Source organism: Mesorhizobium sp. BH1-1-4 (assembly GCF_020165665.1).
In the GTDB taxonomy this organism is placed as follows: Bacteria; Pseudomonadota; Alphaproteobacteria; order Rhizobiales; family Rhizobiaceae; genus Mesorhizobium.
Map to the genome: position 1 here is coordinate 403,700 of NZ_JAIUIN010000004.1, position 57,671 is coordinate 461,370.

Annotated in this window: 54 protein-coding genes and 1 pseudogene (2 of these 55 running past the window's edge); 36 read left to right on the forward strand and 19 right to left on the reverse strand. The window is 58.1% G+C overall.

All coding sequences use genetic code 11. The annotated features are described in order from the left end of the window. From LB569_RS10785 to LB569_RS10840, 12 genes are all read left to right on the forward strand, one after another. Positions 1-996, forward strand: partial view of an acyl-CoA dehydrogenase family protein gene (locus tag LB569_RS10785; protein WP_224692219.1) — the 3' portion only. Its footprint begins 150 nt before the window's first position; 996 of the gene's 1,146 nt are visible here — the last part of the coding sequence; its start codon lies beyond the left edge, outside the window; its stop codon occupies positions 994-996. Then, a complete protein-coding gene (locus tag LB569_RS10790; protein ID WP_224692220.1) occupies positions 993-1,775 on the forward strand; it encodes a 3-ketoacyl-ACP reductase in 783 nt (260 codons plus the stop codon). The genes LB569_RS10785 and LB569_RS10790 overlap by 4 nt, the downstream gene beginning before the upstream one ends. A gap of 39 nt (positions 1,776-1,814) precedes the next feature. Continuing rightward, a complete protein-coding gene (locus LB569_RS10795; protein ID WP_224692221.1) occupies positions 1,815-2,963 on the forward strand; it encodes a dihydrodipicolinate synthase family protein in 1,149 nt (382 codons plus the stop codon). A gap of 10 nt (positions 2,964-2,973) precedes the next feature. Continuing rightward, positions 2,974-3,834, forward strand: coding sequence for a sugar phosphate isomerase/epimerase family protein (locus LB569_RS10800; RefSeq protein ID WP_224692222.1), 861 nt, complete (start codon positions 2,974-2,976; stop codon positions 3,832-3,834). A 24-nt stretch (positions 3,835-3,858) separates the two neighbouring features. Beyond that, positions 3,859-4,608: an electron transfer flavoprotein subunit beta/FixA family protein gene (locus tag LB569_RS10805; RefSeq protein ID WP_023671670.1), complete on the forward strand. Its 750-nt coding sequence runs from the start codon at positions 3,859-3,861 to the stop codon at positions 4,606-4,608. 20 nt (positions 4,609-4,628) lie between these two features. Continuing rightward, positions 4,629-5,558 carry an electron transfer flavoprotein subunit alpha/FixB family protein gene (locus tag LB569_RS10810; protein ID WP_224692223.1) on the forward strand — a complete coding sequence of 310 codons (930 nt, stop codon included), beginning with the start codon at positions 4,629-4,631 and terminating at the stop codon, positions 5,556-5,558. Positions 5,559-5,923: 365 nt separating this feature from the next. Beyond that, positions 5,924-6,439 (forward strand): VOC family protein, encoded by a 516-nt coding sequence (locus tag LB569_RS10815; protein ID WP_224692224.1) that lies wholly within the window; start codon positions 5,924-5,926, stop codon positions 6,437-6,439. 120 nt (positions 6,440-6,559) lie between these two features. Next, a complete protein-coding gene (locus LB569_RS10820) occupies positions 6,560-7,972 on the forward strand; it encodes an extracellular solute-binding protein (RefSeq protein WP_224692225.1) in 1,413 nt (470 codons plus the stop codon). A gap of 72 nt (positions 7,973-8,044) precedes the next feature. Beyond that, entirely contained in the window at positions 8,045-8,938 is an 894-nt protein-coding gene (locus LB569_RS10825; RefSeq protein ID WP_224692226.1) for a carbohydrate ABC transporter permease, read from the forward strand. Between the two features lie 14 nt (positions 8,939-8,952). Further along, positions 8,953-9,777 carry a carbohydrate ABC transporter permease gene (locus LB569_RS10830; RefSeq protein ID WP_224692227.1) on the forward strand — a complete coding sequence of 275 codons (825 nt, stop codon included), beginning with the start codon at positions 8,953-8,955 and terminating at the stop codon, positions 9,775-9,777. Between the two features lie 37 nt (positions 9,778-9,814). Beyond that, on the forward strand, positions 9,815-10,906 hold the full coding sequence (locus LB569_RS10835) for an ABC transporter ATP-binding protein (protein ID WP_224692228.1): 1,092 nt from the start codon (positions 9,815-9,817) through the stop codon (positions 10,904-10,906). 35 nt (positions 10,907-10,941) lie between these two features. Continuing rightward, positions 10,942-11,940 (forward strand): zinc-binding dehydrogenase, encoded by a 999-nt coding sequence (locus LB569_RS10840; RefSeq protein WP_224692229.1) that lies wholly within the window; start codon positions 10,942-10,944, stop codon positions 11,938-11,940. Between the two features lie 204 nt (positions 11,941-12,144). Here LB569_RS10840 and LB569_RS10845 read toward each other — a convergent pair whose 3' ends face one another. The 3 genes from LB569_RS10845 to LB569_RS10855 all read right to left on the reverse strand — a co-directional run bounded on the left by LB569_RS10845 (position 12,145) and on the right by LB569_RS10855 (position 15,162). Beyond that, entirely contained in the window at positions 12,145-12,933 is a 789-nt protein-coding gene (locus LB569_RS10845; RefSeq protein ID WP_224692230.1) for a phosphodiesterase, read from the reverse strand. Positions 12,934-12,966: 33 nt separating this feature from the next. Further along, positions 12,967-14,013: an NAD(P)-dependent alcohol dehydrogenase gene (locus tag LB569_RS10850; protein WP_224692231.1), complete on the reverse strand. Its 1,047-nt coding sequence runs from the start codon at positions 14,011-14,013 to the stop codon at positions 12,967-12,969. A 351-nt stretch (positions 14,014-14,364) separates the two neighbouring features. Further along, positions 14,365-15,162 (reverse strand): MurR/RpiR family transcriptional regulator, encoded by a 798-nt coding sequence (locus LB569_RS10855; protein ID WP_224692232.1) that lies wholly within the window; start codon positions 15,160-15,162, stop codon positions 14,365-14,367. A 526-nt stretch (positions 15,163-15,688) separates the two neighbouring features. On the opposite strand from LB569_RS10855, the gene LB569_RS10860 reads away from it, so the two are divergent. The 9 genes and pseudogenes from LB569_RS10860 to LB569_RS10900 form a co-directional block, all read left to right on the forward strand. Continuing rightward, positions 15,689-16,003, forward strand: a complete 315-nt coding sequence (locus LB569_RS10860) for a hypothetical protein (RefSeq protein WP_224692233.1) — start codon at positions 15,689-15,691, stop codon at positions 16,001-16,003. A 229-nt stretch (positions 16,004-16,232) separates the two neighbouring features. Beyond that, positions 16,233-17,390 (forward strand): ABC transporter ATP-binding protein, encoded by a 1,158-nt coding sequence (locus LB569_RS10865; protein ID WP_224692234.1) that lies wholly within the window; start codon positions 16,233-16,235, stop codon positions 17,388-17,390. After that, positions 17,387-18,289 (forward strand): carbohydrate ABC transporter permease, encoded by a 903-nt coding sequence (locus LB569_RS10870; protein ID WP_224692235.1) that lies wholly within the window; start codon positions 17,387-17,389, stop codon positions 18,287-18,289. Before LB569_RS10865 ends, LB569_RS10870 begins: the two co-directional genes overlap by 4 nt. After that, positions 18,289-19,125: a carbohydrate ABC transporter permease gene (locus LB569_RS10875; protein WP_224692236.1), complete on the forward strand. Its 837-nt coding sequence runs from the start codon at positions 18,289-18,291 to the stop codon at positions 19,123-19,125. The genes LB569_RS10870 and LB569_RS10875 overlap by 1 nt, the downstream gene beginning before the upstream one ends. Positions 19,126-19,150: 25 nt before the next feature. Next, positions 19,151-20,395 (forward strand): ABC transporter substrate-binding protein, encoded by a 1,245-nt coding sequence (locus tag LB569_RS10880; RefSeq protein WP_224692237.1) that lies wholly within the window; start codon positions 19,151-19,153, stop codon positions 20,393-20,395. 490 nt (positions 20,396-20,885) lie between these two features. After that, on the forward strand, positions 20,886-21,593 hold the full coding sequence (locus LB569_RS10885) for an HAD family hydrolase (RefSeq protein WP_224692238.1): 708 nt from the start codon (positions 20,886-20,888) through the stop codon (positions 21,591-21,593). Between the two features lies 1 nt (position 21,594). After that, the gene (locus LB569_RS10890) at positions 21,595-22,668 is read left to right on the forward strand and encodes a Gfo/Idh/MocA family protein (RefSeq protein WP_224692239.1); all 1,074 of its coding nucleotides are present in this window, start codon (positions 21,595-21,597) and stop codon (positions 22,666-22,668) included. A gap of 405 nt (positions 22,669-23,073) precedes the next feature. Continuing rightward, positions 23,074-24,693 carry a Na/Pi cotransporter family protein gene (locus LB569_RS10895; RefSeq protein WP_224692240.1) on the forward strand — a complete coding sequence of 540 codons (1,620 nt, stop codon included), beginning with the start codon at positions 23,074-23,076 and terminating at the stop codon, positions 24,691-24,693. Between the two features lie 244 nt (positions 24,694-24,937). Beyond that, a pseudogene (locus LB569_RS10900) lies at positions 24,938-25,423 on the forward strand (IS1595 family transposase); the annotation flags it as partial. A gap of 177 nt (positions 25,424-25,600) precedes the next feature. On the opposite strand, the gene LB569_RS10905 reads toward LB569_RS10900, so the two are convergent. From LB569_RS10905 to LB569_RS10925, 5 genes are all read right to left on the reverse strand, one after another. Further along, positions 25,601-26,452: a metallophosphoesterase gene (locus LB569_RS10905; RefSeq protein WP_224692241.1), complete on the reverse strand. Its 852-nt coding sequence runs from the start codon at positions 26,450-26,452 to the stop codon at positions 25,601-25,603. 71 nt (positions 26,453-26,523) lie between these two features. After that, positions 26,524-27,804 carry an ABC transporter substrate-binding protein gene (locus LB569_RS10910; RefSeq protein ID WP_224692242.1) on the reverse strand — a complete coding sequence of 427 codons (1,281 nt, stop codon included), beginning with the start codon at positions 27,802-27,804 and terminating at the stop codon, positions 26,524-26,526. Positions 27,805-27,911: 107 nt separating this feature from the next. Beyond that, positions 27,912-28,778, reverse strand: coding sequence for a carbohydrate ABC transporter permease (locus tag LB569_RS10915; protein ID WP_224692243.1), 867 nt, complete (start codon positions 28,776-28,778; stop codon positions 27,912-27,914). After that, positions 28,775-29,698, reverse strand: a complete 924-nt coding sequence (locus LB569_RS10920) for a carbohydrate ABC transporter permease (RefSeq protein ID WP_224692244.1) — start codon at positions 29,696-29,698, stop codon at positions 28,775-28,777. Before LB569_RS10920 ends, LB569_RS10915 begins: the two co-directional genes overlap by 4 nt. Next, a complete protein-coding gene (locus tag LB569_RS10925) occupies positions 29,695-30,894 on the reverse strand; it encodes an ABC transporter ATP-binding protein (RefSeq protein ID WP_224692245.1) in 1,200 nt (399 codons plus the stop codon). The genes LB569_RS10920 and LB569_RS10925 overlap by 4 nt, the downstream gene beginning before the upstream one ends. A gap of 301 nt (positions 30,895-31,195) precedes the next feature. Here LB569_RS10925 and LB569_RS10930 point away from each other — a divergent pair, with 301 nt between their 5' ends. The 3 genes from LB569_RS10930 (at position 31,196) to LB569_RS10940 (ending at position 34,218) form a co-directional block, all read left to right on the forward strand. Beyond that, a complete protein-coding gene (locus LB569_RS10930) occupies positions 31,196-32,047 on the forward strand; it encodes a MurR/RpiR family transcriptional regulator (protein WP_224692246.1) in 852 nt (283 codons plus the stop codon). 174 nt (positions 32,048-32,221) lie between these two features. Beyond that, a complete protein-coding gene (locus LB569_RS10935; protein WP_224692247.1) occupies positions 32,222-32,953 on the forward strand; it encodes an HAD family hydrolase in 732 nt (243 codons plus the stop codon). Between the two features lie 218 nt (positions 32,954-33,171). Beyond that, a complete protein-coding gene (locus LB569_RS10940; protein ID WP_224692248.1) occupies positions 33,172-34,218 on the forward strand; it encodes an NAD(P)-dependent alcohol dehydrogenase in 1,047 nt (348 codons plus the stop codon). Positions 34,219-34,303: 85 nt separating this feature from the next. Here LB569_RS10940 and LB569_RS10945 read toward each other — a convergent pair whose 3' ends face one another. The 3 genes from LB569_RS10945 to LB569_RS10955 form a co-directional block, all read right to left on the reverse strand. After that, a complete protein-coding gene (locus LB569_RS10945; RefSeq protein ID WP_224692249.1) occupies positions 34,304-34,804 on the reverse strand; it encodes a GNAT family N-acetyltransferase in 501 nt (166 codons plus the stop codon). Positions 34,805-35,074: 270 nt separating this feature from the next. Further along, positions 35,075-35,857: an SDR family NAD(P)-dependent oxidoreductase gene (locus tag LB569_RS10950; RefSeq protein WP_224692250.1), complete on the reverse strand. Its 783-nt coding sequence runs from the start codon at positions 35,855-35,857 to the stop codon at positions 35,075-35,077. Between the two features lie 37 nt (positions 35,858-35,894). Beyond that, positions 35,895-36,917, reverse strand: coding sequence for a Gfo/Idh/MocA family protein (locus LB569_RS10955; protein WP_224692251.1), 1,023 nt, complete (start codon positions 36,915-36,917; stop codon positions 35,895-35,897). A 253-nt stretch (positions 36,918-37,170) separates the two neighbouring features. Between LB569_RS10955 and LB569_RS10960 the strand changes: the two genes are divergently transcribed. The 12 genes from LB569_RS10960 (at position 37,171) to LB569_RS11015 (ending at position 49,968) form a co-directional block, all read left to right on the forward strand. Beyond that, positions 37,171-38,427: an ROK family protein gene (locus LB569_RS10960; protein ID WP_224692252.1), complete on the forward strand. Its 1,257-nt coding sequence runs from the start codon at positions 37,171-37,173 to the stop codon at positions 38,425-38,427. A 255-nt stretch (positions 38,428-38,682) separates the two neighbouring features. After that, complete coding sequence (locus tag LB569_RS10965) at positions 38,683-40,059, forward strand: aminotransferase (RefSeq protein WP_224692253.1); 1,377 nt, start codon at positions 38,683-38,685, stop codon at positions 40,057-40,059. A 174-nt stretch (positions 40,060-40,233) separates the two neighbouring features. Next, complete coding sequence (locus LB569_RS10970; protein ID WP_224692254.1) at positions 40,234-41,523, forward strand: ABC transporter substrate-binding protein; 1,290 nt, start codon at positions 40,234-40,236, stop codon at positions 41,521-41,523. A gap of 18 nt (positions 41,524-41,541) precedes the next feature. Continuing rightward, positions 41,542-42,444 carry a carbohydrate ABC transporter permease gene (locus LB569_RS10975; protein ID WP_224692255.1) on the forward strand — a complete coding sequence of 301 codons (903 nt, stop codon included), beginning with the start codon at positions 41,542-41,544 and terminating at the stop codon, positions 42,442-42,444. After that, complete coding sequence (locus tag LB569_RS10980; RefSeq protein WP_224692256.1) at positions 42,441-43,289, forward strand: carbohydrate ABC transporter permease; 849 nt, start codon at positions 42,441-42,443, stop codon at positions 43,287-43,289. Before LB569_RS10975 ends, LB569_RS10980 begins: the two co-directional genes overlap by 4 nt. Positions 43,290-43,292: 3 nt before the next feature. Continuing rightward, the gene (locus LB569_RS10985; RefSeq protein WP_224692257.1) at positions 43,293-44,357 is read left to right on the forward strand and encodes an ABC transporter ATP-binding protein; all 1,065 of its coding nucleotides are present in this window, start codon (positions 43,293-43,295) and stop codon (positions 44,355-44,357) included. Positions 44,358-44,433: 76 nt separating this feature from the next. Then, positions 44,434-44,919, forward strand: coding sequence for a hypothetical protein (locus LB569_RS10990; protein WP_224692258.1), 486 nt, complete (start codon positions 44,434-44,436; stop codon positions 44,917-44,919). A gap of 526 nt (positions 44,920-45,445) precedes the next feature. Beyond that, positions 45,446-46,453: a LacI family DNA-binding transcriptional regulator gene (locus LB569_RS10995; protein ID WP_224692313.1), complete on the forward strand. Its 1,008-nt coding sequence runs from the start codon at positions 45,446-45,448 to the stop codon at positions 46,451-46,453. 256 nt (positions 46,454-46,709) lie between these two features. Continuing rightward, entirely contained in the window at positions 46,710-47,501 is a 792-nt protein-coding gene (locus LB569_RS11000) for a 3-methyl-2-oxobutanoate hydroxymethyltransferase (protein WP_224692259.1), read from the forward strand. Positions 47,502-47,508: 7 nt separating this feature from the next. Then, positions 47,509-48,513, forward strand: coding sequence for a sterol desaturase family protein (locus LB569_RS11005; RefSeq protein ID WP_224692260.1), 1,005 nt, complete (start codon positions 47,509-47,511; stop codon positions 48,511-48,513). A gap of 115 nt (positions 48,514-48,628) precedes the next feature. After that, a complete protein-coding gene (locus LB569_RS11010; RefSeq protein WP_224692261.1) occupies positions 48,629-49,570 on the forward strand; it encodes a substrate-binding domain-containing protein in 942 nt (313 codons plus the stop codon). 71 nt (positions 49,571-49,641) lie between these two features. Continuing rightward, complete coding sequence (locus LB569_RS11015; protein WP_224692262.1) at positions 49,642-49,968, forward strand: MocE family 2Fe-2S type ferredoxin; 327 nt, start codon at positions 49,642-49,644, stop codon at positions 49,966-49,968. Positions 49,969-50,404: 436 nt separating this feature from the next. On the opposite strand, the gene LB569_RS11020 is transcribed toward LB569_RS11015, so the two are convergent. From LB569_RS11020 to LB569_RS11055, 8 genes are all read right to left on the reverse strand, one after another. Beyond that, positions 50,405-51,139 carry an SDR family NAD(P)-dependent oxidoreductase gene (locus tag LB569_RS11020; protein ID WP_224692263.1) on the reverse strand — a complete coding sequence of 245 codons (735 nt, stop codon included), beginning with the start codon at positions 51,137-51,139 and terminating at the stop codon, positions 50,405-50,407. Positions 51,140-51,148: 9 nt separating this feature from the next. Then, positions 51,149-52,708 (reverse strand): sugar ABC transporter ATP-binding protein, encoded by a 1,560-nt coding sequence (locus LB569_RS11025; RefSeq protein WP_224692264.1) that lies wholly within the window; start codon positions 52,706-52,708, stop codon positions 51,149-51,151. Between the two features lie 28 nt (positions 52,709-52,736). After that, positions 52,737-53,678: an ABC transporter permease gene (locus LB569_RS11030; protein WP_224692265.1), complete on the reverse strand. Its 942-nt coding sequence runs from the start codon at positions 53,676-53,678 to the stop codon at positions 52,737-52,739. 71 nt (positions 53,679-53,749) lie between these two features. After that, the gene (locus LB569_RS11035) at positions 53,750-54,700 is read right to left on the reverse strand and encodes an ABC transporter permease (RefSeq protein ID WP_224692266.1); all 951 of its coding nucleotides are present in this window, start codon (positions 54,698-54,700) and stop codon (positions 53,750-53,752) included. A 92-nt stretch (positions 54,701-54,792) separates the two neighbouring features. Then, positions 54,793-55,650 carry an amidohydrolase family protein gene (locus LB569_RS11040; protein ID WP_224692267.1) on the reverse strand — a complete coding sequence of 286 codons (858 nt, stop codon included), beginning with the start codon at positions 55,648-55,650 and terminating at the stop codon, positions 54,793-54,795. Between the two features lie 14 nt (positions 55,651-55,664). After that, positions 55,665-56,351, reverse strand: coding sequence for a GntR family transcriptional regulator (locus tag LB569_RS11045; protein ID WP_224692268.1), 687 nt, complete (start codon positions 56,349-56,351; stop codon positions 55,665-55,667). A gap of 72 nt (positions 56,352-56,423) precedes the next feature. Next, complete coding sequence (locus tag LB569_RS11050; protein WP_224692269.1) at positions 56,424-57,176, reverse strand: SDR family NAD(P)-dependent oxidoreductase; 753 nt, start codon at positions 57,174-57,176, stop codon at positions 56,424-56,426. Positions 57,177-57,229: 53 nt separating this feature from the next. Next, positions 57,230-57,671: the 3' end of a sugar ABC transporter substrate-binding protein gene (locus tag LB569_RS11055; RefSeq protein ID WP_224692270.1), read on the reverse strand. The gene runs 557 nt beyond the window's last position; the window shows 442 of its 999 coding nt (coding positions 558-999); its start codon lies beyond the right edge, outside the window — the gene reads right to left on this strand; the stop codon is at positions 57,230-57,232.

Sequence of the window (57,671 nt, forward strand, 5' to 3'; positions counted from 1 at the left end):
GTCGGCGTTCCCGAGGAGATGGGCGGTCCCGGCTTCGATACGCTCACCTATGCGCTGGTGATGGAGGAGTTGTCGCGGGGCTATGCCTCGGTCGCGGACCAGTGCGGACTGGTCGAACTGATCAGCACGCTGCTGGTGCGCCACGGCACGCCGTCGCAGCGCGATCAATGGCTGGGGTCGGTCATGCGTGCCGAAACCAAGGTCGCCTACTGCATCACCGAGCCGGAAGCCGGCACTGACGTTTCCGGCATCCGCACCACCGCAACGCGTGACGGAAGCGGCTGGCGGCTGAACGGGGGAAAGATCTGGATCCACAACGCGCCGGTCGCCGATGTCGGGTTCGTGCTTGCCCGTACCGACAAGGAGGCTGGGCACCGCGGCATGAGCATCTTCATCGTCGACCTGCATGCCAAGGGCATCGAGCGTGGTCCAAAGGAGCACAAGATGGGCCAGCGCGCCAGCCAGGTCGGCGCGCTCAATTTCGCCGATGTCATGCTCGACGAGCAGGCCCTGCTCGGCGAGGAAGGCAAAGGCTTTCACATGATGATGAGCGTGCTCGACAAGGGGCGGGTCGGCATCGCTTCGCTTGCGGTTGGCATCGGGCAGGCCGGATTGGAAGCAGCCGTCGACTATGCCCAGCAGCGCAGGCAATTCGGCAAGGCCATCGTCGAGTTTCAAGGCGTCCAGTGGCTCTTGGCAGACATGGCCAAGGACATCGAGGCTGCGCGTCTTCTGGTACAAAGCGCTGCCGCCAAGATCGACGCCGGCGAAAATGCCACCAAGGCCTGCTCTATCGCCAAGTGCTTTGCCGGCGATATGGCAGTCGCGCGCACCGCGGATGCGGTACAGGTCTTCGGTGGCTCCGGCTATATCCGTGGCTTCGAAGTCGAGCGGCTCTATCGCGACGCCAAGATCACGCAGATCTATGAGGGCACCAACCAGATCCAGCGCATGATCATCGCGCGTGAACTGCTCAAGCACGGGGCACGCGGATGAGTGCCTCACCACGCCACGCGGTCCTGATCACCGGTTCAAGCCGCGGCATTGGCCTCGCCGCTGCGCTCGAACTGGCCGAAATCGGATTCGCCGTCGCGCTGAATGGCCCGGCTGACGATGACGAATTGCGCGAGGCCGAGGCTACGGTCGCCGAGACCGGCGTTCCGGTGGTGCGGGTGGCTGGCGACGTCGGCGATCTGTCGTCGCACGATGCGCTGCTTGACCAGGCTGAGGCGGCGATCGGTCCGCTGTCGACGTTGATCAACAATGCCGGCGTGTCGGTGATGGATCGCGGCGATCTGCTCGACGTTACCGAAGCAAGTTATGACCGCTGCCAAACTGTGAACGCCAAGGCGCAGTTTTTCCTTGGCCAGCGCTGGGCTCGGCGGCTGCTGACGCGTCAGCGCGACGACGGCCGCTTCTACAGCCTGATCAACGTGTCTTCCTCCAATGCCTCCGCGGTGGCTGAGTCGCGCGCCGAATACTGCGTCTCGAAAGCCGCCTCCGCGATGATCAGCAAGGTGTTCGCCGTGCGGCTCGGACGTGAAAACATTGCGGTCTACGACGTCCAGCCCGGTCTCATCGAGACGGCGATGACGAGACAGGTCACGCAAACCTATCAGCGGCGGATCGATGAGGAAGGCCTGACCTTGATCCGCAGGCTAGGGCAGCCCCGGGATGTCGGCCGCATCATGGCGAGCCTGGCGTCAGGTGCGCTGCCTTATACGACCGGCCACGTCATCTCGGCCGATGCCGGCATGCTGGTGGCGCGCTTCTGAAGCGGGCTTGCAAGACCATGTGAGACAGGAGACGACCCGATGATGATCAGTCTTCCCGATGCCAATGGCGCATTTTCCGACTATCGCATGAGTGGTAGGGCCGTTCCGGTGGCGAGGCTCTCCGGGCGTGCCGCACGCGTCGTCTTTTCGGCCGCCCATGTCGTTGCCGACCCGTTCACGGACAATGATCCGATGGGGCCGGCCACGGTGGATTGGGACGCCACCATGGCATTCCGGCGCTACCTCTTGGACATGGGACTAGGTATCGCCGAAGCGATGGACACGGCACAGCGCGGCATGGGACTCGACTGGCCTGGCGCGCTTGAGCTGATCCGGCGCACCAGCCAGGAACTTCCCGGAGCGCTGGTGTTCAACGGTTGCGGCACAGATCATCTGCATCCCGCGGCCACGCGCTCGCTTGACGACGTGCGGCGCGCCTATTTCGAACAGGTCGAGGCCATACAGGCGCTTGATGGGCGATTGATCCTGATGGCGAGCCGTGCGTTGGCGGCGGTTGCCTCGTCCCCGGACGACTATGTGTCGGTTTACCGCGACGTGCTTGGCCGCTGTGACAGGCCGGTGATCCTGCACTGGCTCGGCGATATGTTCGATCCGGCACTTGCGGGCTACTGGGGGACACACAACTTCGAGCAGGCGATGGAAACGGTGCTCGCCATCATCGCCGAGAACGAAAGCAAGGTGGACGGCATCAAGATCTCGCTGCTCGACAAGCACAAGGAGATCCAGATGCGGCGCCGGCTGCCGGCTGGCGTCAAAATGTATACGGGTGACGATTTCAACTATCCCGAACTGATCGCCGGCGACGAGCACGGCTTTTCGCATGCGCTGCTCGGCATTTTCGACCCGCTGGCGCCGGCGGCTGCTCACGCGGTGGCAAGGTTGGGCGAGGGCGACGTCAAGGCGTTCCGCGCTACGCTGGACCCAACCGTGCCGCTGGCGCGGCTGGTCTTCCGGGCGCCGACGCAACACTACAAGACGGGTGTGGTTTTTCTCGCCTGGCTGAACGGTTTCCAGGATCATTTCGTCATGCTGGGCGGCGCCCAGGCGAAACGCCCGTTGCCCTATTTCGTCGAAGCCTTCAAGCTCGCCGATGGCTGCGGGCTGCTGCGCGATCCCGACATGGCGCTCAACCGCATGCGCCGGTTGCTGGCACTCTACGGCGCCTGAAGCAGGCCAGATGCGCGTTTTTTCGAACGATCATTCGGCGTTGGCCCTCAACACCGCGACGCTTGGCCACAATGTCGAGGGGCAGGGAGCTGGCTGGCCGGCCGAGCGGGTCATCGATGCCTGTGCAGAGCGGGGTTTCGGCGGCATCGTCTTCTGGCGCCGCGAGATTGGCAGGCGGGGTGTCGAGATCGGTGGTCGTGCCCGCGCCGCCGGGCTGGCCGTGGCGGGCCTCTGCCGCGCGCCGTTCCTGGTCGGCCCACTGGCGCTGCCGACGAGATCCGCGATCATGGATGATTTCCGGGCCGCCATCGATATGGCGGCGGAACTTGGAGCTCCGGTCCTGACGATCGTGACCGGGGGGGTTGAGCCTGGCACGCGGGGCGTCTCCGAAAGCCTGAGGCGTGTCGCCGATCGTGTCGCCGAGGCGGCTCCCTATGCGGCCACGCACAATGTGAAACTGGCGCTCGAGCCTCTGCACCCCGTCTATGGCGGTGACCGCTCGTGCCTGGTGACCATGCGCGACGCCATCGATCTGTGCGATGCCATCGGGCACACCAATGTCGGCGTGGCCGTCGATGTCTATCATGTTTGGTGGGACACTACGCTTGGCGTCGAACTGGGGCGTGCAGGCGCGGGACGCATCCTTGGCTACCACCTTTGCGACTGGTTGGCCGAGACGCACGACGTTCTGGTCGATCGCGGCATGATGGGCGAGGGCGTTGCCGACCTGAAGGCGATTCGGGCTGCAGTCGAGACGGCGGGCTACCAGGGTTTGTGCGAAGTGGAAATTTTTTCCGCCGGGAACTGGTGGAAGCGCGATCCGGCCGATGTCCTCGATACCTGCGTCGAGCGCTTTCGAACGGTTTGCTGAAAGCAGATGCTGGGAGTTGCAGCGATGAAGATCCTTGTGCCCGTGAAGCGGGTTGTGGATGCGAACGTCAAGGTTCGCGTCAAGGCCGATGGTTCGGCGGTTGAACTCGCCAACGTCAAGATGGCGATGAACCCGTTCGACGAGATCGCGGTGGAAGAGGCGCTGCGGCTGAAGGAAGCCGGCAAGGCCGAAGAGATCATCGTCGTTTCGATCGGCCCGCAGCAGGCGCAGGAAACGCTCCGCACCGCACTCGCCATGGGCGCCGACCGCGCCATCCTGGTCAAGACCGACGAGCAGACCGAGCCACTCGGCGTCGCCAAGGTGCTGAAAGGCGTCGTCGATGCCGAACAGCCCGGCCTCGTCATCCTCGGCAAGCAGGCGATCGATGACGACTCGAACCAGACCGGCCAGATGCTGGCCGCCCTGCTCGGCTGGGCGCAGGGCACTTTCGCTTCGAAGGTCGTGCTCGACGGCGACAAGGCCAAGGTGACGCGCGAAGTCGATGGCGGCCTGCAGACGGTGGAACTGAAGATGCCGGCGATCATCACCGCCGACCTTCGCCTCAACCAGCCGCGCTACGCCTCGCTTCCCAACATCATGAAGGCGAAGAAGAAGCCGCTCGACGAAAAGAGCCCGGCTGACTACGGCGCCGACGTCAAGCCGCGCCTGAAGGTGCTCAAGACCGAGGAACCGAGCGGCCGCAAGGCAGGCGTCAAGGTCAAGAGCGTCGCCGAACTGGTCGACAAGCTGAAGAACGAAGCCGGCGTGTTGTAAGGCTGGGAAGGGATAAAAACATGACCATTCTCCTCATCGCGGAACACGACAATGCCAGCCTTTCCGACCAGACCGCCAAGGCGCTCTCGGCGGCGCTGCAGATCGGTTCGGACGTGCATGTGCTGGTTGCCGGCAAGGGCGCCAAGGGCGCTGCCGATGCCGCCGCCAAGTTGAAGGGCGTCAGCAAGGTGCTGCTCGCCGAGGCCGATGAACTGGCCGAGCGTCTCGCCGAACCGACGGCGGCGCTCGTTGTTTCGCTGGCCGGCGCCTACGACACCATCATTGCGCCGGCGACCTCGTCGGGCAAGAACGTCGCGCCCCGCGTCGCAGCGCTCCTCGACGTCGCGCAGGTGTCGGAAATCATCGAGGTGGTTTCGCCTGATACCTTCAAGCGGCCGATCTATGCCGGCAACGCCATCCAGACGGTGCAGTCAAGCGACGCCAAGAAGGTGATCACCGTGCGCACCGCATCTTTCCAGGCGGCACCCGAAGGCGGGGCGGCCGCCGTCGAGACGGTCACGGCAGCGGCCAACCCAGGCCTGTCCACCTTCGTCGAGAACAAGCTGTCGGAGACCGACCGTCCGGAGCTGACCTCGGCCAAGATCATCATTTCGGGCGGCCGCGCGCTGGGCTCCTCGGAAAAGTTCCAGGAGGTCATCCTGCCGGTCGCCGACAAGCTCGGTGCCGCCGTCGGCGCCTCGCGCGCTGCTGTTGATGCTGGCTACGCCCCGAACGACTGGCAGGTCGGCCAGACCGGCAAGGTCGTCGCCCCCGACCTTTACATTGCGGTGGGCATTTCCGGCGCCATCCAGCACCTTGCCGGCATGAAGGATTCGAAAGTTATCGTCGCCATCAACAAGGACGAAGAGGCGCCGATCTTCCAGGTTGCCGATTACGGCCTGGTCGGCGACCTGTTCGTCATCCTGCCGGAGCTGCAAAAGGCGCTATGAGTTTGCGGCGGCCCCGGCCCAACCTTCGCGGCGCGAATGTGGATGGTCACTCGGCGCTCGATGCCCGGCACCTGGAGGTGCGTTGCTTGGGGGCTGTGTGTCTGCGACCCGTGCAGCATGCCGTCATACTCGACGCCACGCGCGGAGTGGTCGAGAGGCCGCCGACCTGGGTGCCAGCAAGCCGGCGTTCGCCCCGGCATCCCCGATATGGAACGGAACGACGGTACCACGCTTCGACGAAGCGGCACCCGCTATAGTGCGTTGTCGGTTGACAACCAGGTGTCGCTATGAAATAACTAATTAGTTACAACGAGCTGCCTCAGATAGCTTAATTTAATAAGCATGGCAGACGAAGGGGAGCAGCGATGATCAAGGTTCACGGCGTCCAGCATATCGGCCTGACAGTGCCCGACATGGAAGAGGCGGTGCGCTTCTTCCAAACGATGTTTGGTGCGGTGACCGTGATGGAGTGCGGCAGTGTCGACGTCGATGAAGCCTTCATGGCCCGCCGGTTGGGCGTGCCCGCTGGTCGCCGCATCAAGGACCAACGGGTAATTCGCTGCGGGAATGGCGGCAACCTTGAACTCTTCGAATATAGCGGCGAAGCCGAACCCGGCAAAATCAAGCACAACAGCGAGGTAGGCGCATTTCATCTTGCTCTTGCCGTCGACGACGCAGTCGCTGCGGCAGATCGCTTGCGCGCGGCAGGTGTCGACGTCCTGGAGGGGCCGACACTGATTTTATCGGGTCCGATGGAGGGTCTGACATGGGTTTATCTGCGGGCGCCTTGGGGCCAATTTCTTGAACTGGTAAGCACGACCGGCCCACTGGGGTACGAGCAGGGCGGCGGTCCGAAAATGTGGTCTCCGATTGGCGAATAGCTGAAGGCCAGAAACCGGGCCGTCTCTTTCGATGCTGGCGCATGGGAGCCTGATTTCGCTCGGCGCTCGATCGCATCATCAAGATTTTTCTGCAACGCAAGCCAATGGAGGATAACGCTAATGATGCAATGGAAAACGATGGTCTGGGCAGCCAGCATGGCGACGCTTTTAGGAGGAACCGCCCTTGCCGATGACAAACCGTTTGCCGGGGTCGAGCTGAAAATGCTTGGCATAGGCGATACGTCTGTCACCCGTGTCGCGCCAATCGTCGGCGAATTCGAAAAACAGACGGGAATAAAGGTTCATATCGATCAGCTCCCGTATCCCGGCCTCATCGACAAGATTGTCGTCGAGGCGAGCTCGAGCAGCCCGACATATCAACTGCTTTGGATCGACAGCCCGTGGGTTGGTCTTTTGGGTGAAGCAGGGGCGTTGGAGGACATGACGGCGCGCGCCAAGCGCGATGCCAAGGAGATCGGGCTGGATGACATCATTCCAGTCCAACTGCAGGAAAACACCTGGCAGGGCAAGCTACTCGCTTTCCCGGCTTCAGGCATGATCTGGATGCAGCAGTATCGAGCCGATCTGCTTGAGAACCCTGATGAGCAGGCCAACTTCAAGAAGAAGTATGGCTACGACTTGGCGCCTGCCAAGACATGGGCTCAATACCGCGACATCGCGGAGTTCTTCACACGCAAGAAAGGTGAGCTTGCCGGCGGAAAGCCGCTCGATTTCGACCTCTATGGTGCGAGCCAATCCTATAGCCGTGTCCAGGGTGCTATCACGCACGACTATTTCCCGTTCATGCGCTCATTCGGCGGTGACTACTGGGACCCAAAGACCGGCCTGTGCGCCATGACGAGCGACGCGCATGTCAAGGCTGCGGAATACATGAAGTCCCTCATTCCGTTCAACCCGCCAGATTACCTTGGCCTGATGTGGGATATCCAGTCGGGCTTCATGGAGCGCGGCGAAGCTGCCGAGGCGGCCTACTGGAGTGTGCGTTCGGTACGCCTGACGAACCCCAAGGAAGCGACGCTTGCGACAATCGGCAAGGCGGGTTTTGCACAAAGCCCTGTATCTGACGCGGGGCCTCAGCCAACCTATACCGGCACCCTTGGCTTCGCCATAAATGCCAAGTCTTCGGACAAGGAGAAGGATGCCGCATGGGAGTTCATCAAGTGGGCGACCAGCGAAAAAATCATGAGGCGGTTCGCTGACGAGGGCAGTGGCGTCAGCCAGTTCCGCAAGTCGATCCTGTCTGACCCGGCGCTGCAGAAAAAATATCCCTACTACAAGGTGCTTCTCGACAGCCAGGTCAATGCTCGCCGCCGCATATTCCATCCCTTCTATCAGGATATGGAAGAGAATTTCGGTGTCGAGCTGAGCAAGTATATGGCAGGTGAAACGCCGACGGCCCTGGAAGCGCTCTCCAACGCTTGCAATGCGGTCAACTCGCGGCTTTCGATCTTTCCGCTGGAACAGCGTCTGCGCTGGATTCAGGACGTACCGGCCGAGGTTCTTGCGAAGTAATTCTGGTCTGCCCGCCCCGACCTTCGCGGGGGGGGCGGGTTCCGTCGAATGGGCGCAGGGAGGAATACCCTTATGAGCCACACTGCCAGCCGTAACAACAGAATCGCGCTGATCTTTCTTTTGCCAGCCGTGCTCATTCTGTTCGTCACGACCATTTATCCGATGGTCTACGCATTGTGGCTGAGCTTTCGCAACTACGACCTCTCCAAGCCCTTCATCCCACGAATTTTCGTCGGGGTTACCAACTATGTTGAGATTCTGACGTCGCAAGCATTCTTCCATGCCCTGCTGACGACGTTCAAGCTGATGGCGATGACGCTGTCCGTACAGCTTGTGCTTGGGGTGGGGATTGCCCTGCTCGTGACCCAGAAATTGCCCGGCATGGCTGTGGTAAGGACATTGCTGCTCATCCCAATGATGATTTCGCCGGTCGTCGTTGGATTGGTCTGGCTCTTCCTCTATTTTCCCGAGCTTGGCTATCTCAACTATTTCATCGGTCTTGTTGGCATAGGCCCAATACCCTGGATCACCAGCACCCGCTGGGCGCTCACAGCCATAGCGATCGCCGATATCTGGCAGTGGACGCCCTTCATCATGATGGGCACCGCTGCCGCTTTGCAGAGCCTTTCGCCAGAACCTTATGAGGCCGCACGCATAGACGGCAATTCGCGCTGGGATGTGTTCCGCTATGTGACATTGCCGCAGCTCAAGCCTGTTCTCATAAGCTTGCTGTTCCTGCGTGCCATCGACGCCTTCAAGATTTACGACATTATCTACGTGCTGACAAAAGGCGGGCCGGGCGACGCGACCGAAGTCATGTCGCTTTACATCTATCGGCAGAGTTTCACCTTTTGGCGCATGGGCGTCGGGGCGGCTGCGTCATTCGTGTCGCTCATCATCATCACGGTACTGATCACTTTCTTTTTCAAGTCGATGCAGCGCAGCCAGGCCACCCAGGCGCGGTGAGGGAAAAAATCGCCATGACATCGAGTGCTCGCGAAAAGATCTTCATCTACCTGCTGCTTGGGGTCGTGCTCATTTTGTTCATGACGCCGATCTATCTGATCCTGGTGTCCTCACTGAAGCCCGCGGCGCTCATGTTCTCCAGGCCGCCAGCCTTCATCTTCACCCCGACACTCGACAACTACTATGACCTCTTCGCGATGCGGCCGTTTCACCTGCAAATCCTGAACAGCCTGATCGTGGCGCTCGGCTCGACCGCTTTCAGTCTGACGGTGGGGACGCTCGCCGCCTATGCAGTCTCGCGCATCAAGAGCAAATGGATCAACGATGTAGCGTTCTGGATCCTCTCGATGCGCATGTTTCCGCCCATCGCGGTCGTCGTTCCCTACTACATCATCTTCCAGTCGCTCGGCCTGCTCGACACGCCGCTGGCGCTGATAATCGTCTACTCAACTTTCAACATCCCGCTCACCGTCTGGCTCATGAAGGGGTTTTTCGACGAGGTGCCGGAGGCGCTGGAGGAGGCAGCCCAGGTGGACGGTCACGGTGTGTTCGCGACCTTTCTTCACGTCACCCTTCCGCTGACGGCTCCCGGGCTCGCCGTATCCGCGGTCTTCTGTTTCATCTTCTCATGGAACGAGTTTCTGTTCGCGCTGATGCTGACTGGATCGAAGGCCCAGACTGTGACGGTGGCGGTTATGTCGTTCTGGTCGAGCGATGCAGTCCAGTGGGGCCGCATCATGGCGGGCTCTTTGGTCGTCCTCATTCCAGGCGTGATTTTTGTGCTGACCTGCCAGCGTTGGCTCGTGAAGGGGCTGACCATGGGGTCGGTCAAGGGATGAGCGCGATCCCGAAAATTAATTCTAGAGGAGGACGTCAATGTCATCGGTGACGTTGCGAAATGTGGTCAAGCGATACGGCCAAGTCGAAGTTGTGCATGGTATCGACCTGGCCGTCGAGGAGGGGGAGTTCGTCGTCCTGCTTGGCCCCTCAGGCTGCGGCAAGACAACCACGCTTCGCATGGTCGCCGGGCTTGAGGACATTTCCGGCGGCGACCTTGAGATCGCGGGCCGTCGGGTAAACGATGTCCCGCCAAAGGACCGGCAGATCGCGATGGTCTTCCAGAACTATGCGCTCTACCCGCATATGACGGTCCGGCAGAACATGGAGTTCGCGCTGAAGCCGCAAAAGCTCTCCCAGAATGAAGCAGAAGGTCGCGTCAGCGAAGCCGCGCGCATTCTCGGGCTTGAACCGCTACTGGCGCGGAAACCGTCACAACTTTCAGGTGGCCAGCGGCAGCGCGTCGCCATGGCGCGCGCCATGGTGCGAACGCCGAAAGTTTTCCTGTTCGACGAGCCGCTTTCCAACCTTGACGCAAAGCTGCGCACGCAGGTGCGTCTGGAGATCGCAAAGCTGCACAAACGCCTTGGTACCACCGTCCTTTATGTCACTCATGACCAGATCGAGGCGATGACATTGGCCGACAAGATCGTCATCATGAAGGATGGTCACATAGAGCAGATCGGGTCGCCAGAGGAGGTCTTCTCGCTGCCGCGCAATCTGTTCGTCGCAAGCTTCATCGGCAGCCCCGCGATGAACCTCATGCCGGGTGTCGTCGCGGCTGCTGGCGGGGAGGCAGTTCTTACCTGCGGATCATTGCAGATCCCGGCGCCCAAAGCTCTGGGTCAAGCCCTGAAAACGGCGCAGCAGGTCACTGTTGGCGTCCGACCATCTGACATCCGGTTGGTGAATGGCGACGCCGCGACGACCTCGTATGACGCATCTATAGAGGTCGTCGAATACCTCGGCACAGAGGCGCTGCTGAACCTCAACGCAGGCGGGCAAGCTCTTGTGGTGCAGGTCCCTGCTTCGGCCAGGCCCACCGCCGGCCAGGAAAACGTCCGCATCGCCTTTGATCCCGATCGACTGCACTTTTTCGACACGCAAAGCGGGCAGGCCATTCGGCCCTGAGATCGCGGTCTCATTCCAATCTATTGGAGGACACTATGGGACGAGAGATCGTCTTCACCGGGAAGCGCAAGTTTGAACTAGCAGACTACGACGATGGTCCAATCGCGCCACATGAAGTACAGGGCCGTACATTGGTAACTTTGGTGAGCCCCGGCACCGAACTTGCGTGGGCCGATGGTGGCGATTTCCCGCTTCGTCCCGGCTATGCCGCTGTGTTCGAGGCCGAGGAGATCGGTTCTGCCGTCTCCGGTATCAAGCCGGGCGATCGGCTGCTATGCATGGGCGCCCACCGGTCCACGCAGAAGTTCGATACGCGTTACGTTGTTAAGCTTCCTGTCGGTATGGCACCTGAGACGGCGGTGGTGGCCCGCCTGATGGGGGTGACGATGACCACCTTGATGACCACGACGGCGCGAGCTGGCGACAAGGTCATCATCTGCGGCGCGGGCCCGGTCGGCTATCTGGCGGCGCACCAGTGTCGGATCGCCGGTTATGAGGTAACCCTTGTCGAGCCGGACGAAAGACGGCGGGCTCAAGCAATACGCTCAGGCATCGTCAACACGCTCGCCACGATGCCGGTGGGCGATCCGGAGTATGTCGGCTCGGTCGCCTTGGTGATCGATTGCTCGGGACATGAACAGGCGGTGCTCGACGGCTGCAAAGTTGTGCGCAGGCGCGGCGAAGTCGTGTTGGTCGGTGTGCCGTGGAAGGCCAATACGGCCATTCTGGCCCAAGAGATACTCCACGCGATATTCTTCAATTTCGTCGTTTTACGCAGTGGCTGGGAATGGGAAGTTCCGCTCCTCAGCCGTGCCTTCGTGTGGGAGGAACTTTACGAGGGGTACAACAATGCCTCCCACAGCACCTTCACCGGCTTGGCCAAGGCGCTAAAATGGTTATCGGAACGCCGTATCCCGGTCGATGGCCTGGTCCGTAGCTTGAATCCCATTGACCCGGCTGCTGTCTATGGCGCGCTGCTAAATAGAGAGATTGATGAACCGTTCGTGGTGCTCGATTGGAGCGGTGCCAATTGAAGGGGCGGTATCAATCGCCTCTTGCAGCATAGGGTGACAAGCTGCGACCGTAACAGCCAGAGCGCTTGCGTTCGCCTTTCGAAACCTTCAACGCCCCGTCTATCTTGGACTCGAGCACCTCTGCATCACCGCACGGATCAGGTGCACGGTGTCTTTTGCATATCCAGTTCACACCAAAGCACGCCATTAAGGGGCGCGTGCTAGTCAAACTCCGGGCATCACTGCCAGAACCGGTGGGTCCTGCGCCTCTATCCGATGAACATGGATCATTTCAGTCGTGATCGTCGCGACGTCGAATTGTGGCGTCAGTGCTATAAAGCGAAGATCAGGGCTGGCGAGATCCGGAACGATGTGATGGCAGGTCCCGGCTGAGATAGTGAACGGAATCCCTTCCCACTGACCGGCCATCGCAACGTGGGCATGCCCGCAAAAGATATGACGGACGCCGCCATGGGCGTGCAGTAAGGGCATCACATCTCTCGGGTTACTTAGAAGAATGTTGCGAAAAGTCGGTAATCCGATTGAAAGGAAAGGGTAGTGGGTAAAGATCACAACGCTCTTGCCGGCGGCCCCCTCAAGCGTGCTCTTTAGCCAGCCTAGCCTTTTATCACAGAGCCGGCCCTGAGGTGCCCCCGGCTCAGGTGTGTCGAGATAGATTAGCCGGGTTCCCTCAAGATCATCGAAGCTCTGAATGAAGCCATTGTCGTCAATCGGGGTTTCGGGAAATGCTCTACGGAAATTTTCGCGGTTGTCGTGGTTGCCGATCAACAATCGCGTTGGGACGGGAAAGTTGTCGAGCCTGTCCCGTAAGGTCCGGTAGGCTTCCGGTTCGCCGCCATCGGTAAGATCACCGCTGATGACGCACAAATCCGCATCACTGAACTCAGCCTCTATTTTGCGCAGCACAACCTCTAGCCGCTGCGTTGGGTCAAGGGTGAAGAGCAAATTACCAGGCCCTACGAGGTGTGTATCTGTCACGTGAATGATGCGCATTGGATGTTCCCTAGGTAATGAGTAAACCGCGCCCTAAAATCCGTTCTCGGACACGCGGATCTGTATTTTAATATCGGATGGCCGTGCAGAAGCGGCCCGTTCGAAGGCGAGAACGCCGTCGGCGAAATCATACGTGTCGGTTATCAGTGGTTTGAGATCGACTTTGCCGGACGCGATAAGAGACAGTGCGCGGTCGAAAACGTTGGCATACCGCATCACAGTCTCTATCGGCACTTCTTTGCAAATGGCGGCATGTGTATCAAACGTGACGGGTTTGACAGGCAGCCCTACCAGCACCACAGCCCCACCAGGACGAACTATGTCGAAAATGGCATCAAATGCTTTATGGGCGCCGCTTGCTTCGAATACGATGTCGGCGCCCCAGCCCTCTGTTTCATGCTCGATGACAGATACCAACGATTCATCTGCAGCGTTGACGGCGTATATGCCTGGATATTGACCGGCAATTGCAAGCTTTTCGGAACTGAAGTCAAAAATGTAAACCCGACGGCAGCCTCCCGCCATGGCGGCGAGCGCGGTCATGATGCCAATCGGGCCACTGCCAATAACCGCAGCCACATCACCAGGAACTATCCGGGCCCGTGCCGCTGCCTGAAGGCCTATGGCGAACGGTTCGACCATCGCTCCCTCGGCAAAGGAAACTGAGCTGGGCAATCTGTAGGTGAAGGCCGCAGGGTGGACGATAAGGGGTGTCAGAATTCCATGCACAGGAGGGGTAGCCCAGAAGGCAACCGCCGGATCCACATTGTAGCGCCCGAGTTTTGATGCCCGCGATGACAAATTGGGAACGCCTGGCTCCATGCACACACGATTGCCAACGAGACGGTTCTTGACCCGAGATCCAACGTCAACGACCGTCCCGGACGCCTTATGTCCCAGTACCATCGGCTCAATCAATCGAAAGCTGCCAATGCCGCCATGAGTATAGTAATGGACGTCGCTTCCACAAATTCCGACGGTGTGGACTGCAATTTTCACATCGTCCGGGCCCAAGTCTAGTGGCAGGTCAATCTCACGAAGAGATAATTCGCCTTGTCGCTCAACAATCAATGCTTTCATGGGCTTATCTTATGGGCTTTAGGCCGTTGAGCTACTCGATTAACGTGGTTGCTCGCAAATTGCTGAAGCAAAGGCACCCGTTCAAGTTTCCATTTTTGCTTGAAGTGAAGTGCGCACAGAAAGGTAATGTGCCAAGAAGAGCCGCATGTCGCAGCGCGCTCGCACGGCTCATCTTGCTGGCTTAACTTCGGCGCCTTGTCTAGGATCGCCCTCTTGCTTCATCACAGTAGCCCGAGTGGTTCGAACGACTCACCACGTTTTCAGTCAATGGACTATAACTTCACGCAATCGCATGTCAATGGACTTATATTCCATAGGAAAAAAAAGGGATTCCTGATGGGTTTCGTGCGTTCAAGAAATGGCGGATTCTTTGCGAGCGATCGTCGCTGCAGATACCAGAACCTCGATGACGAAGAGGTGCGTAAAAGCAGGCGTCAGCGCCCCGCCTGTCAGGGGAGATACGATTGACGCAGCTAGCAGGATCAAATCCGCGGCGCCAACCAGGGGACTTTCCGGGCGACTGGTTATTGCCGCAGTAAACGCTCCGGCACTCTGGGCTCGTCGAAGGGCGGTCACCGTGTCTCTCGTCAAACCGGTTTCAGATATCGCGATGGCGACACAATTGCCGTCAAGTCCGTGAGCGACCTCAGCTCCAAAGGTTGGATCGCTGATTGCAAAAGCATGTATGCCGAGCCGCAGTAGCCGAGCGGCAAGCAGGGAGGCGAGGATGCCCGAGAACCCCCCACCATACACGTCCACTCGTTTCGCTTTCAAAAGACGGGTCGCCAACACCTCAACGTTGCTGAAGTTTAGAAGCGACCTGTTCTCTTGGATGGCGGCAATGAGATTGTCGCCCAGTTCGTCGGACAATTTGCGGCTAGCATCGGGTGCCGGTGACCTGATTGGACGCGTGGCCAACTCACCAGCCAAAGCCAGCTTGAAATCCTGAAATCCTTCGAAACCAACGGTGCGGCAAAACCTGATTACGCTTGCCTGGCCGCTCTTTGAGAACGACGCAACTTGAGCCGCTGACTGATGAACGATTAATTCCGGGTTTCCGATCACATATTTTGCAATGCGCATCAATGCGAGTGGGAGCTGGGGCATATGAGCCCGGATCATGGGAAGCACGCTTCTCGCCTGGCTCATTTCGTTTCTCACGCCAAGGAATTTCAACTCAAAATCGCGAATCGTCGAACGTCTATAAAGGACCTTTGAGTGAGCCGCAACGAGCGTCAAAAAAAAGCAAGGTTCACAACGGTGTGACGTAAAAGAAGAAAATCGCTAATAGTTGCGCTCTACTAAATTGCTTTTTGGCGTCGAGGATTTTGTCGGCCTTCGTCAGCAGCTTCGACACAGGCGGGCTCCCGATACCACCTCAGCATGGCTGGCTTTCGGCTTACGCTGACGAGAGTGTAGCCCGTCCCGTTCGAGTCGACCCGCCGGTTAATCGACGATATCCGCAACCCGTCTTTCAATGGTGGGCGCCCGCCCTTCGTACCGGAAAAAAAGCCCCCGCCACAAACGCTCAAGCGAACGTCCGCCTGCCGGCGCAGCGTTGATTTAAGTGGGTGGAATAAAAATCCATTGACAGATCACACGATGGAGTTATGTTCTACGGGATTGTAGCGGCCGGCAGAGCGGTACCCGAATATCTGCATGGAGTGACGGTAGGATGAACCAGGGTCACACTCTTAAACGCCTTCAGCCGTCAGACGCCGGCGCGTTCCACGACTTACGTCTGATCGGTCTACAGCTGCATCCTGGATTTTTCGGTTCATCCTATCACGAGGAAGCAGAACGGCCTCTGGAGTGGTTTGAGGCTAAGCTGAGCAACAGCATTGTCATAGGCGCTCAGACGACAACCCTCCATCTGAGTGGCATCATAGCGGCCAAGCGTATGCAACCAGCCAAGCAACGCCACAAGGGGTCCGTCTGGGAGTATTCATCCGGCCCGAATCTCAAGGTTGCGGGCTGGGCGGTGCATTGATGAACATGCTTCTCGCACGATGCAAAGGGGTGATTGAAGAGTTGCGCCTTTACGGTTGCGGAGACAAACGCCGCGGCACGCCGCCTTTATTTGAGAAATGGCTTCTCTGATTTCGATGTCTAGGAGCGTTCTCTAATATCCATAGTAATTGTGTCGCAGAGCATCACATTATGAAGAAGGTTGGAGCCAAGTGTCTACAAGCGTCTTGGATATAAAAAGGAATACAAGGTTGGTTGGCGAAACGGACAACACCGCGATAGATGCTAATGGCCTGGTAAAATCATTCGGAGCACATCAGGTGCTCGGCGAGATCAACCTAAAGGTCAGGCCCGGCGAATTTCTTACACTGGTGGGGCCATCGGGCTGCGGAAAATCCACCCTATTGCGGCTGATTGCCGGTCTGGAGACTGCTACCAAGGGCCATATTTCAATCGGCGGGCGCGATGTAACAAAAGCCCCCCCCAAGCAACGCGATGTGGCAATGGTTTTCCAGAACTATGCCCTTTACCCGCACTTGACTGTGGCACAAAACATAGCGGTGCCGTTGCGCATGAGAAGGCTCGGCCGCCTGCAGAGACTCCCGGTGATCGGGTCGCTGATGCCAGGGGCATCGGAGAAACTGGCTGAAATCAGAAACGAGGTGGAGGCCGCTGCAAAGTCGCTTGCGATCGAACATCTGTTGACCCGAAAGCCGGCTCAGTTGTCTGGGGGGCAGCGTCAGCGCGTTGCTCTTGGCCGCGCGATCGTTCGCAAACCGCAGGTTTTTCTCCTGGATGAGCCACTTTCGAACCTAGACGCGCAGCTGCGTGTTCATATGCGCAGCGAGTTGGTTCAGTTGCACCGGCGGCTGGGTGTAACCCTAATATATGTAACGCATGATCAGGCAGAGGCTATGACTATGTCGAGCCGGATTGCCGTTATGTTCGCTGGGAAGATTCTTCAAATCGGAACACCTGACGCCGTATATGACAATCCGGACCATCTAAAGGTCGCGCAGTTCATTTCGAACCCCGGCCTTAACACTCTGCCGCTTGCCGCAATCCTTGGCGGGCCACGAGGCCGGCAGATTGCTGATGGAATTGGATCGATCGCCGCAAGCGCTCCTGGAATGACTGTCGGTTTCCGTCCTGAGGCCTGTTCTCTAGCTGCGTCGGCGACAAACGCAGATCTATCTGGCCGTGTGCTTCTCTGTGAGCGTTTCGGCGCAGAAGCGTTCGTGCACGTCATGCTGGACGAGGCGCGGCTCATCATCGTGCGGGTTGAGCCACACCAGGCGGCGGTTCTTTCGCCGGATGCTGTGGTGAATGTCCAGATAAATCCCACGCAGGTCTTCGTTTTCGGAGCCGATGGCCTGCGGGTACGCGATCAAAGGCGGGCCGCAGCATGAGCGTAAATACGGCAGCAAGTCGCGCAAGCCCGAGATTTGATTTTCTCTCCGTGCCGACGCTGGTGATGCCAGCCACCATCCTCCTTCTTACTTTTTCCCTATTGCCATCCGCCGTTGTCGTCCTTCTCTCCTTTACAGATTACGAGCTCGGAATGCCGGGGTTGCATTTCGTGGGCATCGGAAATTATTCGGAAATGGTGTCAGATCACATCTTCTGGCAGTCAATCCGAAATACTGCCCTCTATGTGGCGATCGTCGTGCCTGGATCGATCTTTATGGCGCTGTTAGTCGCTTTACTCCTTGAGCGAAGACGTTTCATAACCCGCTTTTATAAAGTCGCGTATTTTCTACCGGTAACAGCAACGTTGGTTGCGATGGCAACCGTCTGGGAATTTATCTTACATCCGAATATTGGACTGGCTAACCATCTGTTGAAAAGCTTTGGAGTTGAACCTGTCCGGTTCCTCGCTGATCCGAATTGGGCGATGGTGTCGCTGGCCGTCATTGGCATTTGGCAGTCGGTCGGATTCAATGTCATTCTTTTCCTCGCAGGACTCGGTTCGATCCCACGCGAGATAGATGAGGCGGCGGCGCTCGACGGAGCCGACGGTGGACTTGATCGCTTCCTCACCGTCACATGGCCGTTGCTCGGGCCGACCACTCTGTTCGTAACACTAACCACGGCAATTAACTCGCTGCGCATCTTCGAATCCGTAGCAGTAATTACCCAGGGCGGTCCTGATAAATCGACAGATGTGATTCTCTACTCGATCTATTTGGAGGCCTTCCGATATTTTCGGACAGGATACGCGTCGGCTCTAACCGTTGTTTTCTTGGCAGTGACAGTAACGTTGATCCTGCTTCAAATGCGCGTCTCCGATAGAAAGGTTCACTACTAATGGTACAGAACCGATCCTTCCTCGTTAGTGTCCTAGCTCATTCAATCCTACTCGCTGGCGCCGCTTTCATGCTGATGCCATTCGTGTGGATGGTCATTACCTCATTCAAAACACCTGATGAGGTCTTTCTGGCAGACTTTCATCTTCTCCCGACAAAATGGGGTGCGACGCAGAACTATATCGCGGCCTTCACCGAGGCTCCGTTGGTAAAGTTGATGCTAAATGGCGCGTTCGTGTCGCTGTGCATTCTGGTCATCCAAGTCGCGATCGCAGCACCTTGCGCTTATGCACTTGCCAAGATTCCGTTCCGTGGAAGTGGCATTCTAATGTCATTGGTCTTGCTGGGATTGATGATCCCCATCCAGGTGCCCGCCCTGCCAATTTACATCGCCTTTGCCTATGTTGGTCTCTTAGACACATACACCGCGCTAATCGTTCCGTTTTCCATATCGGTGTTTTGCATATTTTTGCTACGGCAGTTCTTCAAGACGTTTCCGCAGGAAATCATAGAAGCGGCACGACTGGATGGTTACTCCGAATTGGGGATCGTCTGGCTTATAGTTGTTCCCTCTTCGTGGCCGGCAATTGCCGCCTTCTCGATTTTCTCGGTCGTAGGTCACTGGAACGACCTGTACTGGCCATTGATCGTCATAACGGACCCAAATCTTGCGACGCCGCCCCTTGGACTGATGATGTTCCGACAGTCCAGCCAAGCGGGCGGAAATATCGGAGCGCTTATGGCGGCGGGCACCATCGTCGTCGCGCCTCTGGTTTTAGCATTCCTGTTTGCCCAAGCACAGTTCATCCGCGGGCTTACAGTCACTGGTCTAAAATAGCCCTCAAACACAAAGGTGGAATGTCGTGAAACATTTTAGTTGGATTTCTCTCGCCTTCGGATCTCTTGTCGCCTTTCCCGCGCTCGCGCAAACAGAACTCAAGGTTCAGTTTGCTTACCCATCTCATCAAGCGTTTCACCAGGCGATCGCTGACGAATTCATGGCTAAGCACCCGGACGTTAAGATTACCTTCCGGGCTCCTGCATCTGACTATGAGGAAGCGCTGCAGACCGTGATCCGTCAATCGATCACTAAGGATCTCCCGGACGTCTTTGTATCCGGATTGCAGAAGGTTTCTGAACTTTCGGAACGAAAGATTGCTGTTTCCCTGGATCCCTTCATCAAAGCTGAGCCCGAGTTTGCTGGGATGGGTTATTCGGATCGTCTGCTTGCCCTTGGAAAGGTGAGCGGCACACAATACGGCATCGCCTATGCGACCTCGACCCCAATTGTATTCTTCAATACGGATCTTGTTAAAAGAGCGGGCGGCGATCCGAACAAGCTTCCTACTGACTGGGACAGCCTCATAAAGCTAGCCGGAGACATCTCCGCACTCGGCGGCGTAGACGGAATGTACTACGACATCGACGACGATGACTGGATGTTCCAGAACCTGATCTACAACCAGGGAGGCGAACTCATGGCGCCGGACGGCAAAGACATTGCCTTCGATGGCCCTGAAGGAAAGGCGGCAATCACGCTATTCAAGCGGTTCTTCACGGAGGGAAAGCAAAAAGCGATTGAGTCGCGCGCTGCTCGGCAACAATTCGTAGCAGGTACCTTGGGGATGTACTTCACGTCGCCGTCGATCATCAGCACCTTTGAGAAACAAATCGGCAGTAAGTTTGTGATGAAGACGTCGACCATGCCGCTCGCGAATCCTGAAAAGGGTAGGGTTCCTACAGCCGGGATGGCTGCTGTTATCACCACGCAGGATCCTGAGAAGCAAAAGGCCGCGTGGGAATACATCAAGTTTGCTACCGGGCCGGTGGGCCAGTCGATCGTGACCAAGGCAACAGGGTATATGCCTGCAAACACGAAAGCTCTTGAACCAGCCTACCTTGGTGAATTCCTCAAAGTTCATCCTAACTGGGAAACCAGCTCGCGGCAGATCCCGATTGCCAGGAAGTTGACTGCGTGGCCCGGCCAGAACGGTGTGAAGATTGCCCAAAACATTCTAGACAGCTTGACGCGGATTGCGGAAGGAGCTGATGCGCTCAAGACGCTCGATAGCATGGCGGCAGAAACCCGTGCGCTACTGCCAAAATAGCTAATCAAGGTGCCTCGCTGATGGCGCATCTTTCTCGCAGCGGACCCGCATCTAGGAAAAATGGCTCAAAGGTCGGCTTTGCTCCGTTGGACCTGGATGAGATGATTCCGTAGATCGAAGCGGACTATGCGGATCTGGACCTATGCGTCATCAACGGGGTCTTGCCAATTCCCAATCTCCTGTAGCTAAAACGGCTGCGGGAGCGACTCGAACCTTCCAGTCGATACCCGGTAGATCGTCGGCATTCCGGTGAGCGGCATATCTTTGAAATGACGCAAGTTCCGGTCGATCCGAACGGCTTTGTACGAAGCCACCACGATACTGAAGATTGACGGATAATCTATCTCGACACGCTGGAAGATGTCGCACCGCGGGCGATTACGTCCCCGGTGCGACGATCACGTTCCTGGCTCATCGGATTGAAGAACAAGAACGACCGGTCCTTGCCGCCTGCAAAGGGTGGCTAAACCAGAAAGAAAAACGTTAAAAGATGTCAAACTCCCAATTCCCCAACCCAAAACTTGTCATCTTCGATTGCGATGGCGTTTTGATTGATAGCGAGTTTCTTGGCTGCAAAGTCGTCTCGGAAGCACTTGCGACTATCGGCCATCACATTACTGTCGAGGAAGTCGTCCGTCGGTTCACCGGTATCAGTTTCAATGAAATGTGCCGAATTCTCCGCGAGGAGAAAGGTATCAATCCCCCGCCGGAGCTGGAAGATTTAATCAAGAAAAATGTTCAAGCTGCATTCGAAACCGATCTCAAGGCCATCGAGGGTGCCGCAGATTTCGTCTCCCAACTTGGCATTCCCTATTGCGTCGCCTCAAGCAGTGCTCCATCGAAGCTTCGTTTGGGCCTGGAGATAACCGGTCTTCTACATGCTTTCGAGCCAAATGTGTTCAGCGCGACGCTCGTTCCCAATGGGAAGCCTGCACCGGATATTTTTCTCTATGCTGCAAAACAGATGGGGGTCGCTCCTGGCGATGCCATCGTTGTCGAGGACAGCATTGCCGGGGTAACCGCCGGCGTGAGTGCCGGGATGCGTGTGATAGGTTTCGTCGGCGGCAGTCATTGTGGGCCCGATCACGCAGCTATGCTGAGGCAAGCAGGTGCGCTGATGGTGGTTTCGGATCTTGCAGAAATCTTTCCTCAGCTGAATCTTATGCCCCGCCCCCAGAAAGCATCGCTGGAAAGCTGAGATGTCATCCACGCCTGTAAAACCTATTAAAACGGCGGTGGTGGGTGCTGGTATATGGGGTGCCAACCACGCACTCGCCCTGAACTCCCATGCGCCCGCCGAACTTACCGTCATATGCGATGTGGACGAGTCGCGTGCAAAGGCTGCCGCGGATCGCTTCGGCTGCGGATGGTCAACGAGCCTGGACGAGGTGCTTGCATCCGATGTTGAGGTTGTGACGATTGCAACGCCCGACCATCTCCATCTCGTTCCGGCCGTGGCTGCCTTGCTTGCCGGAAAGCATGTCTTGATCGAAAAGCCGATCGCCACGGCTGTCTGGGACGCGAAGGCAATTCTCGACGCCGAACAAGCAGGTGGCGGAATGTTGATGGTCAACTTCCATGCGAGGTGGCACCCGCTGTTCATGGGCGCAAAAAGTTATGCCGAGAGCGGCAAGCTTGGAAAGCCGGTCATGGGCTATGCCCGGTTAAGCGACACGATCTGGGTGCCCACCAAGATGCTAGGCTGGGGGGCTCGCACCGGTCCAGAATGGTTTCTCATGCCGCATATGATGGACGTTGTGCGCTGGCTGATCCAGGAGGAACCGCGCGAGGTCTACGCAAAAGGTTCACGGGGCGTGCTTCAGGATCGCGGCGTCGATAGCTTCGATACCATCCAATCAATGATAACTTTCCACAATGACGCCGTATTCACTTTTGAGAGCTCTTGGATATTGCCCGAGAGCTATTCGAATGTTGTCGACCAGCGCCTGACACTCTACGGTACTGACGGCGGCCTTGACCTGAGAAACGAGCCAAATCTCTGGGTCTACACGGACAAGTTCCACACGCCGTCCTCATCGGAGGGCCTGACCCGCTATGGGAAAGCGTGGGGATTCCAGTACGAGCCCATCAAGTATTTTATAGATTGCGTCGCCACCGGCACACGCCCTGAGGCAACCGGATTTGACGGCCTTGTCGTCACGGCGATGATCGAGGCGACCCTGAGGAGTATCGCGGAAAATCGTCCTGTTATGATGGATGAGGTCCTTGGGGACGCTACGCGGTGGAGTTCTCGCAAACGGTTTGACTCGTGATGGAATTAAGATCCACGCAGTTGGTGCATTAAGATAATCGCCAGTCTCGTTTTCTCAAGGCTCCGCGAGTTTCTTTCAATCGTGCGCAACTGGTTCAGCCTATCGAACGGTTGAAGCTGAGCCGCTTTGCTACTGCGGCCCAGGCTTTGTCTACTCGGTCATGGTTGGTGACGTGAAATGCCAGATAGCGCTCATCGGCGGTTCCTCCCAAGATGCCAAGGTCCGTACTCCCGGGACCGAAGCGTGCCGCCGATGCGAAGGGCGCCCTTGAGCAAGGCGCCCTTCATCCTACCCCATCATGAAGTGATGCCGCCCGATAGGTGGCTATGAGGAGCAGCACCGCACCTGCACCGCCCATTGGGGCGTGGCGTTTTTCAGCGGGTCGGAAATCGAGGGCAAAGTAAGATGTTGGATTTGGTAGGCTCGGTCGCCCTGCTTCTTTGGGGGCTTCGCATGGTGAAGACCGGGATCAGCCGGGCGCTCGGCGCTCGGCTGCGCCGCTGGATCGCGGCCGGGACGCGCAACCGGCTGATGGCGTTCGGCGTCGGCCTGACTGCCACCGTCGCATTGCAGAGCAGCACCGCTACCGCATTGATGACCGCCGCTTTCGCAGCCAGTGGTTTTATGAGCTCGGCGATGGCCCAGGCCATTATGCTTGGCGCGAACGTGGGCACCAGTGTGGTCACCCGCATCCTTGCCTCCGACATCAATTGGCTAGCGCCCCTGCTAGTTGCGGTCGGCGTCATCATATTTAACTTCACCCACGCCAGGTCGCTCAAGGGTATTGCTCGCGCCATCCTCGGTCTCGGCCTAATGCTGTTGTCGCTGCATCTGCTTGGCCAGGCGACCGAGCCGATGCGGCATTCGCACGTGCTGCTGGCCTTGATGGCATCCCTGGAAGCTGTCCCGCTGCTCGCCGTCATAGTCGCGGCCGTGCTGGCAATCGCCTCGTCATCGAGTCTGGCGGTGGTCCTTTTTGCCATGTCCCTGGCCGCTAGCGGAACGGTTGAACCCGGTCTTGGCGTCGCGCTCGTGCTAGGCGCCAACCTCGGTGGCGCGGTGCCCCCGGTGATTGCCACACTTGGGCAAGGTCCCTTCGCCCGACGCGTGACTGTCGGCAATCTCTTTGTCCGGCTTATCGGCGTTTGCATTGCGTTGCCCTTCGCCGAACAGGCTGCGTACGTCCTTCCGAGCATCAGCAATAACCCCGCCCAGCTTCTTGTTGATGCTCACATTGCTTTCAATCTGGTTCTCGCAGCGGTCATGCTGCCGATGCTCAGACCGTTCTCCTTGTTGATGCGTCGCATCTTGCCGGAAGCCGTATTGCCTAACGGCGGGCCGCGTCATCTCGATGCCGGCATTCTGGATAAACCAGCCATGGCGCTCGCTGCTGCTGCCCGCGAGACGCTGCGCATTGGTGATTGCGTTGCTTCCATGCTTACAACCAACCTCGAAGCTTTGAAAAAGAACGACACCAAGCGCGGCGCCGGTATCGCCGTCATGGACGAAGAGGTCGGTCGCCTCAACAGCGCGGTTAAGCTTTATCTCGCCATGCTCAACCGCACGGCCCTTGCCGACAAGGACGAACATCGGTCCGCCGAGATCATCTCGTATGCCATCAACCTCGGCCACGTCGGCGACATCGTTGACCGGAACCTTCGCCACTTGGTCGAGAAGAAAATTAGGGACCAGCTCACCTTCTCCGCCGAAGGCGCCTATGAGATCGAGGAATTCTACGCCGTTACGATCGAGAATCTGCGCGTCGCGCAAAGCATTCTGGTTTCAGGTGATATGCAACTTGCTCGCCGCCTCGTGGAATCCAAACTAAAAATCCGCAATCTCGAAGAGCGTTCGGCCACCAACCACATGAGGCGTCTGCGGGACGGCCAGCTCGAGAGCGTGCAGACGAGTTCAGTTCATCTCGATATGCTGCGCGACCTCAAACGCATCAATGCCCATATCGCAGCAATCGCATATCCGATCCTCAAGGAGGCCGGAGTGCTGCGGGAATCCCGTCTGGTATAAGGAGATTGGCGTGAGGTGCCGAGTCGCCCCATGGGCCTCGTGCTTCGGTCGAAGGCAGAGCAGATGGGGAGTCCAGCGCGGCTGCGGCGCGTTGTTGCGGCGAAGCTGGACGATATCGCCGCAGGCTCCCGAGATTGGCGGACAGGAATCTGCATTACCGACGACCGGCAGACCGCGGACTGTCCTGGGTCGGAACAAGAGCAGTGCGAAATAGTACGCGGCCTTTGTCAACCAAGGACCGCATTCCCTTGCTGCACACGGTGTTTCAATGGGTTCTTTGGACATGATCCATGAATGCTCCAGCGGCGATTGCCCGTTGCAGTTCACGAGACGATCCATACCCCACTGCCGCAATCAGATAAGGGCTTGACCTCGGTACGGCTCGCCGCGATCCTCGAGTAAGCCAGCCGACGCTTTGGCGGATGGTCACGCACTAGGCCTGATGGTGACGCGGGAAACCAGCTCGACTGCACGGTTGAGATCGACCATTTCCATCTCTGGGGAAGCCCCCAAAGCGGCCGGACAACCCACCTCCGGGACGGGGTCGGAAAGTCAGGCGGATACGGAGAAGGCGCCGGTCACGGCCGTGGTGCAGCGGCCGACCGACATCACGCCTTGCGCTCCGGCCGGTGACGCGCGTGCCGCGGTCGTGTCCGGTCGTTCAGCGCGAATAAGCGAACGCGTCATTGAAGCGCAGATCGAATCGAGAGCTCATTTGATATGCGATGAGTGGAAGCATTCAGTATGTTCGCCATGCCATCCACGTAATCGGTGGAGAGCTTAAACTCCCGCCTCCGCCCGTACCCGCAGGAAAAGTAATGTGGGCGGTATGCTGGACCGTCGATCTGCTTGGCCTCAGGGCTCTTGGCGCCACCATCTTCAAAAGGCGACTGCGGCGACCGCAAGGCTAAGCTTCCGCGATTTTGGGTTGCAGCATCACTTGAAGTCCTTTTCCGTCCGCTGTCGGATATTCACGAGCGATGACGCTGCTGCCCGTCGTCGGCGCAGTGTGGTGTACGAGTACGCCGCTCGAAGAAATTAGCATAACGTCGAAAGTCGGCTCCGCTTCAATGAACTCAGTGACTTCGCCTTCGAGGCTAAGGGCGATGCGGTGAGCTACGCCGCGATTGCAGCTATAGGGGATGCCGTTCCAAGAGCCGGACGTTGTCAAGTGCAGGTGTCCAAACGCCAGGTGGAGCGGCTTATTTGTAGTGATCTGTTCGAGAAAGGGTCCCGGATTTTCTAGAATCATCTGTTGGAACATCCTCACCCCCACCGAAAACGGCGGGTGATGGATGAAAGCAACCGACCGGCGGCCGGTTGCCGCCCCGTCCTGAAGCATTCCCTCGAACCACTCAAGGCGTGAGTTGCAAATTTGCCCTAAGCCAGCATGGTTGTCATGAAGGCTGTCGAGGAATATCAGTCTGATGTCGCTGAAATCCGCCGTGGATTGAATGAACCCAAACGCATCGACGGGCACATCGGGAAACACGCGCCGAAAATTCTTTCGATTGTCATGATTGCCGAGCAGGAGTCGGTAGGGGATCTTCAGCTCACTCACAATATCAGCAAAGGCCCGGTAGGACTCTTCATCGCCGCGATCCGTCAGATCGCCGGTAATGACACAGAGAGCGGCGTCTTCGTGACTCCCGTTGATGGCATGGACAACCTGTCTGAGCCGCTCGTGGGGATCGAGTCCCACCACGAGCTCACCAACGGGTCCGACATGGGTGTCGCTTACATGGATTATTTTCAGCATCTGTAATGACCTTCGAGGTGGCGAACCTGTGGAGCGGGGAGGGGCGCACGCTCGACCCCGCTCTTGGATTGCTATCGCTTAATGATGGCTTCGGTCGACTGGACCATTTCCTTAAGACCGTCTGCTGGCGAAACATCGCCAGTTCCGATCCGGAACAGAACCTCCGACTGCGCCTTCCAAACCTTGACGCTTTTGACGTTAGGGTAGCCAAACCAGGCAACAGCAATCGGCCACTGCGTGAGACTGGTTTTCCATTCGGGGTGTGAAGCGTAAAATTCGCCCAGATGTTCAGTCTCCAGCGCCTGCTTGTTCGTTGGCATGTAGCCAGATCCAAGGACCGTGAGCTTTTGACCCGCAGGACTGGTCAGGAACTTTACGAACTCCCAGGCCGCCTTCTGCTTTTCGGGATCTTGGGTCAGGATCGTGGCGAAATTTCCGCCGGTTGGAACGTGACCGTCTTTCGCTCCCATCGGGAAAGTGCCTGTGACCAACTTGAACTTACCGCCGATGGCCTCGTCCATGGTGCGAATGTCACCGGTCGAACCAATGAAAATTCCGAGCTTGCCGGCGGCGAACTGCGCCTGCCCGGCATCTTCGTCGATCCATGGCATTCCAACCTCGGCAACCAGACGACGGACAGTGGTTGCCGCTTTCAGGCCCGCCCCGTCACCATAGGTAACCTTTGTCCTGTCCGGGCTCATCATTGAGCCCCCATAGCTGTAGACCATGGCCTGCCAAAACCAGTCGCCCAAAGCCAGGTTGATCTGCATTCCATCGACATCGCTGTTGGCCGCTTTGACCTTCTTTGCCGCTTCGATGAACTCATCCCAAGTCTTGGGAAGTTTCTGGGGATCTAGACCAGCCTTTTCCATAAGGTCATCGTTGAAGTACGCAATAGGGGTCGACGCATTAAACGGCAGACCCCACTGGTGGCCGTCAATGCGTCCAAGCTCCAGGACGTTGGTGTCGTAATTCTTGTCGATCCAGGCCTGCCCCTCCTTACCGAAGAAGGGCGTCATGTCGGCGATCTGCTTGCGCGGGGCTAGGGTCGACACTAGATCATTCAACAGGTTCATCCCGGAGAAGAAGACATCTGGCGTCTCGCCGGTCATGGCCTCGCGGGTAACGGCCAGATGACCTTCATAATAGTCTGCCGCCGGGGCACGGAACTTGATCTTGATGTCTGGGTGTTCCTTCATGAACGCATCAGCGAGCGGCTGATAGAAGCGCTCGCGGAAGGATCCGTAAGCATGCACAACCTCCAATGTAGTTTCGGCGCGCGCCGGGGCGGTGCCAATTCCCGCGACAACCGTTAAGCCGGCAGCCATCAAAAACGTTAAAGTCTGTCTCATTGCGAAATTCCTTTTCGCTGGGTTGATTGAGATACTTGTCTGTGTCCGATTGGCCGCTTGGCAGCCGCAGATGCCAGCCAAAGAACCGCTTGATCGAAACCTCGAAGTCACTTCACTCCGGTCATCGTCACCCCCTCGACAAAATACCGCCGCGCCAAAAGAAAGAGACCAATCAGCGGCAGGGTGATGATAGTCGCGGCAGCCATCAGCGGCCCGTAGCTGGCGCCTTCTGCCGACTGGAAGTTCAAGAGGCCAAGGGGCGCAGTCATCTTGTCGGTCACATTGATGACGATCAGAGGCCAATAAAGATCGTTCCAGTGAGCGGTTACAGAGAATACCGAGAAGGCCGCGATTGCCGGTACGGCGCTGGGAACCACAAGGCGCAGCACGATCTCAATTTCCGTGAAGCCGTCGATCCTGGCAGCGTTTATGATCTCCTGGGGAAATGTCAGGAAGTGCTGGCGAAAGAGGAAGATCGCGAAGGCCGAAAAGAACCAGGGGAACATCAGCGCAAAATAGCTATTGAGCAGCCCGAGTTTTGCGAGCGCAATGTAAAGGGGTAGAGCGGGGACTTGCACCGGGACGCATAATGCGAACAGCACAAGGCCGAACAACAACCGTTGCCCACGAAACTTCATTTGCGCAAGCGCGTAAGCTGCACCGATTGAGGTGATAAGCTGCACGCTAAGTACCCCGAACACCACAACCAGGCTGTTGAACATGAAGAGGCCCATCGGAGCTGCGGTCAGCGCCTTGCCGAAATTCTCGGCAGCGTGAAGCTTCGCCGGATCGAGCGAGAACGGTTCGGAAAAAATGTCCGCTGGGTTCTTCACCGCTGCGAGAAGCATCCAGACGAACGGAAGGAGGATCACAGCGGCCAAAAGCAGCAACAGCCCATGTTTGGCAGCTCCGAGCAGCAATGCTGAGGGCACGCGGGTTTTCTGCACGGACACTTGGGTCTTGAGCGGTCTCATGAGTAATGCACTCCCCTCGCTGCAAAGATTTGCACCACTGAGATCGCCATCATGATGATCAGAAATACGACGGTCAGCGCAGACGCATACCCGGTCTCGAAATATTGGAAGCTCGCTTGGTAGAGTTGATAGAGAAGGACTTCGGTCGATCCCCCCGGTCCGCCATGGGTTATGACCGCGACAGTATCGAAGACCTGAAAAGCGGTGATCGACGAGGTGATTGTCACGAATACGGTCGTGGGACCCAGCATCGGCCAGGTCACGCGAAACAACCGGTCCCAAAAGCCATCGGCACCGTCGATTGCAGCAGCCTGATAAAGATCGCGCGGGATTCCCGTAAGCCCGGCCAGAAACAGGATCATATTGAAGCCGACCAGGTGCCAAACACCGATCGCGGCAAGCGCGAAAATTGCAATCGAAGGATTGTTAAAGAAGTCGACGCGTGGAAAGCCAAGCGCGGCGATCAGTTCGTTGACGGGGCCGATACGGCTGTGGAGCATGAATTTCCACACAAGCCCCAAAGCCACCATGGTGCTCGCGACCGGCAGGAAGAAGATGACCTCGTAAACGCGTCTCAAGCGGCCACTGTCGTGGACTAAGATTGCAAGAATCAAACCAAGCAACACTGAAATCGACACCACTACGGTAACGTAGAGAGCTGTGTTCGAAAGAGCATTTACAAAGCCTTTGTCGTGAAAAAGTTCGCCGTAATTGCGCATTCCAACCCCAGACCATTCTGTTGCTCCCAGGGTGTAATCGGTAAAGCTCAAAGCGGTTACGACGGCTATGGGAGCCAAAATAACAACGGCAAGAAGTGCTGCGGCCGGCAGCGCGAACAGATAGGCGAGGTTAATTCCGATAATCTTCTGGGGCCGACCGTGGGCCTTGCGAGTGGGTTGAGAAATCTGAAAGGATGTCACGACACCACCTCAAGCCGTTTGGAGTCGTGTATTTTTTCGGTTCGCACTCGAGAGCCAGTGGAATCGAACACAAGGAAATGCTGCGCCGACAATCTTACTCTGATTACATCGGGTTCGCTGGAGCTCTCCTGGATTGCAGACCATTCACGCTGCGCTAACCTCGCAGTCACTTCAGTCTGCTTGCCATCACCGATGTAAAGGTGAAGAATAACTTCGTTGCCCAAGTTCTCTATCAGACGGATCCGCCCCTCATGAGGGGAACAAGCGCTACGCAGTTTCGTCTGAGCGGCCACCACTACGTCTTCGGGCCGTATCCCAATTTGTGCCTGATCTCCCGGCATCAAATCCGTTTTCAAGTTCTGGCTTTCTCCAAACAGCCGGAGCTCACCTTGGTGAACAATGTCAGCCGGGAGAATATTAATCGGCGGTGATCCAATGAAACGCGCGACGCGAATATCTGCCGGTGCCGCATAGATCTCCGCCGGCGTGGCGACCTGAACGATCGCACCGTCCATCATCACAGCGATCCTGTCCGACATGGTCATTGCTTCGACCTGGTCATGCGTGACGTAGACGAAGGTGGCCTTTAAGCGTCGTTGCAGTTCGACGAGTTCGGTGCGCACCTGCGTTCTGAGGGCCGCATCTAGGTTGGAGAGCGGCTCGTCCATCAGGAACACACCGGGTTGGCGGACCATCGCGCGTCCGAGCGCGACACGCTGGCGCTGTCCGCCTGACAACTCGCTTGGCTTGCGCTCAAGAAGCGCTTCAATGCCGAGCGTCTTGGATACCTCTCCAACTGCCGTGCTTATCTGCCGGCGTTTGGCGCTGGTGCCAGGGACCAGGCCGCCAATCACCGGCATCCGTGCCGCGAACGGCAAGTTTGCCATAATTAACGGCATCGCCAGGTTGTCCCGAACGCGCATATGCGGGTAAAGTGCATAGGACTGGAACACCATTGCAATATTGCGTTTGCTGGGGCGGAGCTGGTTCGCTATCTCGCCCCCTATCTCGATCAATCCACCATCCGGTTGGTCAAGTCCGGCAAGAATTTTCAGCAACGTCGACTTACCGCAACCGGACGGTCCAACGAGGGTCATGAACTCGCCGGCATCAACTGCCAAATCAATGCCCTTAAGCACTTGGCTGCTGCCATAGCCTTTGGAAATTTTTGATAGCCTAAGCGCAGTTCCTGTCATGTCGTTCTCCTCAATGTCGGGCCTCCATAGTGGAGTTTCTTATCATTGATGTGACAATAGGCGGATTTTTTCTCCATTGTAAAGATGGCAAGCCGCTCCATCTCGTGCGAAGTTAAAGCTGCCTCGCGGCTTCGATCTCGAAACGCTGGTCTATTTCCTCCGTTTTGTCTCCGAAGATGATGAGGGGCAGTAGCCTTGAACGCTTGCCTGTTCCGATTGATGATTGGAGAGTTCCCGAATATGGCGTTTGGATGCGCAATCAGAGTGGCATCGCAGTTGATGATTGAACTCGGAGAATGACATGGCAATGCAAGATGATGGTTTACGCCCTTTCTCGACAGAGGGTGAGGCTCGTACGCCGGTTCTCTTGAAGGTGGAGGCGGCGCTGGACTATCCTAATGCCCTCGCGCGGGTCGCTCAGTACGTCCTGGAGAATCCGAAAAGGGCAGTCCGTCAATCCCTTGGCGAATTGAGCGCAGCGTCCCAGAGTGGGCAAGCCACAATATTCCGGCTTTGCCGTGAGCTTGGTTTCAAAGGATTTACTGACTTCAAGCTTGCTCTGGCGTCCGAGATCGGCCACCGCGAGACCGAACCAGATCGAGGCGTAAGCTTGACCGTCAACTCTTTGGATGAGGTGGTTTCGCTAATTAGCCGCTCTGTCTTGAGTACGCGGCAGCTGCTACAGCCCGAACTGGTGGCTTCCGCAGCGCCGCGCTTGTTAGGCGCGCGCCACGTGAACATTTATGGCTCCGGAGACTCCGGTCTGGCCGGCGAGGTGCTCTTTCATCGCCTGCGGCGCATCGGCGTTCCCGTCCGCGTCTTCGCCAATGTGGGTTACGCCCATGAGACCGCTGAAGCCATGACAAAGGAAGACGCGGCGATCGCCATATCCCAATCCGGAGCCTCCCCGGATACGGTCGAGTTCCTGCGCAAAGCCCACAAGATAGGGGCCTTCTCCTTGGCAATCACCTGTCATCCCAAGTCCTCCCTTGCCAAAGTTTCCGACGCCGTCCTGCAAATGGCTCGGGTGCCGCAGCCTGGTCTCAGTGAGCAAATGATCGCCCTGTCTCGAATTGTATTCATTGCCGAAGCCCTGGCGATAGCCATAGCCGATCACACCAAAGCCTCAGGGGACGCGTCACCCGTCAATTGAGGGCTCACTCCATGTGAGTGGTTGCGTTTGGATTTTAAATCCACTACTCGTTCCCACAGCGGAGTTCGTTCGGCCGACAGTCGGCGGCGAAGTCGTTATGGTTCCATCGCGCGGACCAGCCCGGAAATTGGATGGCGGTGGGCAGCGTGCAGCCCGCTCCTTGGAGGTCGAATAATGGATGTTAAGCCAAAACTGGTCATCTTCGACTGTGACGGTGTGTTGGTGGATAGCGAGATCATCGTCAGCACCGCCGAAGCCGCGGAATTTACTCGCGTCGGTCACCGCATCAGTGTTGAGGAAGCCGTTGAGCAGTTCGCTGGAGTTCCTGCCAACGAGATGTACCGCATCATCGAGGCTCGGTTGGGTGTGCCCTTGCCTGCGGATTTGTCCAGTCGCATCGACACACGTGTTCGCGAGCTTTACCTCTCTGAGCTCGCCGCAATAGCTGGCGTGCGGGAGACGATCCGCACGCTTAAGGTCCCATGCTGCGTCGCCTCTAGTTCCGAACCGAACCGGCTCGGACTTGCCCTTGCGAAAACGGAGCTGCTCGAGCTCTTTTATCCTCACATATTTTCAACGGTATTGGTGCGAAACGGAAAACCCTCACCAGACATTTTTCTATACGCAGCCGAGAAAATGGGGATATCTCCTGTCAATTGCGTCGTCGTCGAAGACAGCGTTGCGGGCGTGACAGCAGCTATCGCCGCAGGCATGACTCCCCTAGGCTTCGTAGGAGGAAGTCATTGCGGACCTTCGCATGCTACACGCCTCCAGGAAGCAGGAGCCAAACGCATCTTCAGCCGGTTTGAAGAGTTGGGTCCCATACTCGAAGAACTTACTTCCTATGCCGTTGACGCTGCGGAGACGGCGAAGGAAGTAGAAGGGCTGGCAAGCGCTACCGTCTAATCTAACGAACTTGTTGACTGCACGAAAGAATTGATCAGGCAAACATCCAGGCGTCATAACTAGCCGCAGATGCGCGACAAGCATAAGTCGGCCGAGCTCGCGATGCCGTGTGAATCTCGCCGCTGCCGTTCACCCCGGTGGAAATCCCGTTTCGGCTTCAGCAGCACAAATCGTTCCAGGCCTTAAGAAATGCCTATTAAGCAAGGATGGAGACATCGATGAGAGCGTTAGTTGTAGAAAAAAAGGGGGAGTTGGCGCTTCGCGACATAGACCTTCCGCTTACGGTGGGACCGGACGATGTGAAGATAGCTGTCCACACAGTGGGAATTTGTGGCAGCGATCTTCATTACTATTTGCATGGGGGCATCGGGAGTTACCGTCTGCAGATGCCCATGGTGCTGGGACATGAAGCGGCCGGCGTGGTGGTCGAGACCGGATCAAAAGTCGTTGAGCTTAAAGCAGGCGATCGCGTGTGCATGGAGCCGGGCATCCCGAATTTGTCATCTCGGGCGTCTAAACTCGGTCGATACAACGTGGATCCAGACGTGCTGTTCTGGGCGACCCCTCCGGTGCACGGCGCTCTTACGCCTTTTGTCATTCACCCCGCCGCTTTCACCTACAAACTCCCGGAATCTGTCTCATTTGCCGAGGGCGCGATGGTCGAGCCATTCGCCATCGGCATGCATGCCGCAACACGAGCTCGGATCGTTCCTGGCGACGTCGCGGCGGTGATCGGCAGCGGTCCCATAGGCATAATGACGGCGCTTGCTGCTCTGGCAGGCGGGTGTAGCCGAGTCTATATCTCTGACCTTAGCTCCGAGAAGCTCAATGTAGCCGCAAGGTATGCGGGTATACATCCCGTCAACATTGCGGATGAGCCTTTTGGTTCGGTAATCTCGCGCGAAACCGATGGTTGGGGCGCAGATGTAGTGTTTGAGGCGAGTGGTAATGCGCGAGCATATGAAAACCTATTCGACCTCGTTCGCCCCGGCGGTGTCGCCGTTATAGTCGGACTGCCGGCTGAGCCGGTGGCCTTCGATGTCCACGCCGCGATCTGCAAAGAGGTTCGGATCGAAACTGTGATGAGGTATGCCAACGTTTTCGATCGAGCGCTCGCACTTATCGCCTCTGGTAGAGTCGACCTCAAACCCCTCATAACCGGCACCTACCGTTTCGCTGACAGCGTGCAGGCATTCGAACGGGCCGCCGCGGCAAATCCAACCGACGTGAAGCTGCAGATACGTGTATCTGAGGATGGCTTTTGAGGACGGTTTTCGCCGGCCGCCGATACGTTGATCCCACCGCCCGAAATTCATAGATGCAATTCGGTCGAAAAATCCCCGCGGTTCATTAAACTGGCGCGCCGACCCGCGTGTCTCGCCGCAAATCCTTCGCCATCAGGGATGCGTCGCCAAAGGGGGTACGCACGCGATCGATCTGCTGCCATCCGTGCTTTTCGTAGAGGCCGCTGGAGTCTTCTGTGGTGAGGTAGAGACGCTTATAGCCCAGGCGCTCGGCCGCAAGTTCCAGCCTCTCTATCAGCAACAAACCTATGCCTTTGTTGCGATGAGACGGATGGACGTAAAGCGATGCCAGCCACGGCGAGAGATCATCCCTTTCCTTGAAGTCACTATCACGAAGGCTGATCATGCCGGCTGGCTTGTCATCCACGATCGCAACGAAGGTCAAGGGCAGGGATGTTTCGCCATTCACTGCGTCGCAAAACAGGCGATTGGTCTCTTCGAAGGTGGTCCCTGCCTGGCAATCCCAATGCCCGAAAGTCCAGCTCGCGCATACTGGGATCATTTCCGGGCGGGCGTTTAGAGGTTCAATTGCAACCTTTACAGTCATGTTGATAGCCTCGGTTTGCCTCGCTGGCCCACGATCTCCTCTCATGAGCCGCAGTTGAGCAATAAGATCGTTTCGGTCGCCTTTGCTGAGGTGTGGCGGCGCATCCGGATTGAGACCACGCGAACCCGACATAGACCTCCGGCGGCAACGAATATCACCGCACCGGTCGGCATCGTCGCAGCATGGGCTGCAAAGCTTTGCTTTGCGTCAGAGCCAGACCGTGTTGCCGGCCCCTATTTCACATCACTCTCGAAATACTGAGCGTGATGTCTACCAAAGTGTATATCCGCCATCCATCACATAGGAGGCGCCGGTGACGTACGCCGATGCGTCGCTCGCGAGGAACACCGCAAGCGGCCCAATTTCATGTGGAATGCCAGCCCTGCCCATCGGAACATTCTCAAGAAACGCCTCGATCACCTCGGGGTTCTTCTCATTCCACTCCTTGTTGATGTCAGTCATGAACAGGCCCGGGCAGATCGCGTTGACCGTAATGCCGTGCGGCGCCCAGTCTGCGCCGGCGCATCGGGTGAAATGCAGAACCGCGGCCTTGCCTGTCTCGTAGTCGCGGCCACCGATCCCACGATTGGCGATCAGGGCGCTGATCGAGGCAATGTTGATAATTCGGCCTTTTTTCTTGGCCGCGAGCATTGCCGCGCCGGCGATCTTGGTGCCGAGGAAGCAGGTGGTGAGGTTGAGATCAATCATCCTTTGCCAGGTCTCAAGCGACTCGGCCTCGATCGAGACGTTAACTTCCCGATTCCCGAGATTGTTGATCAGGATGTCAGGTGCGCCGAGTTCCTTCACAATGCGCTCAAGCGTTGCTTCGCACTCCGCAGGCAAAGCCATGTCGGCCTTGAACGTCCATACCTTTCTTCCGATCGCACCGATCTCAGCGGCTGCCTTGTCCAGCGTATCTTGGGTGCGACCTGTGATAACGATATCGGCGCCGGCTTCTGCCAACGCCATGGCCATTGCTCGACCCAGTCCGCGGCTGGCGCCCGTAACGATCGCGCGTTTGCCGGTCAGTCCAAACCATTTTTCCAAGCTCATTGCTTTTCGGTCCTTATATTTGATGATCCGGTCTCTCTCAAAGCGTAACAGGCGTTCCCTGTGCCGCGGACTGTTCGATTGCCGCCAGAACTCGTGTAACAGCCAGCCCGTCTTTTGCGTCGGCAAGAAGGGGAGATCCGTCCAGAACGGCGTCAACGAACTGCGCGATCGCCTCCAAAACGAAACCTCCAATGCGGGAGGAACCCGTTGGGGTGATCCCTAGCAAATCGGCAAACTTCGCGCCTTGTGAGGTGAGTTTCGTGACAGCACCGTTGTGGGATGGGTTGGCATTCACCTGGCCCTTGTCGCCGACAAGTTCGATCTTGAAATCGTATGCGATTGGATTGGAGGTTGAGAGGATCCAACTGTTTTCAAGCGTGACAACGGTACCCTTGGAGAATTCCAGAGTGGAAATATGCACGTCCTGCGTATCGACTCCGCGGGCCTTCAACACCCCGCTGCGAGCAACGGAGTAGACTTTGACGACTTCGTCATTGAGAACAAATCGCAGCGCGTCCACGACATGGCTGCCCAGGAACCACAGGGCGGACGACTTTGCGGCCCAAGACAGCATTTCGAGCGGAACGTAGGTCGTGTTGCTGAGGCGCGCGTAGCCATGGACAGGTCTGCCGATTTCTCCAGCCTTAACCGCGTCCCGCAATTGGACAATGGCTGGGTTCACCCGATTGTGGAAGTCCACCATCAGCTTGCCGGAGGATAGCTCAGCCGCCCTGGCGACTTCTTCGGTTTCTTCGAGCGTCATCGCAAGCGGCTTCTCGCAAAGCACGTGCTTGTTGGCCTTGAGAGCCGCAAGAATGATCGGAGCATGCGTAAAGTCGGGAGTTGCCACAGAGATCGCTTCAACATCAGGATCTGCAATCAAGTCGTTGAAGTCGGTATATCCAGCAGCGCAGCCACATTGCTCCTTAAAGGCGTTCGCGCGCTCCGGGGAAATGTCACACACGGCGACGAGTCGTGTTTGCGGGAGGGTGTTGAAGACCCTCGCATGGTTCGCGCCCCAAATACCCGCGCCAACGATCCCGATTTTTAGCTCTGTCAAACTCGCCTCCTGAGGTGCACGCTAGGTATGTACGTATCTCGCACATACGTATAAGCCAGTCAACCGAAAAGACTGCGACGCGTCAGGTGGACGTCATGAACGGCCGCAAGCAAGGAAATAACAGGCTCACCGCTCGAAATGTTTGTATGTCACCACCGCATACACTAAGTCTTCGACCGGTCTTGTGGTGAATCGCCACCGGCGAATGTATTGAACCCGACCATTGAGGTTGGTCTAGCAAGGGATTCACGGAATGGGTGCAGCGAAAGAGGGTTGGATCTATTCAATGGGAGTGGCCGCAGAAGAACAGAAGCGCGGGCGCCAGTTCAGGCCGATCCATAATCTAATTTCGACAGCGAGTGTTGGGGCGGTGAATCGAGGTCGCCTACTCCAGGCTCTCTACGATATGGGACCGTCAAGCAGGGCGGACCTTGCGCGCTTTACAGGCGTCAGCCGAGGAACGATTGGCGGAATCGTTCAGCCCTTGCTCGATCAACGCATCCTTGTCGAAGGGGAAGTTGTTCAACCAAATCAGGCTGGCGGGAAGCCCCCGACCAAATTGTGGTTCTCCAAGGATGCAAAGCCCATCTGCGCGGTTCTTTTGATGCACGATCATGTACGCACATGCCTGGTCTCTCTGGACGGCGAGATCTATGCCCAAAACAGCGCTGCGTTCTCGAAGGAACTTACCGACCCACGCGAGGCATTCACAATAATCTCTGGCTGCGTTGAGCGGGCTATCACGTCGGTAGATCTACCAATCCTGGGGATTGGTGTGGCTATTGCGGGCATGATCAACACCGACGCTGGCTCGATTGTGGCGATCAATCTTGCATCGTTCTTCAACGGATTCCCGATAGGCGCTGAGCTGGAGAAAAGGTTTGATGTGCCTGTTTGCGTTGACCAAGACGCGCGAGCGCTCCTTGTGGGCGATCGTTGGTTCGGCAAGGGACGCGGCCGCAGGAATTTTGCTGTCGTCTATACAGGGGAGGTTCTGGGCGTGGCCCTCTATCTGGACGGTCACCTCTATCGGGGTGCTGCCGGGGCCGGTGGCGAAATAGGCCATACGACCGTTCAGCTCAATGGCCGTGCCTGCAAGTGTGGGCGCCGTGGGTGTTGGGAAACCATCGCCACGCTCGCATGGCTGCGGGATGAGGCGCGCGAACGGGGACTGCCGCAGCCCGCTTCAATGGACTCGCGCCGGCTGATAGTGCTGGCCGACCAGCGCGTCGCAGAAGCTGCAGACCTCCTCCAACAGTACGCCTTCAATATTTCGGTGGGGCTCGCAAATCTCCAGCAATTGATGGCTCCCAATTATATCATCCTGCACGGAGATGTCGCGCAAGGTGGCGAGAGAATGATCGATTTGATCGATGAGAGCTTCCGCAAGTTGATACTCGATCGCCCTGATGACGAAGTCGTCCTTGCGCTGGGCGATAGCGAGGACGTGGCAGCGCTGCGGGGCGCTGCCGGCTTGGTTCTGTCGGAACTTCTAAATTTTCCCCTCTGACCATTAATCATAGGACTGGGCTCCCTGATCGACCATGGTCAGGCTGTGTGGGTCGACACGAAATGTACCGTGTTTGTCAAACTTGTCCACTAGGTATGTACGTAGCCTTTACATATATACCTTTGTGTGTCAGCTTGGTGGCGCTCGATAGCGACACTGGCCGGACGGGCACTTGACGTGAAAGAGCTTAGGTCGACAGCGCAACGCAACATTAGCCCTCGGCGTCTGCCTTGAGCGGCTAGCAGGAGATTCGGTATGACTGGAGTATCGCGCGACAGAACGCCTGGTCTGGATGTAGCTTTCCACCTCCATTCCCAAACAAATCCTCAGCAGCTCAAAGCTCAAGGTCCTGCTGTGATCGAGCGAGGAGAGGGGGTCCGCATCTTCGACAGCAGTGGAAAAGAGTTCATCGACGGCATGTCAGGGCTTTGGTGCGCCTCGCTTGGCTTCGGAAACAAGCGGTTGGCGGAAGTCATTTACGAGCATTCGAAACGCATCGGCTACTACCACACTTTTTTTTCACGCACCTCTCATGAGGTGAGCCTGCTCGCAGAGGAGCTAGCAACGCGATCGCTGATCGAAAACGCGCACGTCTACTTTGCGACGTCTGGATCCGAAGCAAACGAAACCATGGTTAAGCTTGCTTGGGTCTATCATACGGTGCGCGGCAATCCGGGCAAGCGCAAGGTTATTTCGCGAAGGAAGTCCTTCCACGGTTCGACTATTGCGGCTGCTTCCATGTGCGGCCTGCAAACGATGCACCGTGAGTTCGCTTTGCCGATCCCAGGGTTTTTGCACGTATCCTTCCCTGACATGTACAGGGGCATGGATGATGGCGAAACTGCCGAACAGTATTCAGATCGGCTAGCCGCAGAGCTTGAACTGATGATCGTAAGGGAAGGCGCCGATACGGTAGCCGCCTTCATAGCAGAACCCATCATGGCGGGTGCTGGGGTCGTTGCGCCGCCGCAGGACTACTTCCGCAAGATAAAGGCAGTGCTCGACAAGTACGATGTGCTGTTGCTCGACGACGAAATTGTCACCGGGTTTGCGCGGACTGGCAATTGGTTCGGCCGCCAGACGACCAATATGCAGCCGCATATGATGGCCTTGGCGAAGGGCCTCACATCCTCCTATTTCCCGATGTCGGCCGTTGTAATGGCGCCCGAGATCTACGAAGCGGTGGCAGAGTTCAACAAGAGCGGCAGCTTCTTTGGTCATGGCTTCACGAACTCCGGTCATCCCGTTGGCGCTGCCGTCGCGTTGGAATGCCTCAAAATCTATGAGGAAATGGATGTCGTACCGCATGTGCGGGCGATGGGTGAGCGGTTGAAGTCGCATCTTCGCGAAATAGCTGCCGGCTCGTCGATCGTCGGTGATATCCGAGGCGTTGGATTGATGTTCGGCATTGAACTCGTCAACGACAAGGACACCAAAGCTCCATTTGCGCCTGCCTTCGGGGCGGGCTTCAAGTGCGACACGTTCTCGGTCGAAAACGGTCTCGTCGCGAGAGCGACCGGCGATTGCCTGGTCCTGGCCCCACCGCTTGTCGTGACTGAAGCAGATGTCGACGAAATCGCCGAGCGCTTCGGAAAGGCGCTCAAGCAGTTCCAGGCCAGCATCGGCCGCTGAAGCATCTGTGCGTCGAACCGGATGGAACGACGCATCATCAACCCAGGACCCTGAAGGTGGATGCTCAACTGAAACCGAAAGTACGCTTGCCATGAGCCCGGGCTGCTCTCAGCGCAGCGTCCGGTTGCAATGAGGCTCTCTCATTTGTCCAGCAGAAAAAGAAGGGGATTTAGAATGCAACCAATCATTTCTCGTCGCCTGGCCCTTAAAAGCGCAGGCTTGGTCGCAGCTGCGGCTGCAACCGGAAGTCTTTTTGGCAGCTACGCGCAGGCGCAGGAAGCGGCCCTATCCGTTTTTGGCCCGCTTCCGCCCGATCCGGCTCCACCAGGGGCGGCAAAATTCGCCGAAGCAGCGTTTGAGGCCTGGAAGGCCGCAAATGGTGCATCTGTGGACTACGAGCTCTTGGCTTGGCCCCAGCTTCATGACCGCATGGCAACGGCTTTTGCATCCGGATCGGCACCTTGGGACGTCATTTATATGTGTGGATGGGTTCCAGAGTTCGAAAGCTTCCTCCGCCCATTTGTGGACGAGCTTCCAGCGGATCTGGTTGCCGACCTGCCTGAATCGAGCTTCAAGACCGTAACCTGGAACGGAAAGCGCTATGGAACGGTCTTTACCCTCTCACTGCTAACTCTGTTCTTCAACACGGAGCATCTCGAGCAAGCCGGGATTAAGGCTCCGCCGAAAAATTGGGACGAGTTCAAGCGTTTCACCAAGGAGCTAACACGCGACGGTCGCTATGGATACGTCGCCAATTATGCAGAAGCCGCGGGTATCGGCGGTGCCGCAAGCTATTGGATGACATTCCTCCAGCAGGCAGGCGGAACGATGTACGGCGAAGATGGGATGCCGGTCTTCAAGAGTGACGCCGGCGTTGACGCGCTTCAGATGATGATCGACCTCATGGCAGCCGGAACGGAGCCCGGTTCGATATCTTATGCCGGGATCAACGACGCCAGCAACGTTTTCATGTCCGGTCGGGCATCCATGATGATGAGCTGGCCGTATATGTGGAATCCGGCACAGGACCCTAAACAGTCTAAAATCGTCGGCAAATTGGCCGCTTCGATACTGCCGGCGGGCCCAGCCGGTACTGCCTCGATCGACGGGACGGATGCTTGGACCATCGGCAAGGCCAGCGCAAATCCCGAAAAAGCGAGAAAGCTGATCGAGTTTTATCTCGACAAAGATGTCCAAAAACGCCAAGCGCTCGATACCGGATGGCTGCCCTCGCGGCTGTCTGTCCTGGGAGATCCGGAGGTCCAAGCCAAACTCCCAATTGCCAAGGTCGTGCTTGATCAAGCGCAACATCCCTATGACAGCTTTGTGACGCCGGACTACACCCAGGTCAGCCAAGCCATTGGCACGGAAGTACAAAAAGCCCTGCAAGGCCAGAAAACTGCTTCCGAAGCGATCGCAGAAGCCCATGATTTGGTTGCTGCGATCGTCAAGCGCCGCGGGTGAGCCGCTAGAGGTGTAACAATGCCCGCAACATTTGAGAAGCGCCGACAGAAGGTCGGCGTTCTCCTTTTCATGCCAGCCCTGATCGTGATTGCCGGGATCCTCGGCTATCCGATTGCCAGATCTGCATTGCTAGCGTTCCAGGAGGTCAAACTGCGGGCCGGCAAACTCGACCAGGCGTGGGTGGGGTTGGCGAACTTCAGACGGATCTTTTCTGATGAAGGCCTCCAGCACGCCGCGCTTAACACGCTCTACTTTTCCTTAATGGAGGTCATCCTTGTTGTCGGGATCGGTTTGGGCGTGGCACTGCTCTTGAACCGGCCTGAAGGCAGAAGCGGCTCTCTGAAGGTCCTGTTGGTCATTCCCTGGGCGATTGCTCCGGTGGCCAATGCCGTGCTTTGGAAATGGATTCTCAACTCCAACTACGGGGTGTTGAACGGCCTGCTGAAATCTCTGGGGCTAGTAGACAACTACCACGTCTGGCTGGGAACGCCCTTCAGCGCGCTGAATTTCCTGCTCCTTGTTGACGTGTGGAAGTCGGTACCGTTCGTGACGCTCCTGTTGCTCGCGGGGCTTCAACGCGTGCCCGCAGTGCTGCACAGGGCGGCATTCATGGATGGCGCGAGCAGTTTTCAGAGCTTCCGTTACATCACGCTGCCGGTCATCAAGGATGCCATCGGGATTGCGGTGATCCTTCAGACGATTTGGTCACTGCGAGTATTCGACATCGTCTTCGTTTTGACTCGCGGCGGTCCAGCCGACGGAACCGTGCTTCTGAACTTCCTGGCCTATCGCGTCACGTTCAATTTTCTGGACATCGGCTACGGTGCAGCGATCGCCAACATCATCTTCATTTTGACGTTCATTTTGGCGGTTGGCTATCTGTGGCTTCTCAAACCCAAGTCCCCGGCAGGTACGAAATGACTTTCCAAGCCTATCGCAAGGGCGGGCCTGCCAAGAGGATCGGGGTCTATCTAGGCTTGTCTCTCTTCGTTGTATGGTCAATCTCACCGATTGTCTGGCTGATTTTATCGAGCTTGCTAGAACAGAGTGCGCTCATTGCCCAGCCGCCGGATCTATCGCCGTCCAATTTTACGGTCGAAAATTTCGTTTCGGTGATGGCGTCTGCAACAGCGCTCGGACACGGCGTCCTCAATTCGCTTATTGTCTCATTGTTCTCAACGGCCCTTGCGCTCGCTTTGGGCGCACCAGCGGCGTACGCGCTTGCTCGCCTATCAGTGCCATACTCGAACGTCTTCGGCTTCATCATTCTGGCAACCCAGATGCTGCCGGGCATTGCAATCGCAATCCCTTTGTTTCTCCTCATCAGTTATTTGGGCCTGATCGACAGCGTGCTGACCTTGGGCGTCGTTTATCTGTCCTTCAACCTGCCGATAGTCATCTGGATTTTGCGCGGATTTTTCCTCAGCATTCCCGTTGGAATCGAAAAGGCGGCAGCTGTTGATGGCGCGGGTCCGCTGCGAACGCTCTGGTACGTCATACTGCCGATTTCGATCCCGCCCATGGGCGCGGCTGCCGTTTTCGCGTTTATCGAGGCGTGGAACGAGTTCTTCTTTGCATTGATCCTGACGCGACAGAGCGCGCAGACCGTACCGCTCGCGATCGCGCAATTCGCCGGACAATATCAAACAGTGTTCGGCCAGATGATGGCAGCCGCCGTGATCAGCGTAGCCCCCGTCATTGTGATCGCAGCGATCTTCCGAGACCAGATCATCCGCGGCTTCGCCGACGGCATGATGAAAGGATAGGCAGTGACTGACATAACGTTGAAAGAGGTTTCCAAGAGGTTCGGAAGCGTCCAGGTCTGCCACAATATCGGCCTTGAAATTAGGTCGGGAGAATTCATCACGCTGCTCGGATCGTCCGGCTGCGGCAAGACTACGACCTTGAACATGGTGGCCGGCCTCGAAGACAGCACATCCGGTGACATCCTGATCGCTGGACGGCGCGTCAACGACCTGTCGCCGGTCGAGCGCGACGTGGCCATGGTGTTTCAAAACTATGCGCTTTACCCGCATATGACGGTCGCGCAGAACATCGGCTTCACGCTCAAGATGCGCGGCATGGCGGCGGCGCTCATCCGGGAGAAAATCGAGAAACTTGCCGCGTCTCTGGAACTCAACCACGTTCTTGAGAGATTTCCAGCGCAGCTCTCCGGCGGCCAGCAACAGCGCGTGGCGATCGGCCGCGCTCTGGTCCGAGAGCCGCGAATCTTCCTGTTCGACGAGCCATTCTCGAACCTTGATGCATCGCTTCGCGTCAAGATGCGCGCAGAAGTCAAGCAGTTGCATGTTCAGCAGAATGTGACCTCGATCTTCGTGACGCACGACCAAGAAGAGGCAATGTCGATCTCGGACAGGATCGCCGTCATGTATCGCGGCCGTGTTGAGCAATTTGGAACCCCCGAGGAGATCTATGCGTGTCCTGCCACCCGCTACGTGGCGTCATTCATAGGCAGCCCACAGATTGAACTGCTTGATGGCGCACTGGAGGACTGGAACGGCGCGCCTTTCATTCGCGCAGGGCCAAGGCTGTTGCCGGTCAGTCTCGGTCCGGGCAATTTCAAACCAGGGAGGTTTGTGGAGTTCGGCGTTAGGCCCGAACACGTCCGCTTGGGCGACAACGGAATCGAAGGTCGCGTGCAAATTCTCCAGCCGATTGGGCCCGCGACCCATGTCACAATCGACACATCGGCAGGAGCGTTTGTCGCAAGCGTGCCTGGTTTTCTGCGGGTCAAGCCAGGCGATCCCGTTACTATCGAGATCCGGGCGTCGGACATGCATGTGTTCGACAAGGAAACTGGATTGCGTCTTTGACGGCTCTCTTCAGGCCCCCGATTACATCACCAGTCAATCAGATTTCTCGTCGGTGTAACAAAGAGGAACAACACTAATGCCTCACGACATCAATCCATTCCCCTCATCTGATCAGGATAGACATGCGATTTGGGAAATGCTCGTACGCGAAGACGTCGACGGCTTTGTTAACGAGGACTGGTCGGTTTTTGGTGGATCGTTCAAACGCGGCGGCTTTTGCGGGTTGGATGCCAAGGGCTCATTTGATCCAGCCAATTGGCAGATCAGCTTTCCGACGGTTGATACCTATCGAGACGCATGGCTTGAAGATGCCCGCCGCTCTGCTGCAACGGCCTATGCTGAGGACCGTCGAAATGCTCTTTTCCGGGCTACGAACATGCTCGACATTCGCGTGCAAGGGCACACGGCAACGGCACGAAAGACCTTCGATGACGCGATAGCACTCGATGGCGGCGGTTTTCAGAAAATGAACTGGCAGTCGGTGTTCTTCTGCACGAAGCAGGACCGGACGTGGAAGATTACGGGGTTCGTGGGGTTCCTGCCTTTTGCGTCGCCCTCCTGATGAACGTTATGCAACGGATCGTTGAGGTCGTTTTCGTTACTGAAAAAGCGGGAGCGCAGCTTCCTATGGAAGCGGAAAACTTATGGAACGCTTTGACGTCCGGCGGCACAGCCTCGACGCGTTTGCCCGGTTTCAGAATCGCGGGGTTGTCCAGGTCGAAGATGGAAGGGAACGTTCGTTCACTAATAGCGCCTGGATTACCGCCTTTCGCAACGAACCGCGAGGGCAGACTGTCAGCGCTGTCCTCGTCGATTAAGTCGTTTTGGACTGCACCCGTCTCCCGACCGGCTTCATCGTGCGGCTACCGAGCAAGGAAGAAGCGCAACTGATGGGGGCCGAGACGCAACTCACCTGCTTCAAAACAAGGTGGACGCAGACATGAAGAGCACGCCGATCTCTTACTCGGAGTCCGTGGGGGGCAGGAGAGCAGGTCCAATTCTCGATCGACAACACCAGTCAATCTTGCGTCTTGAAAAGCACTCGTCTCTGTTTAGGCTTCGAAACCCAGACGGTGAGAGGAACCAAGATTTCGAAACCTACCTTCCTTGAGATAGCTCGGCGCGCCGGGGTTGGCACGGCGACGGTCGAGCGCGTGCTCAACGGCAGGGGCGGGGTGAGGCCCGCAACCGTCGAAAAGGTCGTTGCCGCCGCGCGCTCGCTCGACTATCCGCGCCGCCTGCCGGAAGCCCATCGCGGCGTGATCAGGATCGAGGTCATCCTTGTGCGCCCAGACGCTACATTCTTTGCCCGTCTCTCCCGCGCCTTCGAGCGCATCGCCGCGACGCTCGACCGCGCCATTACCGTCCACCGCACCTTTCTCGATGAGGCGGACCCGGCGGCCATCGCCCGGCGCATTCTTGATCCCGAGATGCGCCGCGCCGGCCTGATCCTCGCTGTTCCCGACCATCCGCTGGTCGGCGCCGCCTTGAGGAAGCTCGAGGCTGAGAACATCCCGACCGTGCAGATCGTCACTGAGATTTCCGGCACCAGCGGCGACTATGTCGGCATCGACAACTACGCGGCCGGGCGCATGGCCGGCCTCATGCTGTCGCGCATGCAGAGGCGGCCAGGCAAGGTGGTGGCGGTCTGCCACAGCCAGATCTACCGCGTGCATCGCGATCGGGTGCGCGGCTTCTTCGACTATTTGACGCAGACGGCGCCCGACGAATTCGAACCGGTCGGCACCCTGTTCGGCCATGACGACGGCGACCGTAATGCCGAGCAGCTTCTGGAAGCCTTGAGCCGCTGGCCGGACCTTACCGGCCTCTACAATGCCGGTGGCGCCAACGCTGCGCTGAACAATGTACTGAAGCGCCACCCGCTCGGCCGCCAGGTCTTCTTCGTTGGCCACGAGCTCACCTCGCGTAGTGCCGCCGCACTTCGCGAGGGCACGATGGATGTCGTGCTGGACCAGGCACCCGAGGCGCAGGCAAGGCGCGCCATGGATCTCGTGCTTGCGACATTGAACTTGCACGACCTGCCGGTCGAGAACCCGCCAATCCGCTTCGTCACATTCACCGCCGAGAACCTTTGATCTGATTTGATCAAGGTATAGCGGGCCTTCGCCTCCCTTGTGGTGCTAACTCCCCGCGAACGGAAGGCGATCGCATATGAAGTTCGCCCCCTCATCCGGCCGCTTCGCATCCGCCTTCCCCGCTGGGGGAGAAGAGGCTGGCGCCAAGCGCAGACGATCGCCCTTTCCTCTCAGGGAAAGGTCGGATTGCCGCAAATCAGGCAATCCGGGTGAGGGGGCATTTTCGCATAAGCGATCGTGAAGGGGAGGACGACGAGTGACGAGACGGCTGACGGCCTACGATCTCAGGAGCGCCAAGGGCAGCCGCAAATGGCTGCAGCTTCACGTCGACACGCCGGCCGAGGCCGCCGCAGCTGTCGCCTGCAATATCGTGATCCTCTCCAGCGAGCCCGACCACAATCTGGAATTGATCCGTCAGGCGGCGCCTCTCGCCTTCTTGTCGGTCGGCATGCCGCATGGCGCGGTCGCCTCGCCCGACGAGGCGGTGAGGCTGGGCTTCGCTATGCTGAAGCGCGGAGCTGACGCCGTCTATTGCTCGCATTCACCGCGCTTCATCGAGGCGATGGCGGCAGAGGGTATCCCGGTTACCGGCCATGTCGGCCTGGTGCCGAACCGCGCCACCTGGACCAATTTCCGCGCCATCGGACGCACGGCGGAAGAAGCATTCAAGGTATTGCGCGCGGCGAAAGATCTGGAGAATGCAGGTGCGGCCTGCATCGAAGTCGAGGTGGTTCCCGTGCGGCTGGCCGAGCACATCACGCGCGTGACCCCGCTGATCACCATGGGCATGGGCTGCGGCTCGGCCTGCGACACGCAATATCTTTTCTCCAGCGACGTGCTCGGCACCCATTCCGGTCATTACCCACGCCATGCAAAGCGCTATGCCGACTTCATCACGCTGGAGGCGGAGTTACAGGAAAAACGCGTCGCCGCCTTCCGTGCCTTCGGCCGCGATGTGGCCGAAGGCAACTACCCCGAGGCACAGCACCAGGTGGACATGGACGATGCCGCCTATGACCGCTTCCTGACCCTTTCCCAATCCCTGTGAGACCAGCATGGACGACCTGAAATACGGCACGCGCAACAAACGAGGCGACTGGGCTCCGAGCGAGCCGGCCGGAACCGCGCCGCTGTTCACCTTTCCGCCGCGCCCGCTGGCGCTTCTGAAATGGCTGCCAAGCTATTTCCTGCCCTACAATCTGCTCTTCGCGCTGTCAGCGGTGGCGTGGTGGCGTTTCGTGCTGCCCGACGTCGAGGTGATGAAGACGCTCGCCTTCGGCTGGATCCTGCGCCTGTTCCTCGTCAACTGTGCGGCGCTGCTGGTCTTCTTCGGCCTCTTTGAGCTCCGACTCTACACCTTGAGAAGCCAGGGCAGCCGCTTCAAATACAACGGCAAATGGCCCTCCGAGCAGAAGAGCAAGGCTTTCTTCTTCGAGAACCAGAACCGCGACAACATGCTGCGTACCTTCGGCACCGGCATGCCGATCTGGACGGCGATCGAGGTCGCAATCCTCAACGCCTACGCCAATGGTTACGTGCCGTGGCTGACGGTCGCCGAGCATCCCGTCTACCTGTTTTGCCTGGCGCTGGTGGTGCCGATCATCCACGAGACGCACTTCTTCCTGCTGCATCGGGCGATCCACTGGCCACCGCTCTACAAATGGGTGCATTCGGTGCACCACAACTCCGTCAATCCGTCGCCTTGGTCGTCGCTGTCGATGCACCCTGTCGAGCAGTTCGGCTACCTCGGCGTTGCATTCTGGCACCTGATCATCCCGTCGAACCCGCTGCTCGCGCTCTACCAGCTCCACTATGCCGGCTTCGGCGCCATCCCCGGCCATGTCGGTTTCGACAAGGTCGAGGTCGGTGAGGATAGGGCGGTCGATAGCCACGCCTACATCCACTACCTCCATCACAAATATTTCGAGGTGAACTACGGCGACGGCCTGATCCCGTTCGACAAATGGTTCGGCACTTTCCACGACGGCAGCAAGGAAGGCGAGGCCCGTATGCAGGCCCGCTACGAGAAGAAGAAGGCGCGCGCCAACGCCGCCCAATGACAGCCCGATGAGACAGCCACGCGACGCCGTTCAGGCCGTCATAGCAAGCCATCCCGCAAGGGACCGGAAGTCAAAGGAGGAGTGTACCGGCACTCCATCCGCAAGGGAGGAAACCGTGAAGAAACTTCTCATTTCGACAGCGTTGGCGGCGTTGATGTCGACCAATGCGATGGCTGCAAAAATCGGCGTCAGCATCGTCAACTTCGACAACAATTTCCAGACGTTGCTGAGGGACGGCATGCAGGCCCGCGCCAAGGAAAAGGGCGCCGGCATCCAGGTCGAGGACGCGCAGAATGACGTCGCCAAGCAACTCGACCAGGTAAAGAACTTCATCGCCAGCGGCGTCGACGCCATCATCGTCACGCTGGTCGACACCAACGCGTCAAGGACGCTCAGCGACGAAGCTGCCAGGGCCGGCATCCCACTGGTCTTCGTCAACCTCGAACCGTCAGACATGGCGAACCTGCCGGAGAAACAGGTCTATGTCGGCTCCAACGAGGTCGAGTCAGGCACGCTGGAAGCGTTCGAGGTGTGCAAGATGCTGCGCGCCAAAGGCAAGTCGGCAGGTGCCAACGCTTACATCGTCATGGGCAGCCTGGTTCACCAGGCGGCCCTGCAGCGGACCAAGGATGTCGAGCAGATCTTCGGCACCGACATGTGCAACTTCATCAAGATTGTCGACAAGCAGTCGTCCGAATGGTCGCGCGACAATGCGCAGAATCTGATGACCAACTGGCTGACCGCCGGCGGCGCGCCAGACGCCGTCATCGCCAACAATGACGAATCCGCCATCGGCGCCATCCTGGCGCTGAAGGCCAATGGCGTCGACATGAAGAACGTCGTCGTCGGCGGCATCGACGCCACGCAGGACGGGCTGCAATCGATGAAGGCGGGCGATCTTTCTGTAACGGTGTTCCAGAACGCCAAGGGGCAGGGCGGCGGCGGTGTCGACGCGGCTCTTGCACTGGCCAAGGGCGAGAAGGTCGACCGTGTCGTCTATGTCCCGTTCGAACTGGTGACGTCGGCAAACGCGGCCGACTACCTCAACAAGAACTAATCCCAGGACGGGGCCTCTGGGCGGCTGTCATTGCCGTTCCGGAGGCCCGACCGCAACTCATAGAGGAAAGAATGTCCAGCTGGATCAGGGCCTGCGGTCTCGACGATATCGAACAGGAAGGGGCCCGGCGCTTCGACCATGAAGGCCGCACTTACGCGGTCTTCCGCTCGCCCGCCGACGAGGTGTTCTGCACGGACGGCCTGTGCACACATGAGGCCGTCCATCTCGCTGACGGGCTTGTGATGGACTACGAGATTGAGTGCCCCAAACATGCTGGCGCGTTCGATTATCGGACCGGCGCGGCAAAGCGGCTGCCGCCTTGCGTCAATCTCAAGACGTATCCGGCAAAGGTCGAAGGGGACTCCGTCCTGGTTGCGATGCCAGCAACAGGAGCCTAATCCGATGGGACGTCGACCGGTGGAGGGCGGTCTTCAGAACTCAATTTCAACCCAAAGACTCGTCGGTTGGTGACCTACAGCCCACCGGGCGGAAGAGTCGGTCTTGTCCCATTTTGCATCCCACGTTTGCGTCACTGCATATCCCAATCACTCGATGAATGCCGGCGTCGTCTGGGTCAACTGCTCCGACCATGGCGACATGACTTCGATCCGGGGTGGGTAACGGGCAACGGGCGCGACAAATGCCTCGAAGCGCTGTCACAGTACACGCAACCAAGTCGGTGCGGGTAAACCTGGGCTGAGATATCGGAAGGTGGCCGTCTCCTGCGGGACAGAGCGGCCTTTTCTCGCATTGGCGATCACGAAGCTGGAAATCGCAACGACTGAATGAAAACTGCCAACCGCGATCGTTTGTGGGCTGAACCAGACGGGGCGCTCAGGAACTCATGTACCAGCCGCCATTGATGTTGATCGTCTGCCCGGTGATGTAGCCGTTCCGTGCAAGGTTGACGGCAATCGAGGCGACTTCGTCCGGCTGGCCGAAACGACCAATGGGGATCAGCGTTGGTTTGATTGCAGGATTGTTCCTGATCATGTCCGTCTCAATCAACGCCGGAGCAAGGACATTGGCGGTGATGCCTTCCTTGGCAAGGGCGTTGGCGTAGTAGTGAGCGAGACCGATGAGACCAGCCTTGCTGGCGGCATAGTGGGGACCGATGATGCCGCCGGTTTGCGCAGCGATCGAAGAGACAAAGATGAGGCGGCCCCACTTGCGCCGCCGCATCTCCGGCAGTGCCGTTTGGGTGATGTGGAAAGCGGGACTCAGGTTGACCTGAAGGGACCGGTCCCAATCTTGCCCTGATACCTGGTCGATCGTCCTGGAGGGATTGATCCCTGCATTGTTGACGAGCACGTCGATCGATCCCAGGGAAGCCCCCACCATCCGCACGAGTTCCGCGGCCCGCGCCGGATCGGAAAGATCGGCGCCGATGGCCACAGCCCTGCGGCCTTTGGCCTTTATTTCATCGACGACAGCGTCGGCGGATTGTTTGTCGGCATTGAAGTTAATCGCGACGTCGCACCCTTCATTGGCCAGACCAAAGGCGATTTCCCGGCCAAGGCCCCGCGAGCCGCCGGTAACAAGTGCGATCTTGGAAGTTAGATTGTCCATGCTGCTGCCTCAACCAATCGACAAATCTGCGAACCGCTCCGGCGGGTTCATGACACGCTCCACCAACATGTCCTCGGAGACGTGCTCTGCTGCAAGATCGCCGGTCACCTCGCCTTGGTAGATGGTGACGATCCGGTGGCTCAAACCTATGATCTCAGGCATTTCGGAGGAAATGAGGATGACCGCGAGGCCGCTCTCGGCGAGTTCACCGATCAGCGCATGCACTTCGGCTTTCGCATTGACGTCAATGCCTCGGGTCGGCTCGTCGAGGATCAGAAGCTTGGGCGCCGTCGCCATCCATTTGGCAAGAACGATCTTCTGCTGGTTTCCCCCACTGAGCGTTCCGACACGGGTCTTGGCGGTAGACACTTTGATCTCGAGACGTTGGCGATACTTGTCGAAGATCGACTGTTCTTGCGTCGTATCCATGAAGCCGAAGCGGACCAGACGGCGCAACGACGCCATGCTGGTGTTGTCGCGCGCCCCCAATCCAAGGACCAGGCCCTGTTCCTTGCGGTCTTCCGGCACGAGGCCAATGCCAAGCCGCACGGCATCTTTGGGAGAGCTGATTTCGCGCACTTGGCCGCACCATGACAATTTGCCTGAAGTGACTTTGCGCAAGCCGAAAACCGCTTCCATGAGCTCTGATCGTCCGGCCCCGACGAGCCCGTACAAACCGACTATTTCTCCCGCGCGGATACTGAGATCGACGGTCTTTGCGGAGCCGCCCACCCCGAAGCCCTCAAGGCGGAGAACTTCTTCGCCGATCCGGCGCCGCGCGCGATGAAAATAGCTGTCGAGCGAGCGACCGATCATGAGGCGCGTGATCTCGCGCTCGGTGATGTTTTCGCCAGATAGCGTGCCGGTGACCTTTCCGTCACGCAGGACCGTCACCCTGTCGGCAAGTGTCAGCACCTCTTTCATCTTGTGCGATATGTAGACGATGCCGACGCCGCGCTTTTTCAAGCGGTCGATCGTGACGAAAAGTGCCTCGGCCTCCTGGTTGGTCAGCGCCCCTGTCGGTTCGTCGAAAATGACGACCGAGCAATTGAACGCCGTAGCCCTCGCGATCTCGACCATTTGCTGGCGCGCGAGCGACAGGTCGCCCACAATGGCACGCGCATCGAGATCGTACCCGCAATCTTCAAGAACGCGTTCGGCATCGCGGTAGAGTTTTTTCGTATCGAGGCGGCCGCCCCGCAGCTTCGGGAAATCGCCGAGGAAGATATTTTCGGCAACGCTCAATTCCGGGACAAGCGAAATTTCCTGGTGGATGAGAAGGATGCCTCGACGCTTGGCATCCATGGGGCTGGCGAAAGTCACCGTTTCGCCGCGATAGCGTATCGTGCCGCTGTTCTGCGGGAAACTTCCGGCCATGACCCGCATGAGTGTACTTTTGCCGGCGCCGTTTTCGCCGCACAGCGCATGCACTTCGCCCGGCAGCACGTCGAACGTGACGTCCGAAAGCGCAATCACGCCCGGAAATGTCCTTCCCACGCCTTCGAGGGAAATGATCGCGCCCTGTGTTGCTTCGGGCTGCGATTGCAATGGTGCTGCCGCCGTTGACATCTGGTAGCCTCCTTGATTGGCGCTAGCCTCATTCGGCTGCCTTGCTTGCGCGATTGAGCTGTCTGTCGAGCACGAGCGCTGAGATCAGCGCCAACCCCATGATGCCCGGGATGTAGAAGGGGGCAACGTGAAGCATGTTGAGGCCGTTGCGCAGGATGGCCAGTGCCAGCACTGCCGCGAATGTTCCGATCAGGTCGCCCTTGCCGCCGCGCAGGCGGGTGCCCCCGAGGACGACAGCAATCACTGCCCACAATTCATAATCCTTGCCGTAGCTGGGCGTGGCCGCTCCCAGGTTGGCCGCCATCGCGACCCCACATATGGCCGCCATCAATCCGCAGATGATGAAGTTGATCACGACATGTCGCGACACGGGAATCCCGGCATTTACCGATGCCGATCGGCTTCCGCCAATGGCATAGGTATTCCTGCCGTGCACGGTACGCCGAAGCATCCATTGGAAACACAAGACGGCAGCCAGAAAGATAAAGGGGATCAGCGTGACCGGGCCGACATGCCGCATGCTGAGGTCGTATAGCTGTTCGTCGATCGCCGACAAGGATGTATCGCCGGCGTACAGGAACGCCAAACCCCTGGTGCCAATCATCCCAGCCAGCGTTATGATAAACGAGCTGACACCCAGGCGCTCAACGGCGAGCCCGTTCAGGAGGCCGAGACAAAGGCCGCTACCCAACGCCACGGCAATCGCGCCTGCCAACCCGATCTGCTCTTGCATACCAATGACGAGACAGGACGAGAGGCCGACGACCGCCCCGACGCTGAGATCGATGTTTCCACTGATGATGACGGGAGTGAGGCCGGTGGCAAGCAGGCCGACCAGCGCGCACTGGAAGAGAACATTGGACAGGTTGTAGGTCGTCAGAAAGTGTGAGGTGGTCACCGAAAAAAAAATGAAGAGGCCCAGACCGAGCAGCCAGACGGGGTTTCGGGCCAGGTATTTCACGGGTTCCACGAGCCTCATTCCTGCACGAGGGCCGTGCGATGCCTTCTGCGGGCTGCTTGTCATTTGGATGTCCCCGATGCTCATGCGAGAACCCGACCGCGCCGGGAGGCTACGTCCGTCCATACGACACCGATAATCACGACCCACGACACCAGCCACTGCACGTAATAAGGCAGGCCGATGAGCAGGAGCGCGTTTTGTATAAATCCCAACAGGACCACGCCAATAATGGTGCGGCCGATACCGCCGTCACCGCCGGCCAGGCTTGTCCCTCCGAGGATAACCGCCGACAGCACCTGCAGCTCGAGGCCTGAACCAGAGTTGTTTTGCGCTGCCATTACCCGTGAGCTGAAGACGATGGCCGCCATCCCCGTCAACGTGCCGGAAATCACATAGCAGGTAAAAAGCACCTGCCTGGCGGCTATCGACGAGAAGCGACTGGCGATCTCGTTGCCACCGACGGAGAAGACCTCCCTGCCGAACCGGGTCATTCCAAGCAGGACTGCGGTCAATGCCGCAATCAGGAGAAAGATCAGCACCGGGATCGGCACGTCGAGCAGGTAGCCGCGGCCGATCACCGCGAACCACGTCGCCTCAGGTCGATCGATGAGGGCGTTCTGCCCGCTCGTCCAAACGAGGGCGACCGCCTGGAGAACCGATAGCATGCCGAGAGTGGCAATCAATGAGTTCAGCCGAAGGATCGCGACGAGGAACCCATTTATGCAGCCGACCACCAAGCCGATGATGATCGGGACAGTGACCGCGGCGATGGGCGATATCTCGTCGTGAAGTGTGATTGCCACCACGGCGCAAAGCGACAGAAGCGAACCCACGGTCAGGTCCAGGCGGCCAGCAATGACCACGAACGTCACGCCAAGGGCAATTATCCCCGTCACAGATATCTGCCTCAGCATCTGTGTGATGTTGTCGAAGCTGAACAGGCCCGGCACCGTCGTGCCGCCTATCAGGAGCATTAGCACGGCTGTCGCGATCAGCAGCTGGCGCGCGGATGGCCGACCGATGTCTTTCATATGCTTCTCCCCGGCGACCGCGTCCTTTCAAAAGACCTAAGCTGTTACATGTTATCACAGCAGAAGGCAGTCGAATACGAGCCGCTATGTCCTTAGACGTTCAGTTTGTAGGTCTCGATGGCATTGTCGCGGTACAGCGCCCGCAGTTCAGAATCGCTGAGCTTCGACATGACCTCGTCGACGGCATGGACCCAGCCCACGTAAGACACGGCGTTGGTTGCCACGGGCCAGTCGCCGGCGAACATCAGACGCTTCGTGCCAAAGGCCTCCAGCGCGGTTGTCATGAACGGCTCGATATCGCTGACTGTCCAGTGCTCATGATCCGCCTCCGTCGCAACGCCCGACAGTTTGCAAACGACGTTCCCGGATCGGGCAAGCTCCTTCATCTGGTCGGCCCATGGCTGAAAGCGATGCTCCCGGATGCCCGGCTTGCCGATGTGATCGAGGACAAATCGCATCTCGGGAAACCGGCGCACCAACTCGATGGTGCTTTCCATCTGTCGGTAGGTGATGCAGATATCGAACGACCATCCGAATTCTGACAGCGCCTTGAGACCGTCGATGAAATCGGGTCTCAGCGCAAAATTCGCATCGGCTTCCTGCTGAAGCAACCTTCGTACGCCCTTCATCAATGCGATGTCGCGTAACTGCTCGAGGTGGCCCCGAACGGCGTCTCCCTTGTGTATCGGCGCATGCGCGACAATTGCCCTGATGCGGTGGTCCTGCCGGGCCACATCCGCCACCCATCTGGCTTCCGCCAGGGTGGCGGTTTCATCCACATCGCACTCCACAAACACCATTGCCTCGACCTCAATGGCCGCCCTTGCTTCGTCGAAGTCCTGCAAAGTGAAGCCTCGATTGAGTTTTCCCGCTGACTTCAACCATGACATATCAAGCAGGTCGGGGCGCCAGATATGCAGATGGCTGTCGATAATCGGATACGAGGGCATGGTGATCCTCGACCTCAGGTGAGCCGGTTTTGTTGAAGGATATAATCGCTGGCGCTGCGGAGGTCGGCGGCGAGGGCCGCCTTTGCCGAGTCGGCATCACGGACTTTCAGCGCGGCGATCATCGCCTCGTGATGTTTGGTCGGGGTCTTGCTAGTGATCCTCTCGGATCCGGAGCGAACGTCCAAATTCAGGACCGGACCGATCTGCGACCACAGACCCTCGATGATCTGGAGCAATGCTGGAAGTCGCGATGCCCTGTACAATGTGAAATGCAGGTTCTTGTTCAAGACAATCAACTTTGCCGGATCCGGTTGATGCAGGTCACATTCGGCATTGAACGCTGCGGAGAAGGCGGCGGCTTCGCAAAGTTCGGCTGCCGAAATTCGCTCGGCCGCATATTCGATAGCCATGCCTTCCATTCGGATGCGGATCTCGCGCAGCTCGATGAAGCGGCTTTTGCTCATCAAGGGAACCCGGAAGACACGATTGGGGAGGAGCTCGATGGCCTGATCCACCATCAGCTGGCGCAGGGCGTCCCTGACAGGCATCGGGCTCGTTCCAATCGCTGCCGCCAGCGTTCGAAGGGTCAGTTTCTCTCCGGGTGCGAACTGGCCCGCGATAAGCATCTCGCGCAGCTGGAGATAAACGCGCACCCCAAGTGTTTCGGTTTCAATCGGCACGATCGCTGAAAGTCCGCTCATCTCTTGCCTCTCCTGCTGTTCCTGCTGTTCGACGTTATCACAGCGTACAGCCGCAGGTCATCCCACGCCGCCTCAGTCCCCGCCGGTGCCGGTGCGGAAATCGAAGCCGACGGTCAAGCCGCCATCAACGACCAGGTTGGCGCCGGTGACGGCGGATGCCTCGTCGGACAGGAGATAAACGATAGTGGACGCGACCTCGTCCGGGTCGAGCAAGCGTCCAATGGGATTACGCTGCTCGCGAGCGCGCAAAAATTTATCCGGGTCGCTGGCAGTCGCCAGATGGCGACGGAAAAAGGGGGTGTCGGTAACACCCGGCGACACGCAGTTTGCGCGGATGCCCTGGCGGGCGTGGTCCATGGCAAGTGCCCGGGTGAATTGCAATATCGCACCTTTGCTGGAGCAATAGGAAACCAGCCCTTGTTCGGCCATATAGGAATCGATGCTGCCGATCGTCACCACGCTACCTCGCCCGCGCTCTATCATTGCGGGAAGCACGCTGCGGACGGCGAAGACCAGGCCCATCAGGTTGACGCCAATCGTCTTGGCCCATGCGTCGTCCGAAAGCTCCAGGACGTTTCCGACTTCAAGATACGCAGCCGCCGTCACGAGAGCGGAAGGTTGCCAGTCCCGTCTTCTCAGCGCCTCGCCGACCCCTTGCCATGTCGAAGCCGCCGATACATCGCCAGATACCCATCCGAGGTTCTCGGTCTCCTGCGCGCCCGACATATCGACGCCGAGCACCTTGTAGCCCTTGCCGATCAGGCGACGCACCGTTGCTGCACCAATCCCGGAAGCCGCGCCCGTCACCACCGCAACATTACTCATGCTTTCCTCCAATTGCCCCGTGGGACCCTTTGCGAACCCGTTGGGAGGTCCACTCAAAAAGTGGGACGCGGATACTGATCGATATTCTTTTGCGTAATTGAAGGCGATGCGAAGAACACCTGCTTGGGGACCTGCTTGCCCTCCACGATCTGGATCGCGGCCTGGATGGCGGCCTGGGCATCGGCGCTCGGCGATTGCAGGACGGATCCGTAATAGTTGCCGGCCTTGATCTCGTCATAGGCGGTGGCAAACAGCGTGCAGTCGGTGAACTTGATCTTGTCCGCCTCGATCTTGCCTTCGGCGACCGCGGCTTTGACGGCGGCAAGCGCCCCGACGCCCATGTCGGAATTGGCCGAATAAACCCCGTCGATCTTGTCCCCGTATTTGACCAGATAGGCTTCCATCACCGACTGGGCTTTCTCACGCGACCAGTCGCCCGGCTGTACGTCCAGGACCTTGATGCCAGGATGCTGTTTGATGACGTCCAGAAAACCC

What these genes read in the sequence shown, in the direction of transcription:
- LB569_RS10790 (WP_224692220.1), top strand. Translation starts at nt 993, where the DNA reads ATGAGTGCCTCACCACGCCACGCGGTCCTGATCACCGGTTCAAGCCGC.
- LB569_RS10795 (WP_224692221.1), top strand. Translation starts at nt 1,815, where the DNA reads ATGATGATCAGTCTTCCCGATGCCAATGGCGCATTTTCCGACTATCGC.
- LB569_RS10800 (WP_224692222.1), top strand. Translation starts at nt 2,974, where the DNA reads ATGCGCGTTTTTTCGAACGATCATTCGGCGTTGGCCCTCAACACCGCG.
- LB569_RS10805 (WP_023671670.1), top strand. Translation starts at nt 3,859, where the DNA reads ATGAAGATCCTTGTGCCCGTGAAGCGGGTTGTGGATGCGAACGTCAAG.
- LB569_RS10810 (WP_224692223.1), top strand. Translation starts at nt 4,629, where the DNA reads ATGACCATTCTCCTCATCGCGGAACACGACAATGCCAGCCTTTCCGAC.
- LB569_RS10815 (WP_224692224.1), top strand. Translation starts at nt 5,924, where the DNA reads ATGATCAAGGTTCACGGCGTCCAGCATATCGGCCTGACAGTGCCCGAC.
- LB569_RS10820 (WP_224692225.1), top strand. Translation starts at nt 6,560, where the DNA reads ATGATGCAATGGAAAACGATGGTCTGGGCAGCCAGCATGGCGACGCTT.
- LB569_RS10825 (WP_224692226.1), top strand. Translation starts at nt 8,045, where the DNA reads ATGAGCCACACTGCCAGCCGTAACAACAGAATCGCGCTGATCTTTCTT.
- LB569_RS10830 (WP_224692227.1), top strand. Translation starts at nt 8,953, where the DNA reads ATGACATCGAGTGCTCGCGAAAAGATCTTCATCTACCTGCTGCTTGGG.
- LB569_RS10835 (WP_224692228.1), top strand. Translation starts at nt 9,815, where the DNA reads ATGTCATCGGTGACGTTGCGAAATGTGGTCAAGCGATACGGCCAAGTC.
- LB569_RS10840 (WP_224692229.1), top strand. Translation starts at nt 10,942, where the DNA reads ATGGGACGAGAGATCGTCTTCACCGGGAAGCGCAAGTTTGAACTAGCA.
- LB569_RS10845 (WP_224692230.1), bottom strand. Translation starts at nt 12,933, where the DNA reads ATGCGCATCATTCACGTGACAGATACACACCTCGTAGGGCCTGGTAAT.
- LB569_RS10850 (WP_224692231.1), bottom strand. Translation starts at nt 14,013, where the DNA reads ATGAAAGCATTGATTGTTGAGCGACAAGGCGAATTATCTCTTCGTGAG.
- LB569_RS10855 (WP_224692232.1), bottom strand. Translation starts at nt 15,162, where the DNA reads ATGAGCCAGGCGAGAAGCGTGCTTCCCATGATCCGGGCTCATATGCCC.
- LB569_RS10860 (WP_224692233.1), top strand. Translation starts at nt 15,689, where the DNA reads ATGAACCAGGGTCACACTCTTAAACGCCTTCAGCCGTCAGACGCCGGC.
- LB569_RS10870 (WP_224692235.1), top strand. Translation starts at nt 17,387, where the DNA reads ATGAGCGTAAATACGGCAGCAAGTCGCGCAAGCCCGAGATTTGATTTT.
- LB569_RS10875 (WP_224692236.1), top strand. Translation starts at nt 18,289, where the DNA reads ATGGTACAGAACCGATCCTTCCTCGTTAGTGTCCTAGCTCATTCAATC.
- LB569_RS10885 (WP_224692238.1), top strand. Translation starts at nt 20,886, where the DNA reads ATGTCAAACTCCCAATTCCCCAACCCAAAACTTGTCATCTTCGATTGC.
- LB569_RS10890 (WP_224692239.1), top strand. Translation starts at nt 21,595, where the DNA reads ATGTCATCCACGCCTGTAAAACCTATTAAAACGGCGGTGGTGGGTGCT.
- LB569_RS10895 (WP_224692240.1), top strand. Translation starts at nt 23,074, where the DNA reads ATGTTGGATTTGGTAGGCTCGGTCGCCCTGCTTCTTTGGGGGCTTCGC.
- LB569_RS10905 (WP_224692241.1), bottom strand. Translation starts at nt 26,452, where the DNA reads ATGCTGAAAATAATCCATGTAAGCGACACCCATGTCGGACCCGTTGGT.
- LB569_RS10910 (WP_224692242.1), bottom strand. Translation starts at nt 27,804, where the DNA reads ATGAGACAGACTTTAACGTTTTTGATGGCTGCCGGCTTAACGGTTGTC.
- LB569_RS10915 (WP_224692243.1), bottom strand. Translation starts at nt 28,778, where the DNA reads ATGAGACCGCTCAAGACCCAAGTGTCCGTGCAGAAAACCCGCGTGCCC.
- LB569_RS10925 (WP_224692245.1), bottom strand. Translation starts at nt 30,894, where the DNA reads ATGACAGGAACTGCGCTTAGGCTATCAAAAATTTCCAAAGGCTATGGC.
- LB569_RS10930 (WP_224692246.1), top strand. Translation starts at nt 31,196, where the DNA reads ATGGCAATGCAAGATGATGGTTTACGCCCTTTCTCGACAGAGGGTGAG.
- LB569_RS10935 (WP_224692247.1), top strand. Translation starts at nt 32,222, where the DNA reads ATGGATGTTAAGCCAAAACTGGTCATCTTCGACTGTGACGGTGTGTTG.
- LB569_RS10940 (WP_224692248.1), top strand. Translation starts at nt 33,172, where the DNA reads ATGAGAGCGTTAGTTGTAGAAAAAAAGGGGGAGTTGGCGCTTCGCGAC.
- LB569_RS10945 (WP_224692249.1), bottom strand. Translation starts at nt 34,804, where the DNA reads ATGACTGTAAAGGTTGCAATTGAACCTCTAAACGCCCGCCCGGAAATG.
- LB569_RS10950 (WP_224692250.1), bottom strand. Translation starts at nt 35,857, where the DNA reads ATGAGCTTGGAAAAATGGTTTGGACTGACCGGCAAACGCGCGATCGTT.
- LB569_RS10960 (WP_224692252.1), top strand. Translation starts at nt 37,171, where the DNA reads ATGGGTGCAGCGAAAGAGGGTTGGATCTATTCAATGGGAGTGGCCGCA.
- LB569_RS10965 (WP_224692253.1), top strand. Translation starts at nt 38,683, where the DNA reads ATGACTGGAGTATCGCGCGACAGAACGCCTGGTCTGGATGTAGCTTTC.
- LB569_RS10970 (WP_224692254.1), top strand. Translation starts at nt 40,234, where the DNA reads ATGCAACCAATCATTTCTCGTCGCCTGGCCCTTAAAAGCGCAGGCTTG.
- LB569_RS10975 (WP_224692255.1), top strand. Translation starts at nt 41,542, where the DNA reads ATGCCCGCAACATTTGAGAAGCGCCGACAGAAGGTCGGCGTTCTCCTT.
- LB569_RS10980 (WP_224692256.1), top strand. Translation starts at nt 42,441, where the DNA reads ATGACTTTCCAAGCCTATCGCAAGGGCGGGCCTGCCAAGAGGATCGGG.
- LB569_RS10990 (WP_224692258.1), top strand. Translation starts at nt 44,434, where the DNA reads ATGCCTCACGACATCAATCCATTCCCCTCATCTGATCAGGATAGACAT.
- LB569_RS11005 (WP_224692260.1), top strand. Translation starts at nt 47,509, where the DNA reads ATGGACGACCTGAAATACGGCACGCGCAACAAACGAGGCGACTGGGCT.
- LB569_RS11015 (WP_224692262.1), top strand. Translation starts at nt 49,642, where the DNA reads ATGTCCAGCTGGATCAGGGCCTGCGGTCTCGACGATATCGAACAGGAA.
- LB569_RS11020 (WP_224692263.1), bottom strand. Translation starts at nt 51,139, where the DNA reads ATGGACAATCTAACTTCCAAGATCGCACTTGTTACCGGCGGCTCGCGG.
- LB569_RS11025 (WP_224692264.1), bottom strand. Translation starts at nt 52,708, where the DNA reads ATGTCAACGGCGGCAGCACCATTGCAATCGCAGCCCGAAGCAACACAG.
- LB569_RS11035 (WP_224692266.1), bottom strand. Translation starts at nt 54,700, where the DNA reads ATGAAAGACATCGGTCGGCCATCCGCGCGCCAGCTGCTGATCGCGACA.
- LB569_RS11040 (WP_224692267.1), bottom strand. Translation starts at nt 55,650, where the DNA reads ATGCCCTCGTATCCGATTATCGACAGCCATCTGCATATCTGGCGCCCC.
- LB569_RS11045 (WP_224692268.1), bottom strand. Translation starts at nt 56,351, where the DNA reads ATGAGCGGACTTTCAGCGATCGTGCCGATTGAAACCGAAACACTTGGG.
- LB569_RS11050 (WP_224692269.1), bottom strand. Translation starts at nt 57,176, where the DNA reads ATGAGTAATGTTGCGGTGGTGACGGGCGCGGCTTCCGGGATTGGTGCA.